This is a genomic window from Nocardia pneumoniae NBRC 100136, assembly GCF_000308755.1.
Taxonomy (GTDB): Bacteria; Actinomycetota; Actinomycetes; order Mycobacteriales; family Mycobacteriaceae; genus Nocardia; species Nocardia pneumoniae.
Genome location: NZ_BAGF01000152.1, coordinates 286,900 through 344,570 on the forward strand (window position 1 = coordinate 286,900; position 57,671 = coordinate 344,570).

40 protein-coding genes and 2 pseudogenes (1 of these 42 running past the window's edge) are annotated in these 57,671 nt (G+C 65.1%); 17 read left to right on the plus strand and 25 right to left on the minus strand.

What is annotated here, in order from left to right; all coding sequences use genetic code 11:
* Together ON34_RS36690 and ON34_RS32885 are read left to right on the plus strand one after the other, a co-directional pair.
* Positions 1-556: the 3' portion of a hypothetical protein gene (locus ON34_RS36690; protein WP_157172576.1), read on the plus strand. The gene continues 458 nt to the left of window position 1, outside the view; only the last 556 of its 1,014 coding nucleotides appear in the window; the start codon falls outside the window, past its left edge; it ends in the stop codon at positions 554-556.
* A 234-nt stretch (positions 557-790) separates the two neighbouring features.
* Positions 791-2,926, plus strand: coding sequence for a hypothetical protein (locus tag ON34_RS32885; protein WP_157172577.1), 2,136 nt, complete (start codon positions 791-793; stop codon positions 2,924-2,926).
* Positions 2,927-3,245: 319 nt separating this feature from the next.
* On the opposite strand, the gene ON34_RS32890 is transcribed toward ON34_RS32885, so the two are convergent.
* From ON34_RS32890 to ON34_RS36695, 3 genes are all read right to left on the minus strand, one after another.
* Complete coding sequence (locus ON34_RS32890; protein WP_040787219.1) at positions 3,246-3,854, minus strand: hypothetical protein; 609 nt, start codon at positions 3,852-3,854, stop codon at positions 3,246-3,248.
* A gap of 248 nt (positions 3,855-4,102) precedes the next feature.
* The gene (locus ON34_RS32895; protein WP_040787221.1) at positions 4,103-5,593 is read right to left on the minus strand and encodes an MFS transporter; all 1,491 of its coding nucleotides are present in this window, start codon (positions 5,591-5,593) and stop codon (positions 4,103-4,105) included.
* 598 nt (positions 5,594-6,191) lie between these two features.
* Positions 6,192-6,338, minus strand: a complete 147-nt coding sequence (locus tag ON34_RS36695) for a hypothetical protein (protein ID WP_157172578.1) — start codon at positions 6,336-6,338, stop codon at positions 6,192-6,194.
* 396 nt (positions 6,339-6,734) lie between these two features.
* Here ON34_RS36695 and ON34_RS32900 point away from each other — a divergent pair, with 396 nt between their 5' ends.
* From ON34_RS32900 to ON34_RS32930, 7 genes are all read left to right on the plus strand, one after another.
* Positions 6,735-6,938, plus strand: coding sequence for a hypothetical protein (locus ON34_RS32900; protein WP_040787224.1), 204 nt, complete (start codon positions 6,735-6,737; stop codon positions 6,936-6,938).
* Between the two features lie 443 nt (positions 6,939-7,381).
* Positions 7,382-7,978, plus strand: coding sequence for a suppressor of fused domain protein (locus ON34_RS32905; protein ID WP_040787226.1), 597 nt, complete (start codon positions 7,382-7,384; stop codon positions 7,976-7,978).
* 48 nt (positions 7,979-8,026) lie between these two features.
* Positions 8,027-12,352, plus strand: a complete 4,326-nt coding sequence (locus tag ON34_RS32910; RefSeq protein WP_040787228.1) for a hypothetical protein — start codon at positions 8,027-8,029, stop codon at positions 12,350-12,352.
* 108 nt (positions 12,353-12,460) lie between these two features.
* Positions 12,461-16,855 (plus strand): tetratricopeptide repeat protein, encoded by a 4,395-nt coding sequence (locus tag ON34_RS32915; RefSeq protein ID WP_157172579.1) that lies wholly within the window; start codon positions 12,461-12,463, stop codon positions 16,853-16,855.
* Positions 16,856-17,359: 504 nt separating this feature from the next.
* Positions 17,360-17,788, plus strand: a complete 429-nt coding sequence (locus tag ON34_RS32920) for a hypothetical protein (RefSeq protein WP_157172580.1) — start codon at positions 17,360-17,362, stop codon at positions 17,786-17,788.
* A complete protein-coding gene (locus ON34_RS32925) occupies positions 17,755-18,939 on the plus strand; it encodes an MFS transporter (protein WP_083889972.1) in 1,185 nt (394 codons plus the stop codon). The genes ON34_RS32920 and ON34_RS32925 overlap by 34 nt, the downstream gene beginning before the upstream one ends.
* A gap of 587 nt (positions 18,940-19,526) precedes the next feature.
* On the plus strand, positions 19,527-20,519 hold the full coding sequence (locus ON34_RS32930) for a hypothetical protein (RefSeq protein WP_040787236.1): 993 nt from the start codon (positions 19,527-19,529) through the stop codon (positions 20,517-20,519).
* A 99-nt stretch (positions 20,520-20,618) separates the two neighbouring features.
* Here the strand turns inward: ON34_RS32930 and ON34_RS32935 are convergent, their stop codons facing one another.
* The 7 genes from ON34_RS32935 to ON34_RS32970 all read right to left on the minus strand — a co-directional run bounded on the left by ON34_RS32935 (position 20,619) and on the right by ON34_RS32970 (position 28,311).
* The gene (locus ON34_RS32935; protein WP_040787239.1) at positions 20,619-20,828 is read right to left on the minus strand and encodes a hypothetical protein; all 210 of its coding nucleotides are present in this window, start codon (positions 20,826-20,828) and stop codon (positions 20,619-20,621) included.
* A gap of 3 nt (positions 20,829-20,831) precedes the next feature.
* Complete coding sequence (locus tag ON34_RS32940) at positions 20,832-21,107, minus strand: hypothetical protein (protein WP_157172581.1); 276 nt, start codon at positions 21,105-21,107, stop codon at positions 20,832-20,834.
* Between the two features lie 937 nt (positions 21,108-22,044).
* Complete coding sequence (locus ON34_RS32945; RefSeq protein WP_157172582.1) at positions 22,045-22,521, minus strand: hypothetical protein; 477 nt, start codon at positions 22,519-22,521, stop codon at positions 22,045-22,047.
* A 2,719-nt stretch (positions 22,522-25,240) separates the two neighbouring features.
* On the minus strand, positions 25,241-25,462 hold the full coding sequence (locus ON34_RS32955) for a hypothetical protein (protein ID WP_040787247.1): 222 nt from the start codon (positions 25,460-25,462) through the stop codon (positions 25,241-25,243).
* A gap of 266 nt (positions 25,463-25,728) precedes the next feature.
* Complete coding sequence (locus tag ON34_RS32960; RefSeq protein ID WP_040787248.1) at positions 25,729-26,340, minus strand: hypothetical protein; 612 nt, start codon at positions 26,338-26,340, stop codon at positions 25,729-25,731.
* A 191-nt stretch (positions 26,341-26,531) separates the two neighbouring features.
* Positions 26,532-27,740, minus strand: coding sequence for a hypothetical protein (locus tag ON34_RS32965; RefSeq protein ID WP_040787249.1), 1,209 nt, complete (start codon positions 27,738-27,740; stop codon positions 26,532-26,534).
* Between the two features lie 298 nt (positions 27,741-28,038).
* Positions 28,039-28,311 carry a hypothetical protein gene (locus ON34_RS32970; RefSeq protein WP_040787250.1) on the minus strand — a complete coding sequence of 91 codons (273 nt, stop codon included), beginning with the start codon at positions 28,309-28,311 and terminating at the stop codon, positions 28,039-28,041.
* Between the two features lie 701 nt (positions 28,312-29,012).
* Between ON34_RS32970 and ON34_RS32975 the strand changes: the two genes are divergently transcribed.
* On the plus strand, positions 29,013-31,544 hold the full coding sequence (locus tag ON34_RS32975; RefSeq protein WP_157172583.1) for a LuxR C-terminal-related transcriptional regulator: 2,532 nt from the start codon (positions 29,013-29,015) through the stop codon (positions 31,542-31,544).
* Between the two features lie 78 nt (positions 31,545-31,622).
* On the opposite strand, the gene ON34_RS38260 is transcribed toward ON34_RS32975, so the two are convergent.
* From ON34_RS38260 to ON34_RS33000, 6 genes are all read right to left on the minus strand, one after another.
* The gene (locus ON34_RS38260) at positions 31,623-31,748 is read right to left on the minus strand and encodes a hypothetical protein (protein ID WP_281032478.1); all 126 of its coding nucleotides are present in this window, start codon (positions 31,746-31,748) and stop codon (positions 31,623-31,625) included.
* Between the two features lie 158 nt (positions 31,749-31,906).
* Complete coding sequence (locus ON34_RS32980) at positions 31,907-32,344, minus strand: hypothetical protein (protein ID WP_040787252.1); 438 nt, start codon at positions 32,342-32,344, stop codon at positions 31,907-31,909.
* An 18-nt stretch (positions 32,345-32,362) separates the two neighbouring features.
* Positions 32,363-32,887: a hypothetical protein gene (locus ON34_RS32985; RefSeq protein WP_157172584.1), complete on the minus strand. Its 525-nt coding sequence runs from the start codon at positions 32,885-32,887 to the stop codon at positions 32,363-32,365.
* 212 nt (positions 32,888-33,099) lie between these two features.
* The gene (locus tag ON34_RS32990; RefSeq protein WP_157172585.1) at positions 33,100-33,615 is read right to left on the minus strand and encodes a hypothetical protein; all 516 of its coding nucleotides are present in this window, start codon (positions 33,613-33,615) and stop codon (positions 33,100-33,102) included.
* Positions 33,616-33,848: 233 nt separating this feature from the next.
* The gene (locus ON34_RS32995; protein WP_040787255.1) at positions 33,849-34,250 is read right to left on the minus strand and encodes an Rv0361 family membrane protein; all 402 of its coding nucleotides are present in this window, start codon (positions 34,248-34,250) and stop codon (positions 33,849-33,851) included.
* Between the two features lie 488 nt (positions 34,251-34,738).
* Positions 34,739-35,461, minus strand: coding sequence for a hypothetical protein (locus tag ON34_RS33000; RefSeq protein ID WP_157172586.1), 723 nt, complete (start codon positions 35,459-35,461; stop codon positions 34,739-34,741).
* Positions 35,462-35,842: 381 nt separating this feature from the next.
* On the opposite strand from ON34_RS33000, the gene ON34_RS33005 reads away from it, so the two are divergent.
* The 3 genes from ON34_RS33005 to ON34_RS33015 all read left to right on the plus strand — a co-directional run bounded on the left by ON34_RS33005 (position 35,843) and on the right by ON34_RS33015 (position 41,500).
* Positions 35,843-36,466: a suppressor of fused domain protein gene (locus tag ON34_RS33005; protein WP_051023472.1), complete on the plus strand. Its 624-nt coding sequence runs from the start codon at positions 35,843-35,845 to the stop codon at positions 36,464-36,466.
* A 9-nt stretch (positions 36,467-36,475) separates the two neighbouring features.
* Positions 36,476-40,816 (plus strand): tetratricopeptide repeat protein, encoded by a 4,341-nt coding sequence (locus tag ON34_RS33010; RefSeq protein ID WP_157172587.1) that lies wholly within the window; start codon positions 36,476-36,478, stop codon positions 40,814-40,816.
* Positions 40,817-41,002: 186 nt separating this feature from the next.
* Positions 41,003-41,500 carry an RDD family protein gene (locus ON34_RS33015; RefSeq protein ID WP_218003971.1) on the plus strand — a complete coding sequence of 166 codons (498 nt, stop codon included), beginning with the start codon at positions 41,003-41,005 and terminating at the stop codon, positions 41,498-41,500.
* 85 nt (positions 41,501-41,585) lie between these two features.
* On the opposite strand, the gene ON34_RS33020 is transcribed toward ON34_RS33015, so the two are convergent.
* From ON34_RS33020 to ON34_RS36700, 6 genes and pseudogenes are all read right to left on the minus strand, one after another.
* Positions 41,586-42,941 (minus strand): cytochrome P450, encoded by a 1,356-nt coding sequence (locus tag ON34_RS33020; RefSeq protein WP_083889974.1) that lies wholly within the window; start codon positions 42,939-42,941, stop codon positions 41,586-41,588.
* Between the two features lie 297 nt (positions 42,942-43,238).
* Positions 43,239-43,862 (minus strand): lysophospholipid acyltransferase family protein, encoded by a 624-nt coding sequence (locus ON34_RS37975; protein ID WP_245548309.1) that lies wholly within the window; start codon positions 43,860-43,862, stop codon positions 43,239-43,241.
* A 222-nt stretch (positions 43,863-44,084) separates the two neighbouring features.
* Positions 44,085-44,669, minus strand: a pseudogene (locus tag ON34_RS38740) (HAD family hydrolase); the annotation flags it as partial.
* Positions 44,670-44,758: 89 nt separating this feature from the next.
* Complete coding sequence (locus ON34_RS35440; protein ID WP_218003972.1) at positions 44,759-45,712, minus strand: patatin-like phospholipase family protein; 954 nt, start codon at positions 45,710-45,712, stop codon at positions 44,759-44,761.
* 228 nt (positions 45,713-45,940) lie between these two features.
* Entirely contained in the window at positions 45,941-47,185 is a 1,245-nt protein-coding gene (locus ON34_RS33030; RefSeq protein ID WP_040787261.1) for a fatty acid desaturase family protein, read from the minus strand.
* A gap of 522 nt (positions 47,186-47,707) precedes the next feature.
* Positions 47,708-47,866, minus strand: coding sequence for a hypothetical protein (locus ON34_RS36700; RefSeq protein ID WP_157172588.1), 159 nt, complete (start codon positions 47,864-47,866; stop codon positions 47,708-47,710).
* 126 nt (positions 47,867-47,992) lie between these two features.
* Between ON34_RS36700 and ON34_RS33035 the strand changes: the two genes are divergently transcribed.
* The 3 genes from ON34_RS33035 to ON34_RS33045 all read left to right on the plus strand — a co-directional run bounded on the left by ON34_RS33035 (position 47,993) and on the right by ON34_RS33045 (position 51,171).
* Positions 47,993-48,514 (plus strand): type 1 glutamine amidotransferase family protein, encoded by a 522-nt coding sequence (locus tag ON34_RS33035; RefSeq protein ID WP_051023477.1) that lies wholly within the window; start codon positions 47,993-47,995, stop codon positions 48,512-48,514.
* 555 nt (positions 48,515-49,069) lie between these two features.
* The gene (locus tag ON34_RS33040; RefSeq protein ID WP_040787263.1) at positions 49,070-49,729 is read left to right on the plus strand and encodes a response regulator transcription factor; all 660 of its coding nucleotides are present in this window, start codon (positions 49,070-49,072) and stop codon (positions 49,727-49,729) included.
* Positions 49,730-49,743: 14 nt separating this feature from the next.
* Positions 49,744-51,171, plus strand: coding sequence for a sensor histidine kinase (locus tag ON34_RS33045; protein ID WP_040787266.1), 1,428 nt, complete (start codon positions 49,744-49,746; stop codon positions 51,169-51,171).
* Between the two features lie 317 nt (positions 51,172-51,488).
* Here the strand turns inward: ON34_RS33045 and ON34_RS33050 are convergent, their stop codons facing one another.
* The 3 genes from ON34_RS33050 to ON34_RS33060 all read right to left on the minus strand — a co-directional run bounded on the left by ON34_RS33050 (position 51,489) and on the right by ON34_RS33060 (position 54,256).
* Complete coding sequence (locus ON34_RS33050; protein ID WP_040787268.1) at positions 51,489-52,748, minus strand: hypothetical protein; 1,260 nt, start codon at positions 52,746-52,748, stop codon at positions 51,489-51,491.
* Positions 52,748-53,062 (minus strand): type VII secretion target, encoded by a 315-nt coding sequence (locus ON34_RS33055; protein WP_040787271.1) that lies wholly within the window; start codon positions 53,060-53,062, stop codon positions 52,748-52,750. The genes ON34_RS33050 and ON34_RS33055 overlap by 1 nt, the downstream gene beginning before the upstream one ends.
* Positions 53,063-53,185: 123 nt before the next feature.
* On the minus strand, positions 53,186-54,256 hold the full coding sequence (locus tag ON34_RS33060; protein WP_245548310.1) for a TAXI family TRAP transporter solute-binding subunit: 1,071 nt from the start codon (positions 54,254-54,256) through the stop codon (positions 53,186-53,188).
* A gap of 414 nt (positions 54,257-54,670) precedes the next feature.
* Here ON34_RS33060 and ON34_RS35445 point away from each other — a divergent pair.
* Positions 54,671-57,134 (plus strand): annotated as a pseudogene (locus ON34_RS35445) (type VII secretion protein EccCa); the annotation flags it as partial.
* Positions 57,135-57,671 lie beyond the last annotated feature (537 nt).

Below are 57,671 nucleotides of genomic sequence, written 5' to 3' on the forward strand. Positions count from 1 at the left end.
GGCCGGCGGTGGCGCCGGTGCGTATTTTGTATTCCTCCAAGACGATTCGAACAAGAAGCCGGTCATCGATACGTCCATGGATCTTGCTGACGCACCGATGGGCTGCGGTATCTTCACCGAGGCCGAACTTGCTCCGTTCATCCCGGGAGCGTTCACCACCGAGCCGACCGAGATCCTCGGCGGTGATCGGGATCACGAGAAGTCGGCGCAGTGCAGTTTCAGCAACCAGAAGACCCGCGCCCAAGGCCAACCCGCCGCGTGGATCATCGTGACCACCAAGCTGCTCAAGGCGAACCAGAGCCACTCCGGTGTACAGAAGGCCAAGACCGAGCTGGGACGCCAACCCGGCAGTGCGGTTGGGGTTCCCGGCACCGACGACGATCGGTTCCGTGAAATAAAGAGCAGTAGGGGCAATGTCAATAGTGCGGAGATATCGATCCTCTACCGCAACGTGGTCATCAACATCTCCTACCACTACGACGGTATGGGAGCCAACAAGTTCACCCAGCCCTTGATGAAGCTGTCGACGATGGCATTGGAGAAGGTAACCGGCTGATTCTGATCGGTGACGGCCGACCGGGCATCCCCTTGCCGGGTTTCGACTCCGATCCCGGCAATAATCCTTGCCGACTTCGAAACCCTGTCAACATCAGCACATTCATGCCGGGACCCTGAATCGGCAGTCCCGTATACCTGAGTACACGTCGGTGACGTCCGTGGCGAATTCGCGCTCGAACCGCCGTACGATCCGCACTGGCTGGCGATGCGATGGGGCGCGGGAGAGCTGACGGTGCACGTCGAATCGACCGCGATCGATGCGCGTGCAGTGCACGCCCAGGTCTTCGACGTGCTGGGCCCTCCGGCGCCGCACGGCCCGGTCGCGACGAGGACAACGACGGGCGTGCACCGTGTTCCGCCGGTTGCCGCCCCCGGAGAGGACGTCTGGATACCGCCGGCCGAATGGCGGCGCAGCGCGGGGCCGTTCCGCGGCAGTGGCTCGTTGTTCGCCGTCGTCCCGCCGACCAGCACAATTCCGAAGGTGATCGGGGTACCGGAGCCCGATATCGGAGACGTCTTTCCGACCGGGCTCCACTGGAATCTCACCGTGCATCCACCCGAGTCCGTGGTCGAACCGCCTGCGCTGAGTCCGCTGGGGCTGGCGATGTTCCACGCGCTGGTCTCACCCGAGCCATGGATCGGAGACCCGGTCGAGCAGGAGGTTGATGCTTGGATAGCCCACTACGGGTTGCCCACCGCGTGTGAAGCGGCAACTCGCCTGCTCGGGCTGCGACCGGAAGGACGCGTCGAAGCCGGCTGCGTCACGATGTCCCAGCAGGCGACCCAGATGTGTGACGACCATCCCGGCATCGCAGGGTGGATGCCGGTGTTGACACGAGTCCGCGAGCATTTGGCGGTCGCGGGGCAGGTCGACTACGACGAGGCGGTGGAGTGGCTTGCCGCGGTGCGGGAACGGTCGAACTGGCTCTGGGCGCAGATCGCGACGGCGTACCTGGTTCCGGAACGGCAGGACTGGGTGGACGAGGCCCTGCGGCACACCCCTCGCCACGAGTCCGGGTTGACTCCCTATCTCTTTCTCGGCCATTCGATTGAAGCACGCGCACAACTGGACCGGCTGCTCGCGGTGTGCGACACCCTCGTCGTCGAAGCCTGCCTGCCCAGCCTGGTCGACCGGCTGGCCCCGGAAGCGGCCGCAGCCATGTCCGAGTTGCTCGACGAAAAGATCGGCAGAACGCCGCCGCGATCATCACCGTCGTTCGGGGTCACGGCCGAACAGCTTGCCGCCCTGCTCGCAATGATGCCCACGGACGAGGCTTTCGAGCTGCTGCTGGACCGGGTCGACCACGAACTCATTTACGACGCCGTACGCCGCGCGGCCTCCCGGCTCCCCCGGCGTGCCGCACGGTTGATATCCCGGCGCGTCGCATCGGTGCCCGCGCCGATCCTGGAGTCGGTGCTGCGGTCCCACATCCGCGCGCATCCCGAACTCGCTACGGAAGCAGGGCTTGCGCCGGAGGACATCGATGCGAACCTCCCGATCGCCACACCCGATGAGCTGCCCTCCATCCTGGCTGTTCCGCCGTGGACAGGCGCGCGGCGCCGGCGGCGGCCGCCGATGCGCGGACTCGGCCACAAACGTCCTTTGTCGTTGCGGTGGGTTCCGGGCGAGCGAGCCGAATGGGCGGACTCTACGAGCACAGTGCCGTTTCGGCGTCTCCTGGGCACCTTCGAAGAAGAAGCGCTCGACGACGTCATGCGCGCGGCGGCCGAAAGGCCGATCGCGATGGCGGCGACGTTGGCGCCGGTCGATGGCACAGACGCTACGGAGCTGATGTTGGATGTGCTCATCAAGACCCGGGCATCGGCCGTCGCCCGAACCTGGTTCGAGCGCCACGCCGATTCGGCCCTGAACGACCTCATCCCGCTCGCGCTCGGGACCTCGCGGCGTCGTGTGGTCGCTGAAACCGCGCTCCGGATGCTGTACGACCGGGGCCACGCCTCGGCCATCACCGCGACGGCCGCGGAATACGGTAAGCAGGCCGCGGCCGCGGTTGGTCATATCGTCCGCCTGGACCGGAACTTGGTCCCGCCCCCGCGGATTCCATCCGTCCCCCACTGGCTCGACCTCGATCGCCTGCCCCGGATTCGACTACGCGATCGGCATGCGGCCTTCCACACGACCGCGGTCTGCGCCCTGGTGCGCATGCTGCGGATGTGCAGTCCCGGCGCCGACTACCCGGGAATCGCGACCGCGCTCGTAGCGGCCGACCCCACGTCGCTGGCCGAGTTCGGGCGGGAGATGTTCGATGCGTGGCGCGCGGAAGACTCCCCGGATCACCATGCTGGCCCACGCACGCCCAGGCATTGCTCGGTGACGACGCGACCGCCCGCAGACTCGGCTCACTGATAGCCGGATCGCTGCCGCTGCCCGTCGCCCATCGAGCACTGGATGCTCTCGCCCGGATGAACACCGAGGCGGCGCGAACAGAAATCGCCAGGATCGCGGACGTAACCGGCCCCGGACGGCTGAACAGACGCGCCGACCGGATGCGGTAACCGGCACCGGTACCCCGCTGTGCGGACCCGCCCCGTCGCTGGCATCCAACCTACGTGATCCAGGAAGATGCCGGCAGGCTGAAACGCTCGCGTAGTCCAGCAATACGATCGGTGGCGTCGTGACTTGGATCCCAGCAGTGCAGGGCCCCCCGGTGAGGGCGGTCCCGGTCTCAGTCGGTGCGACGGTGCGACTTCCGTCTCCGAATCTGTTGTGCGATAGCCATCACGGCGGAAAACATCGCCGTCGCGCCAGCCGTAATCGCGGAACTCGTGAGCTTCGCGGTGGAGAACTCGACTTTGCGCATCCCAGGCAGCGGGTATTGCCCGTTGCCCGAGGCCCATCGGATCACGAAGCCGATCTGCGTGCCGATGTCGGTGGGAGGGCCGGAGCCGAGCATGGCACGAAGCTCCGGTCCTCTTCCGTTGAGATAGACCAGGGTGCAAGTGATGAAAACCGCCATGGCCACAGCGGAACCGGTCGTCAGGCGAGCAAGCGCTTCGGTGCGTGCCCAGAGGTTGATCACCGCGGCGAGGACGGTGAGGAAGATCGCGATGGTGGCGAGAATTGCCCACTGGCCCCCGAGATTGCTGTGGGCCGGCGGACTCTTCGACCAGAGACCCACGAGGGTAGTTGTGATATGGGTTTGACCGAACGCATTGCTGTAGATGGTGCCGTCGGGTCCCCCGCTCGCCAACCACGGCTTGAACAGCAGGACGAATGTGACGATGCTACCGGCCGCGGCACACAGGTAGCCCCAGTTTCCCTGGAGATAGGTCACGAGTGGCCGGACCCACGAGCGGCCCTTCGCGATGACGACGCGAAGTTTTCGACCATATCGGCGCCAGCGGCTTGCCGAGGCGTGCTGTTGGCGACGATTCTTGCTTGCTTGCCAAGGAGTTGGCCGCGTCATTATTCTGATCTCCGTTCATCGGCCGGACATCGGCAGCATGTGAGTTCGCCTGATCCGAGCACGATGCCGGAGGGCGTCCGATCGAGCCTGCAAGTACGCACGTCGTGGCAGCTCCTTCAGTCGTTGACGGCCACGCTGGGGTTCGGCTCCGGCTTCGCCGCGGAAAGCGGATCCGCGATGTCCTCCAAGGACTTCTGTTCGGCGTTCACTCCGAAGAACCACGCGACCAGGCCGCCGAAGATCATGAATCCACTTCCGACGAGGTAGCCCACCGTGAGCGGGAACCGGTCGGGGCTCGGGTTGTCGGCGCCGCCCACGAGGTGGCCGAAGAGAAACGGTGCGATGACGCCGCCGACGCCCTGCGCGATGGCAAAGAAGAACGAGATGGCTTGACCGCGCAGTTCCAGTGGGAAAATCTCGCTTACCGTCAGATAGGCCGAAGACGCACCGGCCGAGGCAAAGAAGAAGATTACACACCAGAGAAGAGTGTGCGTGGTGGCGGTGAGTATGCCGACATTGAATGCCCAGGCAGAGATGAAAAGCAAGAAACCGGAACCCAGGTACGTTGCGCAGATCATCTTCCGGCGGCCGATGCTGTCGAACAGCGGGCCGAGTACCAATGGCCCGACGAGGTTGCCGATGGCGAACGGGAAGAAGTAGTACCCGGTGTGGTCGGCGGGCACATCGTAGAAGTTGATCAGGACGAGACCGACGGTGAAGAAGATCGCGTTGTAGAGGAAAGCCTGGGTGGCCATCATCGTGAACCCGAGGAACGAACGGGAGGGATACTGCCCGAAGAAGATTCGCGCCATTCGCGTATATGAGAGCCGCTTCGAGTCGACGATGTTCAAGGCTTTGCTCTCATCGACCGGTGGCAGGTCGATTCCGCGAGCGCGTACCTGTGCCTCGATCTCGTCGACGGTCCGCTCGGCCTCCTCGGCCCGCCCGTGCGTCAGCAGCCAGCGGGGGCTTTCGGGAATGTGCCTGCGCAGGAAGATGATGATGAGACCGAGCACGGGCCCGATGAAGAAGCCGATCCGCCATCCCCAGCCTGTCGGGATGAAACGCTCGTTGAACAGAATCAGACTGGCCGCCGCTCCCAGCGCCGCACCACCCCAATAGGTGCCGTTGATCGCGATGTCGACCCGGCCACGGTACTTGGAAGGCATGATTTCGTCGATCGCCGAATTGATCGCCGTGTACTCCCCGCCGATTCCGGTACCCGCGATGAAACGGAAGAAGTACAGTGACCATGCGTTCCACGAAAATCCGGCCAATCCACTGCCGATCAGATAGATCGCCAGGGTCAGGATGAACAGTTTCTTCCGGCCGAGTCTGTCGGTGAGCCGGCCGAAGACGAGTGCGCCGACGACTTGACCGGCAAGATACCACGACGCCATAGCGCCGACCTGGCCGGACGTCAGATGCAGTGCTTCGGCGTCCTGGAGTGGTCCGCCCATGCTGCTGACGATCTGGATCTCGATACCGTCCAGAATCCAGGAGACACCCAGACCGACGACGATCAGCCAGTGGAAATTCGTCCACGGAAGCCGGTCCATTCGGGCTGGGACCAGGCTTCGAACTATCTTGTTTTGCGTTTCCGGCATGAAATGATCACCTCAGTTCCAGACAATGTTGGTTCGCACGCAGGTTCGCGTCACCACGACGGCAACACGGTCGCGTTCAGCTACGTGGGTATGACTCATGTATCGAGCCACCATATGACGGGACGTTGGAACGTGTGCCAAGTTACTGGATACTCGCGTCGGCCGATACTGGTGGTAGGACAGGTCTTTCCACGCAAGCTGCGATGCGCTTCATGTTGTAGGGCCTCCCTGCCGCCACCTTCTGAGTAGTATTGAACGCGCCGCTATCTGACGGCACGGTGAGTTGTGGATGCCCCGGAGGTAGCCCCCCGCACTGAGGGCAAACTTTCATCTACCTGGTCGGGACCTGGGTGCCGAAATATCAACTGGCACTGGGAATCGCAGGTCAGTGCGGCCGTCCGACGGCTCCGGTCAGCAGGTGGTTGCCACTATGCGGCCGCAAAGAGATGGATTCTCGCCGGGCCGTAGGCGCGCGAGCCACCGTACAGCGACTTCTTCCGGTCGCCGAACGAGTAGGCACCGGCGGACCGGCACCGGGACCGGGATGGGTGTGACATTCCGGCAACAGTGAAGTATCGACTCCGCCAAGGTTTTACACTCACTTGAGCTGCGTCTTCGACTCGAACCCGGTGACGCGCGCTTCGGAAAACCCTGAGGGGCAGTAGAAATCGCCGCCGGATGCGTGCGAGTCGATGTCGGCGCGTATGGTTGCCAGCGCTTCGATGGCCGCTGGTTGCTGCGCCAAAGTCCGATCCGAATATCGGCTTCCTGGCTCGAATCGCCTTGCTTCTCATCGTTGGTAGGCATCGAAAGTTGCATGGCTTCGCCATACAGCACGCGGGATGATTCGAGGAGAAGGTAGCTTCTCGGGTCCGAGACTGTGCTTTGCGCAATCCAGAATTCTTGATCTTCCCTCGAGGTCGTGTTCTCGGGCGACCGCTCCTGTCGAATATGGTCTTTCGGCGAGATCCAACTTCCGTCGCGAGAGCAACTTCTACGAGCTGGCGGCGATCGACGACGAGGGTGAGCCGATCGACGACCGCCGCCGGATCCAGATTGCCGAGATCGGCGAGGACACCCCCCTGCTCGACCTCGATTCGGGGGAGGTGCTGGTCTACTGGTTCACATACTTCCAGTACGGGTGGGATTCGGGGTCCTGCTCGAATGCGGCGACGTCGCCGAGTTCGGTGATACGGTCTGCATGGGTTCGCGGTACGCCGAGATCAAGGGCCCCGAGCACAAGCAGAAGATGCACTGGTGGGTCGGCCACCCCTGCTACTGCTATCTCCAGGAGATCGGCATAACCGAGTACACGGGCGGTTCGTGCTGGTCAGCCGGGTTGTAGGCGGATTCGGCGAGGGCCCTAAAGGCAGGTAAAATTTGACCATTGGATCTCCGGTCCGGCATGGGCGCCGACTAGCGTCCATCAGGTGAGTGATTCGACCGGGTGGGACGCCATCGATGGCGCGTTGCGGCAGCTGTACGGTGTGCCAGACCTCATCATGTGGGGACCGAACACCGCTGGTCGCTCGGTGGTCCGGACCCGCTCGACGGAATCAGCGCTTTCCGTGGATGGATCCGGTTCCGCGCTGGCACTACATCAGTTATGGCATGTTCGAGCTGTACGCCAAGGAGTCAGGGGATGCGGCGGTCTAGGGGTGGGGGAAGGCCGCCGAGGGCGGCAACGCGCTCACGCTGCCGCGGCGGCTCTGGTCGCGAATGCCGATGTAATCATCGATATCGACTGCGGCTCGCTGGTCGCTCCGAGACAGCGGAAGGGATTGCTTTATGTCCGCTCCACCCGTCCTGCGCGGGATCTACCGTGACCTGCAGAAGACATGGGGTCCGGAGGACGGCGGCTACCTGTTCGAGAATGGGCCGGGGCCCGTCGACCGGCTCGATGTCCTCGTCTACCGCCCGACCGATACCGTGCCGATGACGCTGTTCGCCACCATCGGAATGTCGGTCGAGGCCATGCCGTCGACGCCAGGAGCGGGTGGGGACCAGCGTGCCGAACTGCGGTTCGGTCGGCGTGGATCGCTCAGCCGGGAAGAAGAGGGGGCCGTCGCGAGGCAGCTTGCCAATATCGCGATCTTCCCGTGGAATGGCGGCAGTGGGCTGGATTGGGGACATGTCGTGGGAATCGACAACGACTTTCCCACCTTCGCCGGTTGTCGGGCGGTCTTCCTGTCCGGTCCGCTCACCGAGGACAGTCAGGACTGCCTGTGGGTCGGCGACGATGTCGTGCGGATCATCAACGTCGTGCCGATCACCGAGGACGAGCGCGTGGCGGCGCGCGCGATGCGTCCGGGCGATTTCATCCATGAGCTCATGGAAGAGGTCGATATCTTCAGCGCTAGAAGCGATTCCGATGCTGCGACGTGATGGTCGGGAAGTACGCACTGCGTGTTGAAACCGCCTGAAGCATCCGCTGTGCCGGAACGAGTTTTCGAGCATTCCGATGAATTTGCCGACGCGCTGAACCTGCTGATCGCCGACGCGGTGTGGGCGGTGACGAACAACGGCGACACCGGACCCGCCGCGGATCTTGTTGCGGCACTGGATCGGGGGTGCGCGGATCCGCTGGTGTCCAAGGCGGCGGCACTCGCCCTGAGCACGGTGGAGTTGCGGTCTTGGAAGCTGACGCCCGTGCATCGAGCCCTGGTGCGGGTGGCTCGGGCCGCCTGGCGTGCGTGGCCGAACCGGTCGGATCTGGTGCAGGAGTTGCGCCGCAGAGCCGAAGTGGCGCATGAGGACGACAACAGTCTGGTGGCCGCGGATCTCTACGCCATCGCCGTCGAATTGTGCGACGTCCGGCCGGACCAGGATCGAGCCGGGGCGCTGCCGCTGGTGGCCGACTTGTTGGGGGATCTGGTGGAGGTGCTCTCCGAAACCGGTGGGGATGGGCCGGCCGAAGTGGCCGAGCTGATGTCGCGGGGCGCGGCCGCCGCCCGCTGGCGCATCGGCATACTCCGGGAACTGGCCCGGACCGATCGCGCCCGGTATCTGCCATGGCTGGCCGACGCCCGGATGGCCGCTGTCGAGTTCGTGGCATGGGTGGATGGCCGAGCTGCCGGTGTCGATCAGTCCGAGCGCGGGATGCACCTGTACCAGGAGTTGTTCGACTCCGCTGGTATCGCGGTGCTGCCCCGGCTCGCGCATGCCTGGTCGAAGCACATCGCGATGCTGGACCGCGTTGGAGACGAGGGTGCGGCGGACAGATGGAAGCGGCGCCGCGACGACACACTGCGCGGCCTCGTCTCGACCGTGGCCGATATCGGGTCGTCGCGGGAGCTGGCGACGTTGATTCGGATGCTGCGCGTTCGTGATATGCACGCCGAGGTAGTGGTCGTTTCGACGCGTGCCGTATCGCTGGCCGAGACCACCGCTGACGACCAGGCCGGGGCGGCGACGGTGCGACTGGCCGAAACGCTGCGGCAGCACGGCGAGTATCTGCATCACGTCGGGCAGCGCACCGAGGCCGTGCGGAGCTGGCACCGCTTCATCGAGGTGCGACAGCGAGTGCGCGACAGCTCGGTGGGCGTTGTCACCGCCGTGGCCGACGACTACCGCGCAGTCGTCGCACTGGCGAAGAAACTCGGAGACCGGTCGGCGGCCGTCGAGTTCGGTGAAGGCGCGGTCACTGAACTGTCGCGACTCGCCGAGTTGAACCGATCCGAACATCTTGCTCCGCTGGTAGACGAATTGCGGGCGCAGGCACAGCGATTGCGTGTAGCCGACCGCAGCGCCGAGGCATCCGATATGGCCGAGCGGGCGCTCGCGCAGGCCCGGACCCTGGTGGCGATGGACCCGCAGCGATACCGGCCGAATCTGAGCTGGGCACTGACCTGCGCCACCAGGATGCACCTGGACTCCTGGCGGATGGCGGAGGCGGACCGCCGCTCGGGTGAAGCGGTTGAACTGATCGAACAGCTGGCTCGAGAAGAACCGGACAGTTACACCGCCGCGCTGGCCGGCGCCCTGCAGAATCGTACCGTGGCGCTGAACCACCGCCGTGATTATGCGCAGTCGCGGGAGACGTCGGAGCGGGCGGTGGAGCTGTACGAGGGTCTGGCGGTGAACAACGCCAAGCACCGCGCCTCGTTGGCCAATGTGCTCTGCACTCGCGCGCTCATTCTGTCGCACCTGCGCGAGTTCGATGCTGCTTTGGTATGCGCGGTCCGAGCGGTAGACCTCTATTCGCAACTGGCGGAAAGGAATCCGCGAACCTACTTGCCGGAGCTCGCTTACGCACTGAACAACGTGGCATCTATTCACGAGGACATGGGGAACACCGACGCGGTGCGATCGACGGCGACCCGGGTGTTGGAGATCTGTGAAACCTTGCAGCAGGGCTCCATCCGGGACCTTCGGCAGGCCTCCGCGCTGCATGTGCTGGTCCGCACGCTGACTCGCATCGGTGACATGGCTGGAGCGCTGGCTTATTCGACACCGTTGCTGCAAATCCGGGAACGGATGGCTGCCCGTGATCCAGCGGCCGAGGAATCGGAATTGGCTGTCGCCCTTGGTAATCACGCGCTGTGCCTGGGTGGCTGCGGTCGACATCGCGAGGCACTCGAGTACACGCGTCGAGCCTTGGAACTGTGGCGGCGATTGTCCGAATCCGAGCCCTACGCGTACCAGAAGCGGCTGGTCGGCGCCCTCGACCGACACGCGACAGGTCTGTGGGCAACCAGCCGGTCCGAGGAGGCGCTCGAGGTGTCGACCGAGGCGGTCGAACGTTACGAGCAGCTGCTGGCCGACGACCGCGACTTGTACCTGAACGCTGCTGCCATGTGCGTAAACAATCACGCGCTCCGGCTGGACAGCGTCGGCCGCGCCGAGGAAGCTGTCGCGACGGGGCTACGCGGGCTGGCCATGGCCGAGGAACTGGTGGCCCGCGATGCCCGCGCCTACCGTCGCCACCTCGGCACGAGTCTGATCAACCACGCGGTCCGACTGCTCGATCTCGACAACGGCGCGGAAGCGCTCCAGTACACCACCCGCGCGGTTGCCCTGTTCGAGGAGCTGACGCCCGATGGCGCGGCCCATGCGCGGAGTCTGGCTCGGGCACTGCATCATCATGCCCGCGCGCTGGAGCGCGTCGATCGGCAGGCCGAGGCGGTATCGGCCGCGGAAAAGGCCGTGCGGATCGTCGAATCCCAAGCTGCTGAGGATCGCCGGTCCAACCTCACGATACTGGCCAATACTACGCATGGCCTAGCCGTCCGGCTCGTCAATGCGGGGCAGTGGCCGCGTGGTCGCGAGCGGTCACGGGCGGGAGTGCGGCTGTGGCAGGAACTGGCCGACAGTGATTCCGAGCTGCACCTGCCCGACTGTGCCGCAGTGCTCGAGTACCACGCCCGTTTCTGCCGCGACAAAAACGAATGGTCCGAAGCAGCAGCATATTTCGAGCGTGCTGCGGCCGCGTTGGAGGAGCTGACCGCGCGGGATCCGGCGCGGCATCGACGCGATTGGGCCCACGCCGTGGAATCCCACGCGCACGCTCGCTACCGACTGGGGGAGGGCGGCCGCGCTTCAGCGGAGGTCGATCGCGCCCTGTCGATCCGGCGGGACGCCGTTGCGGAATCTCCAGAGGAGAACATGCCGTGGCTGGCGGCCGGCGAGGGATGGGCTGCACGGTTCCGGCTCTACCTCGGCGAAACAAATCTGGCGCGCGCACATCTCGAGCGAAGCGTCGCCCACTATCGCGCGCTCATCGACGCCGGACGGGACGTTCTGGCTCCGGAGCTGGTCTCCGTCCACCATCGGTACGCTACGAGCCTTTGCGAGAACGGGTTCCGCACGCAGGCGTCGATCGCGATGTCCGAAGCGGTGCGGCTGACACTCCACTTGGTCGCGACCGACCGCGCTGCGCACAGGTCCGCTTTGGCCGAGGCGTTGCGGGACCAAGCGTGGCTGCTCGCCGAGGCGGGACGCCGGTACGGCTCGGTCGCGGCGGGGCGTGCGGCGCTATCGCTGCTGCAGGAGATCATCGGCGAAGGCGAGAGCGATCACCGTTGGCGCCTGGCCGATTACCTCGACTCGTTGGCCGACAGTCTGGCCGAGGTGGCGCGTTACACCGAAGCCCTCGAGCTGAGTGATCGCGCGCTGCCGATATGGGAGGAACTGGCGACCGAGGAGGGCGAGCTGTCAACGGATTTGGCATGGTCGCTGTGGCACCGTGCTCGTTGGCGGACAGCCTTGGACGAGAGTGACTTCTCGGTGCTTTCCCTCTCCCAGCGTGCTGTCGAGATCTACCAGCAGACATCGGAGACGCGTCCGGGGGACCAGAAGTATCTGGCCGGGGCCCTGGTCGATCACGCGCGGCACCTCGCTCTGGCCGGACGCCATCCGGAGGCAGTGGACCACAGCTCGCGCGCACTGGGATTGTGGGAGGTGTTGTCGACCGACCAGCCTCGGGTGCATCGACCAGGGCTGGCCGACTGCCTGCGCTGGCACGCCACTCATCTGGCGCAGCTCGACGAGCAGGATACCGCCCTCGAATGCGCCTGGCGAGCAGTGGAACTGGCCGACGAAGCCGCCCAGCGAACACCCCTGCGCTATCGGCCCGACCTGGCGGCGATCTGCGGTGCGACCGCACGGCTGTTGCACGACCGGAAACCGGACGAAGCCCGTGAGCTGGCAGCGCGTTCGGTCTCGCTCTACACGCGATCGGCCGCCGAGCAGCCCGGGCTGTTCGGACCCCAGTTGCGCGAGGTGCAGGCCATGGTCAGTCAGTGGGATTCCCGCGGATGACGCGCCATGGCAGCGGCGTTGCTCTCTGCCACGACTCCCGACAGTCCCCAGGTGATCTCGGTGGAGTGGGTGAACTGGGCTCGTCCGACAGAATAGTGAGGTGAACCTGTGGTTACTACAGCGGCATCGGGTGTTCCCCGGTCGCCGGAGGAATTCGCCGATGAGCTGAGCTTGCGGGTGGCGGATGCGGTGTGGGGTGCGGACGCCACGGCGGTGACCGATCTGATTGCGGCGCTGGATCTCTGGGCGGATCATCCGCTGGTGGCACGGGCGGCGGCGTTGGTCGCCGCGACCGCTGCATTCGAACCAGAGCTGCAACCGCTGCATCGGGCAATCGTGCGGGCCGCGCAGAGCGAATGGGTCAGGGCCGAACGGCGTTCGGAACGTATCCGAATGCTGCGGTGGCGAGCGGCACGGGAGCACGGCGAGGAATGCTCTCTGGTCGCCGCGGATCTGCTCAGCGCGGCCATATCGCTCTGCGACGAACAGGTTGACGATCGGGTCCAAGATCCGTCGCGGGTGGCCGAGCTGCTGTGGGACCTGGTGGCCACCCTCGAGGAGGCCACCCTGCATGATCCGGATGACGACGCCGAGGTGATGACCCGCGGCGCGGCGGCGGTCCGGCGGCTGATCGGGATCTACACAGAGCTGGCCGAGGCCGACCGCGCCGCGCACCTGGGTTCGTTGGCCGAGGCCCACATGACGGCCGTCGGATTCGTGGAATCGGTAGACGGCCACGCGGCCGCCCTCGCGCTATCCGAGCGCGGCGTCCGTCTCTATGAGGAGTTGGCGGAAGCCAAGGGCCTCTCGGCTCTCGGCGCGCTCGACCAGTCGTGGTCGCAACACATCGCCTTGGCGGGCCGCGGTGGACTCGAGGCTGTGGTAGAGGAGTGGGAAGCTCGTCGCGGCGAGCGGTTGCGCCACTACGCCACCACGATCGATCCTGCCGCGACGTCTTGTGAACTATCGGATTTCGGCCTGTTGCTACGGCGGCACACCCTGCATGCCGAGGCGGTGACCGTATCCGCGCGGGTCGTGTCGATGGCCGAGGCGGCCGCCGCGACGGACGAGTCCGCGGTTGCCGACCTGGCTGAGGCGGTGCGCCGGCACGGTGAGTATCTGCACCATGCCGGCCGTCGCGACGAGGCGGTGGCGGCGTGGTGGTATTTCATCAAGATTCGGCAGCGCATTCGGGATCGCCCGGGCGAGGAGGGTGCGACCGCGGTGGCCGATGGCTACGGTGCGATCGTCGCGGCGGCGGATGAGCTCGATGACCAGGACTCGGCCATCAAGTTCGGTGCCGGAGCGGTTCGTGAATGGTCCCGGCTGGCCCGGCGCCACCGGCGGCATCTGCCGGCGTCGGTGCATGCGCTTACCGCCCAGGCGGGTCGGTTGCGTGCGGCTGGTCGCGGCGTGGCGGCGCCCGGTCTCGCGGAACGTGCCGTCGAGCGGGCCCGGGAGCTTGTCGCCATCGACCCGGAGCGGTACCGGCCGATTCTGGCTCAGGCGCTGACCTGCGCCACTGTGGCGCACCTGCACGTCTACGATGAGCGCGCGGACGCGAGCTCCCGCGCGGCGGTCGAGGTGATCGAGGAGCTCGCCGCGGTCGAGCCGGACGGCTGTACCAGGGATCTGACCGAGGCTCTGCACAACCGCGCTCTCGCGCTCAATCAGGTCGACGACTATCGGCAGTCGAAGGCCCTGCTGGCGCGGGCCGTCGCATTGTGCGAGGAGTTGGTCGAATCCGATAACGACGACGGCGATCGCGCGTCATTGGCCAGCATACAGTGCACGCGCGCCACCACACTGGCATATCTCGGTGACCTCGAGGAGGCGCTGGAGTGTGCCACCCGGGCCGAGACAATCTACGCCGAGCTTGCGGAGCGTGATCCGGACGCGCATAGCGCAGAGCTCGCGTATGCGCTCGGCAGGGTGGCGGCGATCCAGACCGATATCGGCAACGGCGACCGAGCGCGGGTCGCGGCCCTGCGGGCGCTGGAGATCTGTGGTCGGTTGGCACCTGGAACCGACCACGACGAGCATAGGGCCGCGGCGTTGCATGCGTTGGTCCGGTCGCCGATCCGGGATGGGGGACTTCCGGAGGCCCTCGACCATTCGGCACTGCTACTGGAGTTGCGGGAACGGATGGCCGCGCGCGACCCGGCAGGCGAATCCCCCGAGCTCGCGGTCGCACTGGGCAATCACGCGGTATGCCTCGTCGATAGCGGGCAGCCGCGCGAAGCCGTCGAATACGCGCGGCGGTCGTTGCTACTGTTTCGGCGACTGGCGCAAGCAAATCCCGCTCCCTTTCGGGAGCGGCTCGCCAGCGCACTGGACCGGTACTCGCATTGCCTTGCCCAGATGCGCTGGCACGACCAGGCGGTCGAGATTTCGGCCGAAGCCGTCGAGCACTTCGAGCAATTGCTGAGTCATGATCGCGCGCTGTACCTGAAGTCCGCCGCGCTGTGTTTGGACCATCACGCGCAGCGGCTGGACGCGGTGGGCCACAGCGCGGATGCCGTGGTGGTCGCGGCGCGCGCCGTGGCTATGTTCGAGGAACTTGACTCGCTCGATGGTCGGGAGTATCTGGGGAGAAGCCTGCTCAACAGCGCCGGATTGTGCACCGATGTCGGGAGTTACGCGGACGCACTCGACCAGGCCACACGCGCGGTCGCGATATTCGGGGAACCAGCGGCCGAGCCGCCGGATCCCCGAGCGCGAGACCTTGCTGCGGCACTGCACAATCGGTCCTTCGCCCTGGATCGTCTCGGCCGCCACGACGAGGCCGTCGCGGATCAGGAGCGGGCGGTGCGTATCTATACCGCCGCGGCCGCACACGATCGGCGGCCGGCGCTGGAGCAGCTGGCAGCGGCCACATACAACCTCGCCTGCCGACTGGTGAACGGCGGCGACTGGCCGCGGGCGCGCGAGCATTCGCGGGCCGGCGTGCGGCTTCGGCAAGAACTGGTCGACGACGATGCCGAACTGCACCTGCCCGATCTGGCGCATGCACTCGACGAACACGCCCGTTTTTGCGGAGCGCGGGATGAATGGGAGGAGGCCGCCGACCACCTCGAACGCGCCGTGTCGGCCTACGAGGAATTGGCTTCCCGCGATCCCCAACAGTATCGATTCCGATGGGCGGAGGCGGTACAGCAGCACGCGTGGGCGCGGTGCCAACTCGGCCAGCAAGGCCGAGTGCTGGCGGAAATCGAATGCGCACTGTCGATTTGGCGTACCGCGGCCGAAACGGATCCGCAGGCGCGTTCGTCGCTGGCCGCCTGTGCGGCGTGGGCGGCGCGGGTGCTGCTGCACAATGGTGAACCCGAGCTGGCGGCTGCACAGCTGGAATACGCTGTCGACCAGTATCAATCGCTGATCGTGGACGAATCCGACGAGCTGGTGGCGGACCTGATCGATGCGTACCACAAGTACGCGACGGGCCTATGCGAGACGGGATGTTCGGAGCAGGCGGCGACACAGTTGATGGAACCGGTCCGGCTGATGCGTGTGCTGATCGAAAACGATCATGCCGCTTACCGGTTTCCCCTCGCCGATCTATTGCGTGATCAGGCGTGGTTCTGTTCCCAAGCCGGTCGGCGCTTGGAGGCCGTCGACGCGGCGCGGGAAGCGCTGGCTCTGCTGGAGGAAGAGCTGGCGCAGAACCCCGAGCCCAGTGACGAGGACCCACGATGGCAGCTGGCCGAGTTCCGCGTCGCTCTCGCTGACGCCCTGGCGGATGTGGGGCTGCGCACCGAAGCCCTCCAGTACCTCGACGACGCCTTCCCGCTATGGGAGGAGCTGGCCGACGAGCACGACGACGCACGCATCGAGGTGGCATGGGTGCTGCGGCATCGGGCGCGCTGGGAGGCCGATTCCGGCGTCGATGCTCGCACGGTGCTGACACTGTCGAAGCAAGCCCTCGACAGGTACGAACAGGCTGGGAAGCAGCAGGAGGGTGGTGCCGAACTTGCCGGATCTCTTGTCGACCACGCCCGGCATCTAGCGCGAGCCGGGCGCGACACCGAGGCGCTCGACCATAGTTCCCGTGCGCTGGAGCTGTGGGAAATCATCGCCGCGAACGAACCGGGCGAGCACGGGCCCGGCCTCGGTGATTGCCTGCGCTGGCACGCCACCCACTTGGCAGCGGTCGGCGCGGATGAAGCTGCCATCGAATGTGCTCGGCGCGCACTGCGACTGGCCGAGGACGCCGCTGAACGCATGCGGTTGCGCTATCTGCCGGACCTGGCGGCGGTATGCCGCGAGACGGCGCTGCTGTTGGGTGACCGCGACCGTGGCGAAGCCCGCGCCCTAGCGGAGCGCTCGGTGAGCTTGTATTCCGAATTGGCCGCAGCGGAGCCGGACGCATTCGCCGACCGCCTTGCCGCGGCCGAGCGTGCGGCCGCCCGAATATCCGAGTCGACTCCACCCGATCAGGCGTTTTCGCAGTCGGGCCCGCCGCCGAATTCGGCCTTTCGTCCGCAAGGAGCGCGGCCGTCGTGATGCAAAGGAACACAGTGTGAACGAGGGCCAGGACAAGATGCCGTCCGCGCTGGTGGCCCTGGCACGGCGGGAGGTAGGTGAAGTCCGGCCGGCCGCCTGACAGGTGGAGAGTGGGGCGACGACGATACTGCCGAAGGGAGATGCCAATGCCTATCAGATGGCGATCCACCGTGCCGACCCACGGCAGCGCTGGCCGAGCACCCCAATTCCACCCGTATCCAAGAGATGGCACTGGTCGGCATCGAGCCGCTTGACCTGGGCGTGCTCTCGGAGACACCGTACTGCGCCGGCTCATCATCACCGGCGATTGCCGGATACGCCGAATGTGGCTGCCGCAGTATGTCGAATCGCTCGAGATCAATGTGCCGCGGTCCGACCTGTCGGCGCTGGCCGGGCATCCGAAGCTCTGGGACCTGACGGTGTCGGAATCGGCAGTGCGCGTCGAGGACCTTGCGACGCTCGAGCAGGCCCGGCGGCACCGGCCGTGTCGGGGGCGGCAGGCCTGTGATCCAGCAGAGGAGTACCGCTACCGCCCCCTCGCCGTCCGGTGTGCTGTACCGGCATCCCGATTTCCTGAAACTGTGGGGTGCCCAGACGATCAGCGTCGTCGGCACCCGAATCACCGAACTGGCACTTCCTTTGACCGCCATCGGGCTGTTCGGCGCATCGGCGTTCCAGGTGGGTCTGCTCGCTGCCGCGCACTATGCCCCGTACCTGATCATCGGCCTGCCAGGCTGGCGGCCTGGCCGTGGTGTCGATCGCCGAGGCCATCGTCGAGTTCGTAGCCTGGCGCTCACGCGACAAAGGACGTACCCGGCTGTCCGATCGCCGACAACGTACGTCACGAATGCGCGTCAGGCAGGCGACCGATACCAGAAAGCTCGCCGCATTGGCCAGCAATGCGGTTGCCGCGCCGATGGCTTGGGCGAGTAGGCCGCCCAGGCCGATGCCAGGCGGGTGCATGGGTGGACCGGCTCCGGCGTAGGCGGGTGATGATCGTTGCCGATATGGTGCGCTTCGGTGTCTTCCTGACGGTGCCGATCGCCGCGGCGACCGGTGTGCTACACCTGTGGTTGCTGTTTCCCGCCGCCATTGCCGTCGGGATGATGAGCGTATTCTTCGACCTGGCCTCGCAGGCATATCTTCCGACGCTGGTCGGTGCCCGGCGCCTGGTCGAGGGGAACACCAAACTGCAGTTGTCGCGCACGGCGGGTGATCTGATCGGACCCGGTATCGGCGGCATACTCGTACAGTGGATCACCGCACCGTTCGCGATAGTGGCCGATGCGGTGAGCTACGTATTCTCGGGACTGGCACTGCTATTGATCCGCCAGCCGGATCCGCGACCGCCGCGGAACACCGATACCGGGATGATCGCCGAGATCGTGACCGGGTTGCGAGCTGTCTTCGCCGATCCGCTGTTGCGGCCGCTGCTGTTGGCGACCGGTGTAGGGAATGCGTTCGGGTTCTTCGGCCTGTGCCAGGCGGTGCTGGTGCTGCACTGCATTCGTGAGCTTCATGTGTCGCCGATGGCTCTGGGCATCGTGCTCGGTGCCGGCAACGCGGGGATGCTCGCCGGCCCGCTGCTCAACCGCCGGGTGACGAACCGCGCCGGGATCGGGCGGGTCATAGTGGGTGGAGTGCTCTTGGCCGGTACCGCACTGTCGATTCTGGCGATGGCACCTGCCGGGCCGATGGCTCCACCGGTGCTCGCCACCGGTCTCGCGCCGGTGGGAGCGGGTGTCGCCGTGGCCAGTATCAATCAGGTCAGCCTCCGTCAGTCGGTGACCGAACCCCACGTGCTCGGCCGGATGACGGCGACCTTTCGTGTCGTGAATTATGGTGCCATCGCGCTCGGCGCCGCTCTCGGTGGGGTACTGGCCGGGCCGATCGGACTGCGCGGTGTGCTGTGGCTGGCGGCGGCGGGAGGCACCCTGGCCGTGGTGCCCATCCTGCTGTCACCGATTCGCGCACTGCGCACCATTCCCGCCGCGGCTGACAAATCACCACATACGGGTTGCGGCGCCACCGGCGACGCGGATTGTGGCGTTCATCAGCCGTGCGTGGCCGACACTGCGATGTAGAGGTGGTGACAAAGGCTTTCGACGTCAAGACGTCGGTTCCCAGAACCGGCGTGCCGGCAGTCGGCCTGGATTTCACCGCCGCGGATCATGGTTGGTCGAGGTCGGCGAGTAGGTGGAGTGCGGCCAGATGCACCAGGCGGTCGTCGGGTGGGTGCTCGCGGTGCAGCCAGCGGAGTTGGTGGGCGCGGGGAGTTTTAGGCGACCCTGTTCCGGTGGTGTCGGCCGCGCCGGTTGACCGTTGCGGGATGATGTCGGTCGGACCTTGCCTCAGCGGACCTGGGCGGCTGCGTATGCCTTAGGCTCCGACAGCCGAAGCGGCACGGGCAGAGCGGGGTTGGAAGCCCCGCCACGACTCCCACCTCAGCTGTTCGCAAAGAATCCCTTTCGCCGCCCGACGGCGGTGGGACCGCTGGCGAACCCGGGCCACGAGGCCGAGCAGTCCGGGGCGACCGGCGTGTGTGCTTGTATTTCCGCCCAACCGGCCGAACGCGGTAGATGATCGAAGAGAATGTAAGCAGCCGGGTATGCCGAGAAGACTTGCACTCCCTTGATAATCACGATCACGTCCGTGCGAATAGTCTCCGCATATGCATCCCCGCACGCTCCTGGCCATCACCTTGACGATCGTATTTCTGTTGGTGGCCAACACGTACTCGGGCTTCGCGCTGTATGCCTTCACCCGGGGACCCCGGGTGGAGGCCCAGGTGGTCCGGTGCTCGCACGGGAAATATCCGCGGTGCTCAGGGTGGTGGCTCCTGCCGAACGGCAGCACTGCCAGCGGTGCTATCGCCGGTGCGACTACATCCGACCTCGGCACGACGATGGACGTCCGTCTTGCACCGCTCGTCGGCGCGTACAAGGACAGTCCATTGACTTTGTGGTCTCGACTGTTCTGGGCGATCGTCGTCGATCTGGCCAATGTCGTCGCCTGGGTCGCGGTGGCGGTCCTGATTGCCCGGGGGCGCCGCACGGCCCGCGCCTTCGAGCAGCGAACCGACCTCGGTGATGAGCTGTGGTGTGCACACGCGTCGGAGATCACCGACCGCATCGGCAATCGTGTCTGGGTGGGCCACAAGGCGCGGCGTCACCCGATCACCCGGCGTCGTCTGGTGTCGCTCATCGCCGCGGAGGGCGGAATGGAGTTCCGGGTACGGGCCGAGGACGGCATCCTCCACCTCGATCGACGCGATGGTACCGCGGCAGGGCGGATCGAGGCCGACCGCTGCCCTGGCACCCGCCTCGGCTATACGATCTACGATGGGGCGGGTTCCGCCCGCGCTGTCATCGCCAACACCAGTGTTGCCGACTCGTCGTGGGCGGTCACCGGCACCGACCAAATCCTTTACGCCCGCTTTGTTCTCGCGGTCGGCGGGCATCGCTTGGCCTTCGAACCGGAGGTTCCCGCACAGCTGCGTCCGCTGCTGGCGGCATTCCTGCTCGACTACGGGCGAATGCTGCTCGAGGCGGGATCCGGCCCGGTATCCGTCGCCGACCTCTACCGGCGCACCGGCGCAGGATTGCGATCGAATTCGCTCCCTCGCCGAGGGATTCGACGAGGTCGGTCACCTCGTCGCAAGTAGCGGTCTTAAGGTGTTCGCCCATCTACAGTTGCGCCAGCTGACCACCGCGCATCCCGGCCGGTTCGGCACCCTTGTGCGGGTCGGCATTCGGCCTGGATTTCACCGCCGCGGATATGGTTGGTCGAGGTCGGCGAGTAGATGGGGTGCGGCCAGATGCACCAGGCAGTCGTCGGGTGGGTGATGGCGGTGCAGCCAGCGGAGTTGGCGGGCGCATTCGACGGTCAGGCCGATCAGGCGGATGCGGCAGAGGTGTTCGGCCAGCGGTCTGTCCGCGTGGACGAATAGGTCGGGGTGCAACTGCTCTGGCATCCGTTACTCCCATAGGTCGGCGCACGGCAGCGGAGGCAGGTGTGCGTCGACGGTGTCGTCGACGACGACCCGCAGGTCGAGTTCCGAATAGCGGCTCGCCAGCAGGTCGGCGATGTTCTGGGCTTGTTCGGCTGTGGCCTGATAGTCCAGCGTCAGTTCGCGGAATTCGATGTGGACGTGCTGGATTCGGCGGGGTGGGCGGTCCCCGCTCGCTTGCGGGCCGATGTCGTCGGCGTGAGCTCGATGGTGGGGTTCGTCATCGCCGGATGCGGCGCTCATCCGCTGGATCACCGTGGCTTGGTCACGGACGGCACGACGCGGCCGGCGTCGATGAGCTTCTCGGAGATACCGATACCGATATGGGTTGGTTGTGGTGTGAAACGTCTTGCTGGGCAACGTCGTCCAACGACGAAAGGTCATCATGGAGTGCGGGTATCAGGTGATCAATACCGGCTCGCCGTCGAGAAAGTCGACGATATGCTGATAGATCCTCGAGCGGATCACGCTTCCATGTCCGGGCTGCCACCCGGACATGGAAGCGTAGTTGCGTGCTACCTCGGTCAGCTGCGGCCCTTGGGCGTTACCCCTTACGCAGGTACGGGGCATCCGCGTTACGCATCGGTGGCCGAGCCTCCGCGAGTGCCGGTGATCACCGTGTTCGCTGAGTCGTCGTCCCATTGACCGGCTCCACGCAGCACGACCCCGTCGTGCTGCATTACGATTGTGCCGGCGACTTTGTAATGGCCAGCTGCGAGGCGAAGCGCACCCCGCAAACCGTTGGCGCCCCAGTGGCATCGCGCCGACCTCGTCGAGAGCGGCCTGAATGTGAGCGGTGTTGTCACCGCTGATCGGGCCGATCTCCTTGACGACCGGCACGGAAGGCAGCGGCACTTCACCATTGCGATACCCGGCCCAGCTGAAGTCGGGGATCTCCTTGCCCCGCGGATCCTCTTTGCAGACGAGCCGACCGTTGGCATCCGGGTACACAAGCTGCGAGTGCCATCCGGCCGCGTGGGCGGGATCGGGCGAGGTTGTACTGCGAACCAAGGGCGTCACAGCGCCCGCGGCCATCGCGCCACTGCCGATCCTGAGCAGATCACTAAGAGTCGTCGTCGCGCCTGAGTGCCCACACCGCATCGGCTGGCAGCAGATTCAGCTGGTCGGCGAATTCCTCTGGCAGCAAGGGATTGTGCAGTCTTTCATCGTGCCGGGGATCTCAACTGTCCCACCCGAGGTGCAGGATGGTGGCCCGGCCCGGGGCCAGTAGCAGCCAATCCGTCCACGCCGCCGCGTACCAATCGCGCGGCTGGAAATCCACCTTTGCGACCGAGCGGATTTCGCCCAGCTCCGTAGCGATCAGATCGGCCAGTTCCGCGCCGAGCCGAGCCGCCTCGGCGCACTGCTGCTCTGTCAAATGATCGAAAGGATTGTCACTGACGTGGTCGATCAGCGCCCGCCGCCAGCGTCCGTCGCGTTTGCGATGGGTAACCCCGGCGACCGTGCCCTTGGCCTCGCCAGCCCGATAGACCTGTGCGGCACATGTTTTCAATGCCGCCGGATTCGTCGGGAAGCGGTCCAGCATGACGATCGGATACAGGTCCACGTGGGCGATGAAACCGGTCCCGATTCGCGCTCGGTCGATGCGGTCGACAATCTCGACCCAGCGGTCGTGGGCCGCCGCGCTCAGCGACATGGCGCCACCGCCGCATTCAGCCCGCTCCGCAGGGCGCGGGAACGCGCCGACATGCCCCACGAGGCGACAATCGAACCGCCGCCGATTCGTACGACAGTGTGCCGACACATGAACGGCGTGGGGCGGCCGCCAGAACCTACCATTCGTTGAGCATCGCACGAGCCCCGCATTTCTTCAAAGCCATTACAACCAGCCCGATCGCGCCCGCCCTTTGCTGAAGGGACTGTAAATTATTTCCAGCAACCCGGTCGGTGCGTTTATGGGTCAGCTACTACGGCCTCCGCGGGACGGGCTATGAGGTAGCCGCCCCGCAATTTCTCGGCGGATCTTTTACAGTCGCTTGATCTCGAGATTCCGTGCGCCATGTCGATCTCGGCGGACACCCCGGCCGCGGTGACGATCCGATGCTCAGCGTTCACCACGACCCGCTCTCACACATTGTCACTGGGCCGAGGGCTCCGGTGTTCAGGGCGATACGAAACATCGAAAACGCCATCACCCGATGCTCATCTGGCATGATCGTTGAACAGGACCGCGGCGGCCGGGCGGTAAGACTGGGCGGCGAACCCGGCAAGCGCGACCACAGCGGTGAGCACACCGGGAACATGCCCGGTGTGCTCACCGCCGGAATCAGACCGAGGGCAGTGCGGACCCGGTCATGCCGGTGACAATGGTGGTGCGTGAACCCATCCGTGCCGTCGATTCGCCGCCGGCCACCATGCCGAACACTGCGCCGATGCTGTAGACGGTGAGCGCCGAACCGGCTTGCCCAACCGAGAATCCCTGCTACGTCGGATACAGCACGAGGTAGGCCTGCGCGAATGCGCCCAGTTGATTCACCATGATGCCGGCCAGCAGATACCGGGCCGGACGCGGAGTGTCCCGGAGTGTGGTGATGCGCCGGTGCGGCGGATGGCTTTCGTGGCACTCATCGGTGTGACCTGTCGACCGTCGTTGGCGAGGCGGCATCGGAGCCGGCGAGCAGCAGCTGCCACAGCCGCGCCCGCTCGGCGCGGGTGACATGGCATTTCGGCAGTGTGCCGATCCGGCGAAGGAAGTCGCGAAGCGGGCTGTGCGTCGCAACCGGAGGAAAGCTCATCGAATCCCTCATCTGTAACCGCTTCCCCGCCTGCGCAAGAGCATATTGTCGCGGGCGACAACGCCGGACAGTAAAATGGAGAGAACTTACACTCATTTGATCTGAGTCGGGCATCCGAGCGGCGACAGGCGGGATCATTCTGTGCAGTAGACCGCATTACCTTATGGGAATGTAAAATCGGGACGCTATGCCAGCGCACTTGATCAATGTTGATAAGCGCGTCGGGTTATGGTTAGGGGATTCTGACTTCCGGAGGTGAGTCGAGTGGCCCGTGCGGGGTCCGAAGACTCGACTGGAGCGGTGGACTGAAAGAATGTAAATAGCGGTGTCCGTGCTGTCTCTCGCGCTCTATGTTGCGTCGGATTGCGATGCGAATTATCTCGCAACCGCCCTCCCGGTGGCCGCGCAGACGACCATGCCCAATGGGGCATGGATACCACACTTAGTCGACGTGACCAGCTCTGATTCATGGACCTCGGCTCGCCGAACGTATATGGCGATCGGCGGCCCACGGTTCCTCGAGCATTGAAGGAAATGCCCAAATATCGGCGGCGAACCTCAAGTGGTGCTCAAATTTGCAGTTGGTCCGCATATTGATTCGCCGTGCGAGTGGCGCATCGTGTATCGATGGTGTGGCCCGCATGGCTGGTGCGCGCTTCGAACCTTGTCTGCGGGGTGGTTCGAAGCGCGCACCAGCCATGCGGGCCGCGCTTGGGATGACAAGCGCATCCGCTTGGAAGGGGCCGGCAGGATGAGGGGCTGCCGACCCCAATTACGAGCATACAGTCACCAAAGGCCTTGTCGTCCAGTGCTATTCGAGAACTTACAGCCTCTTGAGGCGGACGTTTCTGCGACGCGGGCGCTGGACGCCCAGTCAGCGCTGGACATCGTGTTCTCGCCTGCGGAGGTGAGTCGGAGTCGCGCGCGGTCGGCGAGCCCGGCCGCGCTGTTGTGGCCAGCTGAGGGCCGCCAGGATGACAAGCGCCTCCACGGTGATGACCGTCACTGCGGTTGCTTGAAGGGTGGTCATGTACATGCCCGTTCGTGGTGTTGGGGGAGCGACTTCCTTGCTGCTGATGCAAATAGAATTGCACAACATAGGCATCGTGCAATTTAATATGCCCACCGGTGGGGTGTCCGCCGTGGCCGCGGAGAGGCAAGCTACATCGGGGCGGTGAGTTCGAGAACCGAGATGGTCGGGTCCGGCCCGCTCGGAGTCGAAGCGGTCGGTGGCGGCAGCGACCGGGCGTAGTCCCAACAGCAGTCCGTTGGCATGGAACACGACGCCACCGTAGAGCTGGTACGGATCGGTACGAACCTGCGGATCATGTGGGCCACCAAGACATTCCCGCGCCGCCAAGGCCGAGTTCACCCGCAACATGGGTCGGATGGTTACGACGCCGGCTACTCAGTCATGGAATCGGTGTCCGCATGGTTGCAGCACACCGCGGCCGAAGGCGCACTGGCAACGGTGCGCGCTGCGGTGGGGCGCGGCGATCGTCCGATTGCCACCGCACGGCTCGAGCTGCTCCGATATGTGCGTGCATGGCCGGATTCCCGGCCGACGGGGAGGGGTCGTTCAGCTCGGCAGTCACGCCTTGTGGTACCGCATTCGACCAGTCACATGAGCAACAGCACACACAGCAGGACCGCATTGAACAGACCGAGCCCCGCGCCCAGCGCTGCTCCACGTAATCCGGTGCGCACAAGCGTGCTTCGAGTCAACGGATAGGCGCGATTGGTGCGGTAGCTGATGCGCACTGGAATTTCGGCACCGAGCGGATATCGCCCAGGCGCCGCGTCGTGCCTGCGCCGCCAATCGGCGCCGCGATACTCGATCACCGTGCGCTGTCGCCGCGGCGGGCATGGGCATCCGATCGGCGCGTGGCCGCCTTTACATGTGTGTGCCACGGCACGTGCCGTTCGCTTGCCGGTATAACTCGGCGTAATGCTTTGCCGGAACGACTCGTTGAATGGAACCACCACGTGGTAGTACGCCATCCCGACTACTGGTGCCGCCGGGATTCACGCATGCCATTCGGCCGGAGATCGTCCGAAGGTAAAATTGCAACGCGCGCCTGGCGTTGGGCCGGACGTCCTGCCTGCCCTCAGTCGTCCGCTTCGACCACATCTACGGCAGGGGGTGCGTTGGGATCGAGGCACGATGGCATGGCATCCGACAGCGGTTGGGTCGCGGTGTCATTTGTCGTCCGGTGCAGCCTGCGCAGCCTGCGCAGCATGCGCAGCGCATCCGGACGACGACGGCGCCGCGGGCTCCCCGGTACCATCCCCTCCGTCGATCGGGGGACCTGTTGCCCGCCCGCGCTACCGGTATCGTTCACGGCTACCTCGGCCGAGTCGTCGAAGCCGAGCGTGAATTCGAACTTCGGATCGTACATCGTCAACTTCAGTTCATGCGTAATCCGGAGAACGTTCTCCATTCGTTTCGAACGATCCGCATCGAAGCGGAGAATGATGCCCTGTGCTGAGAAATTCGTGATTTCGGCGATCGAAGCCATCCCGTCCGGATGGTGTGCATTGACTTCCGGATCGCGGCGCCGCATCGCCAGAACGAATTCCCGCATCGATTCGTGCAGCGTGGAAACCGCGACCGGATGGCGGTCGCGGAGAATGCGCCGGAAGCGCCTGGCCGCCACCCGCGGGGATGACAGACCATTCTCATTCCAGATCGCCAGATAGACGATCGGCGATTCCTGCACTGCGCACCCTCCCCGTCCGTCCTGGGCACCACGCTCCGGTGCTGCTCACCCAAAACTCTAGCGTGCGTAATGCACTGCCGTGCAACCGAATCAGTGCGAAACCCTCAAGTCATCGTAAAACTGTGCCTGCTGCGCATGCGAGGATGCATCCGAAAGAATCCTCACCATCGGGCATACCGGGCCTGGCGCTGCTAGCAGCGTTCGTACTGACGCACGTAGGGCTGCGACTCCGGTAAGACGTTGTACCCGGATGTCTGGCAGCCGCCGACCACGACCTCGAAAAAGGGGCCGTAGGAGTAGACGGGGCCGTTGGGTGTGTAGATCGTGTAGTCGACCGCCGCGCCGTAGCCAGCCAGGTAGGGAAGATGCAGATCGGCGAGTTGTGTGGTCTGCGCGACGCTGAATTCCGTACCCACGGGAGGGAATACGGTGACGCCCAGTGTGCGGCCTTCGGAGGGCGGGTCGTAGACCGACACCCGAACGGAGAACGGGATGGGTTGATCGGTCAGGAACCACTGCCACAGGTCGAGTTCATCATTGGACGGGAAGCGAGGGGTGGGCTCTTGGCGGGGGGTGACGCGATCATGGGGCCATGGATAAGACCCGGGGCGCCGTTCCGAGTGATTGGTGAACCCGCGCTCCCGCTCATGAACGGTGGATACGGTCCAGTGGTTTGATGCCAGTTCGGGGAAGTCCCGGATGATTCGGCGCATCGCCGCGGTGGCGCGGTGAGGTTCGCTCTCGGAGCCCGCTCGGACGTCGATGGCGTTGGTTATGCGGCTGGCGTCGCCGCCGCGCGAGGACCAGTGCACTTCGGTGCCGGCGGCCCATAGTCGCGCCCAGGTGTCTGCGGCGTTCGCTTCAGTGCTCACGTCACGGCCGAAAAGCCAGTACGCGGAATAGGTGTCTGCCATCCGGTCGATGGTGACCTCTGTCGGGTCGCCTTGGAAACGCCGCGGAAGCTGTTGAGCGCCCATGGCACTCACCACAGACGCGGCCTCGGCCGGTGTGGCGTCGTCCCTGAGCCGCACGTCGAGTTTGGCGTTGAAGTGTCTGCCCTTGTAGTGCTCGAACCGGTGTGACGCGTCGGTTACCCCCGGAAGGGCCCGGATGGCTGTCTCGATCTTGCGTGACCAGCTGTCACGCTCGGCCTGGTCGCGTCCTTGTTCGAAATAGCCATATCCGATCAGCAGGACTGCGGTACCTGCCATCGCCACAGCGAGCACGACTGCCAATCCCGCTATTGTTGCCAGCAGCGGCGCTACGCGTTCGCGCAAGATGGCGCGCTGGACACGCGCCGACAGCCGCCGATCGGGGTGCTGGGAGGTCCCTCGCTTCGGTGTGTCCGGATTGAAGCGGCCCGGGTCAACGACCTTGCGGCCGGTGGGTTCGGCATCCATCGGACCTCCTCACGGCGCCTTCGTGTTCGTCTGAAACCTATAGCAGACCATCAGTTCCGGCGCTTTGCCTCATCGTTCCACAGCGTAGTCGGCCGCGAACTGCGACCTACCGCACGCGAGCGTTGGTCGATACCGACGTGTGGAGCCGGGATGAACAACCGATCGCACGGCCGACTCGAGTGGGCTTGATGGCCTGCACGAATTGCCATATTCGTTGAAGGGGCGTGTTCGCTGCTATCTGGCTACCGCGAGATGCAAGGCAATCCTGCGTGGGGCAGACTCAATTGGGAGACATGACCTAGGCGTCAATGGGGTCGCGGTGCCCGCCGTGTGGGCGTTCACTGTGTCGAGCGATTACCGAGCCGGCGAGGGTGCGTGGCGTCGACGTGACGACGTTCCGCCGCGCCGGCAAAGCGGGATCGGTCGACGCGCGATGGCGTTTTCCGCGACGAACAACCAGATGCTCCTCGTGGTGGGTCGGCCGTTGCCGGGGCGGCCAGCACAGGGCCGCAACGATGAACAGCGCCTCTATGCCGACGACCGCGATCGTCACGCTCTGCAGGTCGGTCATATCCGGGCCACTGCCTTTCCATTGTCCCAAGGTCGCAGCCCATAGTGCAGCAACATCGCGGGCCCCCCACCAGCCCCGGCCGCAACGCGTTGCGGATCCTCTACATTCCTACTTCACCGGTGTTTCCGCTGCTCAGTCCATCTGGTCGGTTCGACCGGGTAGACCGCGCAAGCGGTCACGATCAAGTCTGATCGAGTAAGTAGATGGGCCCGCATCGGTAGCCGTCGGGTCCGATGTCCCGAGCTATCTACGTCCCCGGCGCTGCTCGCCGGAACCGGTACCGGTCGACGATCTCTGGCACATTGCGGTGCGGGACCGTGCAAGTTGTGAAGCCATTGCGGCACAGGAAACAGCGCACGCGGTCGGCGCACCGCTGACGCTGGACAGCGCGTTCCGCATCCGTGCCGGGTTTACCCGACCTACCGACCGCGGTCGGTGCGCGACCGGGACGTGATCCTATCCGTCGAGCTACCGGTCGACCGGCATGCGAAGCCACGGCAGCGAGGCGGTGTGAATCAGTGGGGCGGGGGCTCCTACGTACGGGTAGGGAATAGATACATACGAGGTCTGGGTACCTAGCAGGTATGGTCGGAATACGCGACAGACGGGAACACGTTCTCGAGTTCACTCTGGAGAGTGGACGCCTTGCCGGCGCGGTTCTTTGACGACGACATCAGATGGGAAGAAGGAGCTTGACCTCTATGTCGAGTAGGGAGCGGCAGATTCCCGGTGACTCTCCAGCAACCGCGAACGGTTTTGTCGGCCGGGGTCCAGAGCTGGGTCGGATCAGAACTCTGCTCATGGGCTCGGCGCGGTTGATCACCCTGACCGGTATGGGCGGCATCGGGAAGACTCGGCTCGCGGCCGAAGCGGTCGGCCAGTTCCGCAAGGCCACCGGTATACCGGTGTACTGGGTCCGACTGGCCAGGCTGGCGAAGGGATCCGACTTCACCGCGGTAGAAGAGGAGGTCGCGCATGCCGTGCTCGACGCCGACTTCTCGGGGCGATCGGCGTGGAACGCACTGGTCGACAAGCTCACCGTCAAGAACGCGGCCGGGCGGACGCCGCGGACTCTGGTGGTGCTGGACAACTGTGAGCATGTGCTCGGCGCGGCCGGTACGCTCATCGCGGCGCTACTGGAGGCAGCGCCGGGCTTGGTCATCCTCGCCACCAGCCGCGGGCCGGTGGGATGGGTCGACGAGCACTTGGTGGAGGTTCCACCGCTGTCGCAGCAACAGGCCCTGACGTTGTTCCAGCAGCGTGCGGAGCTCACCGGTCACGCTGTCACCGATGCCGATCAGGTCGCGACAGCGCGGTTGATCTGTCACCACATGCACAACCACCCGCTCTATCTCCGGCTCGCCGCCGCGCGGCTGCGCCGGCAGCCACTCGCGACCATCCTCCAGGAGTTGAGCGGCGGTGCGAACGACCGGCGGATGCGGTGGTCCCCCGCCTGGCAGGCGGGGGTAGATGCGCGGCATCAGCGGGTTCCCGACGTGATCGCGTGGTCGTATGACCTGTGCACGGATCAGGAACGCCTCCTCTTGGCGCGAATGTCGGTATTCGCCGCAGGGCACGATACGAACCCCGAAGAGGACAACTCCTTCGGGCTCGACGTGGGGGCCGACCTGGAAGCCATCGAGGCCGTGTGCGCTGACGACGAACAGCTCGACCGGTCCGGCGCGGTGCGGGTGGCGAAGGAGGAGGTCGAGGGGCTGCTCGAGCGCCTGGTCGACCAGTCGCTCGCATCACTGCACCGCACCGGGACCACCGTTCGGTATTCGCTGCTGGAGACGATTCGGGTGTTCGCCCATCAGCGATTACAGGAGCATTCGACCGGCGACACGGACGACTCGGCACGGATCGCCGCGAAGCATCGGCAGTACTACCGCAACAAAGTCCTGCAGGCATATGCCGACTGGTTCGGCCCGGGGGAGCTGGGCTATCTGAACTGGGTGCGCGCGTCGTGGGACAACATTCTCGTTGCCATCGAGGGAAGCCTCACCGCGCCGGGCGAATCGATACCCGGTTTGGAGATCTCGGTGGGACTGATCGCGCTGCGCGCGCCGTTCTTCAACGGCTCATTACGCGAGACCCGTCAATGGACGGAACGTACGTTGGAGGCCACCCGCAAGCTCACACCGCAGCCAACCGATCTCCAAGTAATAGCGATGGCTTTGATCGGATGGGTGGCCATGTGGCAGGGGCAGCACGAGGAAACCGAGCGGATGCTCGAAGAGTGTATTACTGCCTGCACAACTGATCCGGCAGTCCGGCAGAACTGGCGGCAGACTCCCGAAGTCGACCTCGATCTGCCCGCCGTCGTCGAGTTCGTCTGGGGGCAGGAGCTGATGCTGGTGCACGGCGACCCGGCATCCATCACCGTGCTGGCGCGCGCTCGCGAGAAATCTCACAACGTCGGCGATCGCGGCGGCGAGGCGATGGCCGGACTCATCGAGGCCATGGCGGCCAGCTTCTTCGGTACGGCGGAACAAGCGGCGGAGATCGCGCAGCGCAACGTCACCAATTCCACTGCGGCCGAGGCGCATTGGCTGAAATCGTGGACCGAGCTGATGTGGGCGCTCGCACTGACCAAACACGGTGATCCGACCGCGGCGTTGTCGGTGGGGCGTCGATCGCTGGCCCACCTGGTATCCATCCGTGACCCGTGGGGCGCGGCCTGGGCAGTGCATGTTCGGTACTGGGCATTGGCGCAGATCATCACCGACTCGATAGCCGCGGGCGACACCGATACCGACGAGATCGTTGCCTTGGCGACCGAAACCGCCCGGCTAGCCGGAGGTGCCAGGACGTTGCGCACGGAGCTGGGAACCGATATCGAAGCACTGCGGCCCTTCGCCGACGAAGCCAACCGAGCCATCGACGTTGCCCGTAGCGTGCTGGGACCCGAGGCGTTCGCCGCCGCCGAGAAAGAGGGATCCCTCCTGCGTTCCGAATCGAACGAAGTCCAACGGCTGGCACTGGGACAGCTACCCATGGACCGGGTGCCCGCGGTCGATACCGGCCACACGTGCGGCCTGTCGCGCTGGGACGAGCTGACGCGGGCGGAGCAGGAGGTAGCGACGTTCGCCGCGGCGGGATGGACGAACAGCGCTATCGCGGCACATCGGGGAACTTCGTTCCGGACCGTCGACACGCAAATGACCGCGATCTTTCAGAAACTGATGATCACCTCCCGGAAAGACATCATCCGGTTTGTTCCCAAGACCTGATCGACCACGGTTGGACCGCAGTCCGTCGCGACTTCTTTCAGCCGGTCACCGTGGACAGGGCCACGGAGCACAGCTCCATCAGGGCTGGGTGAACTTCTTCTCGCCGAGTCCGTCGTGGTGGTAGGTGATGCTGATGACAACGTTGTAGAAGGAGATGGAGATCTCCACCTGGTTGGTATGGCTCGGACAGTGCTTCGTCGGCATTCGGGCAAGTGGATGCCGGGGAGCCCTGGAAGGGAGTGGATTCCCCGGCCGTCCGAACTACACTGGTTGGGTTCTGCCCGTCGGGGGGCGTACCTGTCGGGGTGTCGCGGGGTACGCGGGTCGCTGGATGGGCCGAGTCGGAAGGTGTTGTGTGGTATTTACTTTTCGCAGGTCTTGGTGATGTGGTCCATGATTTTCGGTACGGCCCGGTTCAGCTTGTCCGAATTCTCCTGAGCGGTGGCGGCCCGCTGTTGTAGTTCTTGCAGGGCCGATGGATCGGTGGGATCGAGATCGGTGTTTCCCGCGTCGAGGACCGCCTCTTGGGCGTCCGCGAAATTTTCCCAGTCTGCTTGGATTTCGGCGGGGGCGACCGCGGCGACCTCCCGCGCCTTGAGGTTCAGCTCCTCCGAGTTCAACTGTGTGCCGATATCGCCGAGGTCCTTGACCGCGGCGCAATACGCCGACGTGCTGGAAGAATCGTTGCTTGCGGGCGATGCCGCCTGGCGGTCTGCGGATGGCGATGAATCCTTGCCGCAACCGGAGAGCGCTGCGGCGCCGAGCGCGATCGCGGTGAGGATGGTGATGGTAAGACGCATGACTGCGGGCCTTTCCGGTTACTTGTCGTATTTCCGCATCACGGCGGCGTACGCCTGGGCGACCGTCGCGCTGCCGCCGAGCGTGTTGCATTCACCGTCCACGAGCGCCGCGGCGGTGTTGAACCGGCCGTCGAACTTGCTGCGCGGCTGCACCAAATGCTGTTGCAGCAGCGCCGCCTGCTCCGGCCGCTTCATTTTCAGCCACACCGAGCACCTGGTGTCCGGGCCGCCGGATGGCGCGTCAGCGGGCGAACTGTCCGATGGGGAATTCGATGGGGAAGAGCCTCTGTTCAGCTCATCGACGATCTTGGCGACGCGCACCGTATCGTCCGCGTTCCTTTTTTTGGCCACCCTGCAGCCGGCATCGACTTTGCGTACGACCGTGGTGGGCTTCGACCCGTACCTGTGACCGGGCCGTGCCTCCAGCAGATCCCTGATGGTGGACACCCGGCCACTCAGCGTCTGGCTCGAGTACTCCGCGCAGCTGATGCTTTCCACGTCCGACGGCGCTGCCGTCGCTATGGGCGTCATGCACACCAGCATCGACAGTGCACCCCCCGCGAGAAATGCGGACGCGATCGTACGCTTCATTGAAATAGTCCTCCGATTTGAATTGGCCGGAGCCCTGCGTTATCGGGCTCACCTGTCGTCCTCCCTGCGACGGCTCTGGCAGGCTAACCGGAGGAAATGCCACATGTCATCTTCGGACCACCGAATTTACGATCATTTGAGGTGCCGCCGTAATCGAATGGGTTTTATCGACCGTCGCTCGAGGTCCAAGGCCGGGTCTGCGGTGGCGACGGCTGTCCGTCGGCCGGAAACTGTGGCCACTCCTCGGCCAACCGCATCACCGCGGCGGCGTTTCGCCACGCCATCAGACATCCCACCGCGCCGATCCCGAATACCAGCGCGCCCGCGCTTTTGTCCACCCACCCCTCGTTCGCATCGAACGATGCTACCGCCAAGGCTGTGAACAGGATGAACCCCGATCGGTAATCGCTCGGCGCGCGGACGCCCTTACCGGTCCCTGACTTCCGAATCAGCTCCCGCTTCCGCATCGCCGCCCGCCACTGCTCGGCGGTCGGTGTGGAAACCTCGGAACTGGTGCGGGCGGGCACCCGCTCGCGGATAAGCTCCGCGACCCTGTCGCCGTCAGCTATCGGCACCACCCACTGCTGGCCCGAGCCGGTCAGCCGGACCGCGGACCCCTCCGACAGCGGCAGCACGGTGCCGTGGGCAGCGGATAGACTGTGGAGGCCAGAGCGACGCACCCAACCGCCTCGCATCGAATCCCCTGTGGGACTGCCACACCGGTCCCACCGCGGCCGCGAGCTCATGCGCCTGACCAGCAATCCACAACCGCGCCAACATCACCGACACCGCCAGGCCGAGCAGCAACACCGCCGCCGTCCAGCGCGCCGCCATCCCCGGCCCGCCGGCATCCTTTCCGCTATCCTCAGCCACTACCCGCAGCCACTACCCGCGGGGCGGGGGTCGGAAGCCGCTACCGCAGTGCTTTCAGCAGCCCGCATACCTTCCACTCGCCGTCTTCCTTGACCAGATCGTAGGTCACGGATTGGGTGTTGGAGCGGGAGCCGACTTTCACGGCGACATCGACGGTGAACTTGCCCTTGTCACTTCCATCCGGGACATCGACGCTCTTCAACGTGGATTTCGCGTCGATCTTCGGCACACTCGTCGGCTTACCCGCGGACTGTTGCGCGTCTTCGATCTTCGCTCGATCCGCCGCGCAGAGCAGATCCTGGTTGTCCCCGCGGCCGTCCACGAATGCCTGCGCGACCTCGCGTGGGTCGCTCGACTTGCCGATTCCTCCTCCGGAGAACAGAAAATATGCCCCGACGCCGATCGCGACGAGGATGACGGCGCCACCGAGCAGCAGCGGCACAGTGGCGCTCCCGCGTCCGCCGGGCCGCGGTGGGTATTGCGTGCTATAGGGCGGTTGTTGCCCGAACTGCGGTGGCACACCATACGGCGGATTCTGCTGCGGTGCGGGGCTATACGGTTGATGCGGGGTGGCCCCATACGGACCGGGCTGCGGCTGTGCGCCATAGGGCTGCTGCGGCGGTGTTCCGCCGGGCTGCGGCGGCCATCCGCCAGGCTGATTGGCGGCGTTGGGCTCTTGCTGTGGTGGGTGCGTCATCTACGGAGTCCTACAAGTCCTTATCTTCACAAAGCGCACATACGTCATGTCCGACGCCAACGCGATTCAATCATGTCGCGCACGGCTCGGACACCGCGCGATGTTTGTTTTTACATTCCATTGAGGTTGTGAGCGCGCTGACTCATTGACTTTGCCGGTTTCGGAGCGGATCGTGAATTAGTTCGGAGCGCAACGTGTTTCCACCCACCGTGCACGCTCGCGCTGCGCGGACGTCAACGGCTGCGGTGTGGGCCGTCGGCGGCTTCGAGCAGCATGTGATGGCAGTCGAGCAGGAACGCCGCCATGAGTGGGTACAGCAGGGTGGCTGCTGCGGGTGTGAATGCCAGTCGGTGATGGCCGGGTCCGACGATGAAATCCGCGCAGTGGGTGCCGTCGGTTGTGGTGACCGTCCATCGCGGGTCGAGAACGGAAAGGTTGGCGATCAGCGCGTGGGGCACGCCCGCTCCGTCGAACACCATGAAGCTCATGGACTTTCCGCTGTAGTGTTGGGCCTCGATCCGGCCGAAGTGCCGACCGTCCTGGTGATCGAGCCGCAGGACGCCGTTCGCGCGGTGAACTCGATACGTCTCGAGCCCATTGGCCGCCTGTACCGCGTCGAGCCGGCGGCCATCGCGATGTCCTAGCCACAGCTGAGTGCCGTGCCGGTCGGTGACCTGGTCCTTGTTCGCGCGCCACAGCAGCCGTTCGGTTCCGGTCGCGGCCTCGAATGCCGACGCCCGGCGGCGGGCTCCCAGGGATATCACCGCTACGAAGCCGAGCGCGCCGAGGGTTGCCAGGTCAGCGAGGGCAGCCCAGAACAGGCGAACCACAAGATCGGGGGTCTGATAGAGCTGGCCGGACGGACCGACGCGGACGTCGACGTGCTTGCCGATCCGGCTGCCGCCGACGCGGGGTACCTCGCCACGATGCTCTACGCCGTCGGGTGTTGTCCACATCCCCTGGCATCTGGGGTACTTGGTACCACTGGCGCATCCGGTGACATATGCCGCGACACGGGGTCCGACAGTGAAAGCCCAGACGGTTGGTGCGGCGAACCCATTGGCCATGAGCAACACGAGCCCGATTATGCCGATGGCGAGCATTCTCTTGGGATGCATACAGGTGACATTATCCGGAATTCGTTCGGATTCCGGTCTTCGTCTGGCAACACGGAATATCGGCTCGTACGGAGCCATTCGAAATCTTGTTGGTCTCGTCGGCATCTGGCCGAGTCGAAGGTTCCGTCCCCCGCCGCGGCTACCTCGACAGCTAAAGTTATCGTAAAACTTGATAATCGGATGAGTGCATCGTCGCCCGCGCCGACTACTGTTCGCTGGGTGAGTGATTCGATCGGGTGGGATGCCATCGATGGCGCGCTGCGGCAGCTGTATGGTGCTGCCGAACCTTTCCATGTGGGGACTCGGCACCCGTGGGCTCTCGGCGGCCGGGACCCCCTCGACGGAATCAGCATCTTTGCGCGGCCGGAGCCGATTCCGCATTGGCACTATATCAGCTATGGCATGTCGGAGCTGTACCACAAAGAATCATCGGATCCGGAGGTCTCGGGGTGGGGCTTCGAGTTCACCTTCCGGCTCGTCCGCCGGCCTGATGACGCCGAACCGCCGATCTGGGCGGCGAGCCTGCTGCAAAATCTGGGCCGGTATGTCTTCGATTCCGGCAAGTGGTTCGAGCCCGGCCACACCATGAAAGCCAGCGGGCCGATCGCAACCGACCATGCGGACTGCGCGATCCGTGCTCTCACCTTCACTATCGACCCAGAGCTCGGTGCAATCGGCACACCGAACGGCAGCGTGACGTTCCTGCAGGTTGTGGGGCTGACCCTGGAGGAGTACGCGGCCGCGAAAGGCGGCGCCGCGCCCGCCCTGCTCGAGCGGCTGTCGCCTCGTCTTCCCTTGTACGTCACCGATATCGATCGCGGGTCGCTGATCAGCCCACAGTAGGCCGCCTCGATGCCTGTCGCGGAATACCTCATGCAGCCCGATGAGTTTTCGGACGCGTTGACCTTGCTGGTGGCTGACGCGGCGTGGGCCGTGGTCCGCGATGGCGATACGCGGCAGGCGGCGGATGTTGTTGCGGTGCTGGAGCGCTGGCCGGAGCATCCGCTGGTGTCGCGGGCGGCGGCGCTGGTTACAGCCACCGCGACGTTCGCTCGGTCGGAATTGGAGCCGCTGCACCGTGCGCTGGTGCGGGCGGCCCGAGTCGCGTGGCGCGCGGATCCGAACCAGTCGGATCTGGTGGAAGTGTTGCGGTACCGGGCCGCACTGGAGCATGAGGGCGACCGCGGCCTTCTCGCCGCGGAACTGCTCACCGCGGCGATCGAATTGTGTGACGAGCCGGCGGCACAGGGACAGTCCGGGGCACAGCCACTGCTGGCCGACCTGCTGTGCGAACTGCTGGAGATGTTGTCCGAGACCGGAACGCGCGGAACGGCGGAGCACGCCGAGGTGATGGCGTGGGGTGCCAACGTCGGACACAGGTGCATAGACCTCCTGGGCGAACTGGTTCAGACCGATCGCGCCCGATATCTGCGACGGTTGGCCGGTGCCCACATGGCGGCGGCGGATTTCGTGGCGTGGCTGGATGGGGAGGCCGCCGGTGCCGATCAGTCCCGGCGCGGCGTGCGCCTGTACGAAGAGCTGGCCGAATCTGCCGGCTCGGCGGTTCTGTCCAGTCTCGACCGTGCCTGGGCGAAGCACATCGCGCTGCTGGAACGCGTCGGCGACGAAAGCGAAGTGACCAAGTGGGAGCGGCACCGCATCGAGCGGTTGCGCGCCATGGCCGCCACCGCGGTCGATGCCGCGTCACCGAACGAGCTATCCCGTCTGATTTGGCTGTTGCGTGCGCATGAGTTGCACACCGAAGCGGTGGCCGTGTCGGCGCGGGTCGTGGAGCTGGCCGAGACGACGGCTGCCGATGGGAACGAGTCCGCGGTGCGACGGCTCGCCCGGACGATGCTGCGACACGGCGAGCATCTGCACCGTGCCGGGCGGCGGGCTGAAGCCGTGCGGATCTGGTATCGATTCCTCGAAACGCGACAGCGACTACACAGTGGCTCCGCGCGAGGCATCGAAGAAATGGCCGGCGCCTACCACGAGATCGTCACAGTGGCACAGGAGCTCGGCGACATATCGGCGGCCGTCGAATTCGGCAACGGTGCGGTCGGTGTATGGTCCCTGCTGTCCGAGCGGGACCCGGCGCAGCTCGAGTCCCTGGTGGACGAGTTACGAGCTCAGGCGGACCGGTTGCACAAAGCCGGCCGCAGCGCCGAGGCTTCCGACGCGGCCGAGCGTGCGCTCACCCACACCCGCGACCTGGTCTCGATGGACTCGCAGCGCTATCGGCCGGATCTCAGCTGGACGCTGACCTGCGCCACCCGGATGCACCTGCGCTCCTGGCGGATACAGCAGGCGGACCTCCGTTCTGGGCAGGCGGTCGAACTGATCGAACAGTTGGCGCACGATGACCCAGGCCGCTACACCGGGGATCTGGCCAACGCCCTGAACAACCGCGCGATGGTGCTCAACCGCTGCGAGGATTACGAGCAGGCGCGGGTGGTGTCGGCACGGTCGGTGGCGCTGTACGAGGAGATGACCACGAACGGCGCCGATCGCCCGGCCGCGCTGGCCAATGCGCTGTGTACGCGTGCGATCACCCTTCGTGAGCTGCGTGTGTTCGATGCGGCACTGGAATGCGCCGTCCGGGCGGAGGAGATCTACGCGCGATTGGCCGACAAGGACCCGGCAACCTATTCCGCCGACCTCGCCTACGCGGTGAACAAGCTGGCTTCGGTGCACGAGGACATGGGGAACACGGAGGCGGTGCGTGCGGCGGCGACCCGCGTGCTGGAGATCTGTGCGACGCTGGCGGAGGGCCCCGCCCGTGCCGCTCAGCGAGCATGGGCGCTGCATGTGCTGGTCCAGAATCTGTCTCGCACCGGCAGGCCGGCCGAGGCGCTGACCTATTCGACTCCGCTGCTGGAACATCGGGAACGGATGGCCGCGCAGGATCCAGCGGCTGGGGAACCGCAGCTCGCCATCGCCCTCGGCAATCATTCGGTGTGCCTGTCGGAGATCGGTCGACCTCGCCCAGCGCTCGAGTATGCGCGGCGAGCGGTGGACCTGTGGCGGCGATTGTCGGAATCCGAACCCCGCCCGCACCGCGGGCGGTTGGCCGACGCCCTCGATAGTTACGCGACACGGTTGATGGAAGCACGTCAGTTCGAGCAGGCGGTCGACGTGTCGGCCGAGGCCGTCGAACGCTATGAGGAGCTGCTCGCAGACCACCAGGACCTGTATCTGCAGTCCGCCGCCATGTGTCTCGATAATCACGCGCTGCGGTTGGGCGAGGTCGGCCGCGACGAGGATGCTCTTGCGACCGCGACGCGAAGTCTTGCCATCTTCGAGGAACTGGTGACTCTCGATGATGATGCTTACTGTGCCGGTTTGGGCATGAGCCTGATCAACTATGCCGTTCGGCTCAATAGCCTCGATCGCGGTGCGGAGGCCGTTGAATACACCACGCGCGCGGTTGCCCTGTTCGAGAAACTGAGGACCGCAGCGATCGGCGCCGATGCGCGGGGTCTGGTTTGGGCACTGGACAATCATTCCTATTCACTGGTGTGCGTCGGTCGCGCTGACGAGGCGGTGCTGTTCCAGGAAAGGGCGGTGCGGATCGCGGCAGCCCAAGCGGCTGACGACTGTCCATCCAGCGCGAGGCTGCTGGCCGAGGCCACCCGTAGTTTCGCGAATCGGCTCGTGGACGCCGGGCAGTGGCCGCGGGCACGCGAGCACTCGCGCATCGCGGTGCGGCTGTGGGAAGAACTGGCCGCTAGCGATTCCGAGCTGCACCTGCCCGATCTGGCCGCAGCGCTCGATGACCATGCCAGGTTTTGCGGCGACCAGAACGAGTGGGCCGAGGCGGCCGGGTATGCGGAGCGCGCTGCGGCCGCGTTCGAAGAGCTGACCAGTCGGGATGCGCTGCGGTACCGGCCCCGTTGGGCTCTGGCGGTGGAATACCACGCGGTCACGCGCAGGTGGCTGGGGGAGCGCGGGTGTGCCTCAGCGGAGGTGGATCGTGCGCTGTCGATCCGGCGGGATGCCGCTGCGGAATGTCCGGAGGAGAACATTCCAAAGCTGGCCGACTCTGAGGGATGGGCCGCTCGGCTCCGGCTGCACATCTCCGAGCCGGATCTCGCGTCCGCTCACCAGGAACGCAGCGTGGTCCTCTACACCGAGCTGATCGACAAGGGGCATGACGATCTGTTGCCGGGGCTGATCTCCGTTCTGCACAGGTATGCGACGAGCCTCTGCGAGACCGGGTATCGCGGCCAGGCGCCGGGCGCTATCGAGGAGGCGGTCCGGCTGATTCGCCAGCAGGTCGAGACGGACCGCGCCGCACACCGATTCCGCCTGGCGGTTGTGCTACGGGATCAGTCGTGGCTGCTCGCCGAAGCCGGACAACGGGATGCCGCCGTCGCCGCGGGACGTTCGGCGCTGTCGCTGATAGAGCAGATCGCCCGGGCCGGTGATGGCGACCGCCGGTGGTATCTGGCCGACTATCGCGACTCACTGGCCTGGAGTCTGGCCGAACTGGGATGCCGGACCGAAGCCCTCGATTACACCGATCAAGCCGTGGCGCTGTGGGAGCAATTGGCGGCCGAGAATGCCGAGCCCTCATTGGATCTGGCCTGGTCGCTGTGGCACCGCGCCCGTTGGCGGGCCGAGCTGGACGATGGGGACTCCACGGCTCTGCCCGACTCGTGGCGCGCGGTCGAGATATATCAGCAGGTATACGGAGATCGGCCGAGCTGCGGCGAGTTCCTCGCCGGTGCCCTAGTGGATCACGCTCGGCACCTCGCGCGGGCCGGACACCACGCGGAAGCGTTGGAACTCAGTTCGCGTGCGCTGGAGCTGTGGGAGCGGTTGGCCCAGGACAAGCCCCAGGTACATCGCCCTGGCCTCGCCGATTGCCTGCGCTGGCACGCTACGCATCTGGTGCGTCTCAGCGAGCACGATGTCGCTGTCGCATGTGCTCGGCGGGCAGTGCGATTGGCCGAGGAAGCCGCCGAGCGAACACGCCCACGCTATCTACCCGACCTGGCGGCGATCTGCCGCGAGATCGCCCTGCTGCTGCGCGACCGCGACCCGCGTGAAGCTCGCACTCTGGCAGAGCGTTCGGTCTCGCTGTACACGGAATTGGCCGACGAGGAACCCGAGGTGTTCGGTTCACGGTTGTCCGAGGCGCGGGAAACGATCGGGCAGTTTCTCGGATCGAACAGAAATCCGAACTGATGACATGCGCTTGTTTTCGCGATCATGGGCTCTATGCAGTCAGCGTGGCGTCAGCTGCCGCACAAGCCGTATCGGCGGAGCGCTGCAATGGCCGATTCTTCAAATCTATGTAAAGTTTTGCGAGTGCCCGGAATTTCATCATGATCGATGTCCGGTCCAGCCCGGGATCCAGGCATAATGCCTCGGGTGAATGCGCCGAATCCGAGTTACAGTGGCTCCTCCAGCGGAAGCCCGCAGCCTTACCCGTATCCACCGGGGCGACCCGGACCGCAGATCTGGGTGCCGGAGGAGGCGGGTGAGGGGCGGCTGGTTCTGGCTGCGATGACGGACGGCTGCTTCGGGCTGCTGGCCGCCTTCGCGGTGGCGGTGCGCGTCCTCGGTTACAGCGCGGGCGATCTCGCGTTCGCGCCGGTGTTCCTCGCGTCCGCGCTTATGTTCTCGTTCGCCAATCACGTGTTCGGCACCTTGCTGTTCCGCGGGAGCTTAGCGAAGCTGCTCTTCGGTATGCGGGTGGTACGCGCGAAAGATGGCAAGCGGCCGGGCTTCTGGCGGACGGTGGCGCGGTGGCTCGCGGGTTTCGTGCTCCTGGCGGTGCAGGTTATGTTGGAAGAGGGCGGAGGCGTCGGTCAGGCGTGTGGCCTGCGTACTGTGCGCCGCCGCGACGAACGGCGCAGCGGCCGCTGAGCGACTGCGTTTCTTCCGGCGATCGCTATTCCTGATGCCCGGCCCACCCGACGCGGTGCGGGTGGGCCGATGCGGAACGCGATGGTCAGCGACGGCGCAGCACGAGCGGTAGGCCCCCCTTGGGCTGGCAGGTGACCACGTAACGGGGCACCACGTCGAACCCGGGCTCGACGGCGAATTCGAACCCGCACACGACGGCGCTCAGCACCATCTGAGTGATGGCCGTCGACAGCCGCTCGCCGATGCAAACGCGGCTGCCCTTGCCGAACGGGTAGTACGCCAGCCGATGCCGGGAATCGGCGCGTTCCGGTGCGAATCGGTCCGGGTCGAATGTCTCCGGGTCGTCCCAGAACCTCGGATCACGATGCGTGATCTGCGGATTGAGTACGATCTTCGTGTTCTCGGGAATGCGGTACGGGCCGAGTATGTCGGGCGCCACGGTACTGCGGAACCAGATCGGGAACGGCGGATGCAGACGTAATACCTCGTCGATGACGCGCTTGCCGTACTCCAGACGCGGCAGCTCGGCGAGCGTGGGTTGCTTCCCGGACACCACCTGGCCGAGTTCGGCCACCATCTTCTCAGCGACCTCCGAGTTCTGCGCGAGTTCGTAGGCGGCCCAGGTCAATCCGGTGGCAGTTGTTTCATATCCGGCCATGAACAGGGTGAATATCTCGTCGCGTAGCTGCTGATCACTCATCCGCTCGCCGGTGTCGGCGTCCACGGCATCGAGCAACAGCCCGAGCAGGTCCTCGGGTTCCATATCGCCGGCGCGACGTTCCGCGATGAGCGCGTGCACCTCAGCGTCCAGGGCTGCTACCGCACGGCGATATCGCACCGCACCCGGTAGCGGGAACCACCCGGGCAAAAAGAACGTCCACACTTTCGACGCAAGGCCCGCGAAAACCTGGGAGGTGAGCTCGCGCAGCCGTTCCGCGCGTGCGGCGTCGATCGATGTGCTGAACAGCGCGCCCAGCACAATCTCGACGTTGAGTTCGATGCAGTCGTCCAGGAAGTTCACCGGCCGGGCCGCGTCGGCGGCCGCCTCCCACCGCTGCACGGCGCGTTCCACGCATGCGGCGACATGGTTCTCCATCAGATGCAGCTGCCGGGCGTGGAAGGCCGGTTGCATGAGCCGGCGCTGTCGCTTCCAGAACTCGCCTTCACTGGTGACCAGCCCATTGCCCAGCGCTGTCCGGAACGGCTTCATCAACGGGCCTTTGACATAATTTCCGGCGTTGGTCACCAAGATACGGCGAATGTAGTCGGGGTGACTCACGATATACGTTTCAAGCGGCCCGGCGCCGACGCGGACCAGCCCGTCGTGCCGGGCAGCGGATTCCATGACGAATCGGTACGGATCGCGGAACAGGCCTGGTTGTAGGCGGGTGGAGGGGGGAAGGTTCGCAGTCTGATCGTGAATTGTCTTGGACCGGCTCATCTTTCGGATCTCTTCTCGCGGTGTGTGGGCCAAGTGAGTCGTCGACCGGTGCCGCGCCGCGGTGCCACCGGTTCTGGCCTGTGCCGAAATTATGGTCGCTCCTGGCGATGTGGGCCGATGTACCGGGAAGAACTTACATTCCGTTGATCCGCGAGATCGAGTGCACGAGATCGACTCCTCTCGAAAATGACCGACCAGAAGCGGACGGCGCGCAAGGCGCACAACAGCAAACGCGCGACCGGCGAGCCTGGGAACTCGCCACTCCGACACACCGGCACCCGGAATGGCGCACTGTACTTACGCCTGTGCCCGATCCGGCCAGTTGACAAGCGTGTCGTTGAACAGCTGCTCGATGCGATTGATGTGCATATCGAGCGTGTCGAGAGTCCAGTCGGAAGTGTCGATCGGTTCGAGCGCTGCGACATCAATAGTGCCGGGCTGAACGAGGAACGAACTGCGCCACAGGATCTGCCCTGAGTTTCGAATGACGAGGGGAATTATGGGAACCCCTGCCCGCAGGGCCAAATGGAACGCCCCTTTCTTGAACGGCAGCAGTCGGGCCGTGGGGGTTACCTGCCCCTCGGGCGCGATTGCCACCGATATCCCGGACTCGAGTGTTTCTACAACAGGCTCGAGCGCTCGAATGGCATCACGGGGAGCCGAGCGGTCGATGAAAACGACGCCGATGAAGCGCATGAGTGCACCGAAGATGGGGTAGCGCCGCGCTTCGATCTTCGCGATCGCCGTGAACCCGCTACGCAGGACGTACGGAATAACGAGCGCATCGAGTTGACTCTGATGATTGAACACGAATACGGCCGGGCGAGGCGCGCGAGCATGTTCAGCACCGATCAAGCGCACCGAGATCCCGGCTCTCCGAAGCGCGGCTGTGGCCACACGAGTGCAGAGTTCATCGATCACGGCACGACGATCGCGACCGGGCCATGCGATGAAAGTAGCAGCGGCCGCTGCGAGTACAGCCGAGAGACCGCTCACAGTGCGTGCGACCCGAGAGAGAGTGGGGTGTCGCCGGGAAGGAAATCGTAACACCGGCCAGTCGTGTCGTTGTGCGGCCCTTTCGAGTTCAGCGTCGGGATTCAGTACCGTTGGGGCACCTACCATCGACAGTACTGGGACATCGGATCCACTCGAGTTGTAAGAATAGCTGTGCAGGAGGTCGATACCCGCGCTCGCCGAGAAGTCACGGATCGCGGAGGCCTTGGCATCGCGCCAGAGAACAGGACCATCGATTTCCCCGCTCGTCACACCGTCAACGACCGCGAGACGGGTACTGAGAATGTGGTCTATACCGAGATCGGCTGCGGTGGCGCAGACGTGGAAATGCGGTGCACTGCTGGTGAGAACCACGATGTGACCGGCTTGCTGATGCGCGGCGACCAGCTGCCGCGCCTCATGGTAGAGACGGCCGGAAACCACCCGGATAAAGAAGTCGCGGCCGAGCTGTTCGAGATCGGCCGGCATGCGACCCCGCCAGGCGCCATCAGCCCACCGCGTGGCACGGGTCTCGGCAGTATCGGTCGCGGCGCTCCGTACCCGGACCGTCGAGATCGCCCGCTCGAGGGCTTTCGAACATCGGCCATTCATTGTGTCACGGAATCGAACGGCTCCGGATCCGCGCACCAGCGTATTCTCGAAATCAAAGAATGCGGCCGTCGCCGGCCCTTGTGGACCGTTTCGAATCCGATGGAGAGCTTCTACGAGGTGCATATCCCGACTTTCGATGAGCAGTCCTGATGACGATCGAGTTGCGCTGCGCCACTCGGCGAATCAGGCATCTCCGTGTCCGGAGCCGATGTTCAGCGGCGAATTGCGGTATCTGTTTGCCGTTGCCCCGGGTGGACTATGGTCATGCGAGGAAATGCTCGTACGTTACGTTCTCGTATCTTATCGGTGTCCAGACTCTCGATGGCACAGTGGCATAGTGCATATGATTCTTGAATACCGGCGAGAACGGTTGTGGACTCGAGCTCGTTGAGCTCGAGTTTGCTCATCCAGGGCAAAGGTGCCAGGTCGAGCACATACGGCGCACCCGGCTCAGGTGTGAAACGCCGATGCGTCAGCCACTCTTCGTCGCGGTATCGTTGTCGCACCGCATTCAGATAGCCACGTCCCAGACCGCGTCGAATGCGATCCAGGCGGATTGCAACGTATCGGTGAACGCTGGGGATTCTGGTCGGAGGCCTTCGTATTCGCTGCGTACTCAACGACAGGATGTGTGTACATCCGTCGTTCATGGCCAACCGAAACGGCAGTGGTGCCAACACGCCTCCGTCGACCAACCGCCGTCCGTGCAGTTTCATGGACCCACGCACTGCGATAGGCAGCCAGACCCCCGCGCGCAGAACCGCTTCGAGTTCCTGAACCGATGAGAAGGAGCGGAAGATGACAGTTTCCAGGGCGTCGACATCTGTGGCCGAAACGACCAGTGGGATGGGTGAGTCTATTACGGCTTGGTAGTCCAGCGGCTTAATGGCGCCGAGTACCTGCTCGAAAATATACTCGAGATTCAGTATCGATTGACCTCGCAATGCCCTATAATAGTCGACAAATTGCCGCGTAGTCAAATCTTCGAAATAAATCGACAACGGGTACCATGTCTCCTGTGAAACAAAGTACGCGCTATTGATCGCGCCCGAAGAGGTTCCGTATACCACATCGAAAACGTTCTTCAGGCCAGCATCGTCGAGATACGTGAGCATAGCGGCGGATACCGCCCCCCGCATACCTCCCCCCTCGACCGCGAGTGCCACGGTTGCGGAATCCGCACGATTTCCGGGACAACTTCCGGAGTCTCGTCTCGAGCGAATAATTTGCAGCACCGGATGGTGTGGATCCCAATACCGCCCGAGCGGGTCGTACAATTCTGTCACGAATACCCTCGCCCCACAATTAGATTTCAAAAAGAAGTTGCTCCGGGTCCGACGTCAATTGGTGCTCGGCTGTTCCTCGGTCAACAATATTTCCTTCCTTACCTGGTCTCAGCGTGTGCGTGCGGCTCGGGAGCGGGTGAGCGCCGACCGGAGGCCATGCCGAACTCGCGCGGCCGAGCTGGTCGGTAGGTCAGGCGTTTTCGTGCCCGGCTGGGATGCGACTCCTGCGAACATGCGTTCCGATTTCGTCTCCGGAGCGTCGTCGGCGGTGCGGTGCAGGAAGCGATCCGGTAGCGCCAGCTTGTAAACGGTTCGGTACGCCTGCCAGAACTGCCCGGCCAGCCGCCCGGTGGTATAGGGCAAGTCGTATTCGTCGCACAGCGCCCGCACCCGCACCGCGATCTCCGCATATCGGTTGCTGGGCAGGTCGGGAAACAGATGGTGCTCGATCTGATAGCAGAGGTTGCCGGTCATGAACGCCAGCGCAGGCCCTGCGGTGAAGTTGGCGGTGCCGAGGAGCTGCCGTAGGTACCACTCGCCGCGGGTTTCGTTCTCGTACTGTTCGGCGGTGAATTTCTCGGCGCCGTCGGGGAAGTGGCCGCACATGATCACCACGTAGGACCACAGGTTGCGCAGCAGCAGCGCGGTGGCGTTGGCTGCGAGGGTCTGTTTGAATGCCCGCCCGGTCAGCGCTGGGAACAACAGGAAGTCCTTGCCGACCTGGCGGGCGATCTTGCGCGCGAAGTCGGCATTCGGCCGCGACGACAGATGCTCACGGGGCGTCCCGGTGAACCGGCGTTCGAGCGACCAGTCGTGCACCGCGATCGCCCACTCGAACAAGGCGGCTACGACCAAGCTGATCACCGGTTGAAGCGCGTGGATCGGACGCCATGGCTCGTCACGTGTCGTTCGCAAGACGACGAAGCTCAGATCCTCATCCATCCCCACCACATTGGTGTAGGTGTGATGGACGTGGTTGTGCGATCGCTTCCAGTGCGATGAAGGGCCAGCGAAATCCCATTCCCAAGTCGTGGAATGGATCTCGGGATCGTTCATCCAATCCCATTGGCCGTGACTGATGTTGTGCCCCAGCTCCATCATCTCGATGATCTTCGCCGCGGTCAGCAGCGCGGTGCCCAGCAGCCACGCGCCGCGGCGTCGGCTCGCGAACAGCGTTGCCCGCCCGGCTACCTCCAGCGCCCGCTGAGCCCTGATCGCGCGCAGGATATAGGTGGCGTCCCGGTGTCCGCGCGATTGCTCTACATCTTGGCGGATCGAATCGAGGGCTTTCCGTAGTGCTTCGATATCCGAGTCGGTCAAATGAGCGAACGCCTTGATATCTGTGATTGCCACCGGAGGTTTGCAACTTTCGTCGAGAGTTCATCGGATCACATCGAGCACGTCGCCACCGCACGTGGCGCTCCGACCCTGGTGTCCGATTGAACAGGAACACCGTGCCGAGATGCCATTCCGGGAAAGATTTTTGACGACGGCTTAAGAATTCTCGGCGGTGGAACGCCAGGTATGACCGAGATCGACGGAGGCGGACCGGCCGCTGGAGGGCAGGCCGTCAGGCGGGAAGGAAACCGACGATCTGCCGTGCGGGGTCGCCGGGATCAGGATGAAGGATCGCTGAGACTCGCGCGGACGCCGAGAATCTACCGCCTGCCGAGCCGCTGGGTCGCCGCGGTGCCGCTGGTAGGTACTTCTGGCCGCCTGCGCAAGCGCATCATCATCGGATATCGTCGGCGGTGCGTTGATCCGCGCCGTTGCGGCCAGCACAGGGCCACCACGATGACGAGAATCTCTGCGCTGACGACCATTAGGACGATCGTCTGGAGTGCTGTCATGTTCGTGTCCGGTCGTGTACTTCGCTCACCATGGTGCGGAGTCGAACTGCGGCTCGTTCAGGCCACCGGGTGATGCCGCGGCAATCAACCAGCCGCGCGCGTCTTGGTGGAACGCTCGGGGGTGCGCGATGTGGGCATCCGCCAGCAGGATGTGGTGGGTGCCCGGGGTGTCGAGCTGGGACATATGAACTCCGACGGCGGTGGGGCTTAGACGGCTGGCTGGGGCCGTACCAGGCGATATAGACGACGTTAGTCGATTCTCCCCAGTACGAAGAGTGCCGGAAGCGACGCATTCGGTACCATCCGCGACATGGAAGTCGCGGTGTTCGTCGTCGACGGAGGTGCCGACTTCGGATACGCCGCGCTGATCGCGACATTCGACGTGGCAAACGGTCTGCGTGCCGAGCTGCAAACGCCGCTGCCACCGTGGGAAGTGCGCACTGTAGCGCTCGGTGAGCGTGTTCGGTCGGGCAACGGGCATATCCTCGTGACGACGCCGCTGGCGGAGGTGGGTGACGGCTTCGACTCGATGATCATCCCCGCGGTGACCGTTCTGAATGCCGATCCGCTCGTGGAGCTGGTGTCGTCCACCCACAGCAGGCCTGTTCTCGACCGCATCGGAAGGGCGCACGCCTCCGGAGCCCATCTGGCTGCGGCGTGCACCGGGACGTCCTTCCTCGCCGAGGCGGGTGTGCTGGATGGTTCACCGGCAACGACGAGCTGGTGGCTGGGCCCGAGTTTCCGCCGGAGGTATCCGAGGGTGGCGCCGGATGAAAACAGCACGCTGTGCCGCGGGCCTCCCGCTCGGCCTGGTGACAACCATGCTCGTTGATTCAGTAGATCGTGGACCTTGGCTGCCTGGAAAGTCTCAAGAGTAGGTCAAGTTTTCGACGATTGATATCAAGGAGATGTCAAGCGCGCGCTCGAGTGCGGCAGGAGGATGTGTACTGGTCATGTGCCGTCGGTTGAAGTTGCAAGCAGCATACGGCGTTGCGGTGGCAGAGCATCGAACTGCTGGAGTACCGAGATTCCCTTCGGCGACCGGGCGAGCCGAATATCAAGGCGCTGTAAAATATGGGGCATTCTGTTGCATCCTCACCCTTCCGGGAAATATGTACTACTGATGTTACAGAATCGGCATCGGCTGGTATGCGGTGCCCGGTGGTCCTGCCCGCACACATCAGGAGTGGAGTTCTGCGCGGGCCGGATTCGTCCGGCCTGATCATGGCGGACACGCGTGCCCCGGTGCGAACACAGGCTTTCGGCACGCTCACAGTGCGCACAGGCGGTCGCCCAACCGGGCGGCGGACCAACGTTGAGTAAGGATCAGGCGAACAGTATGTCGGACTCGTCATCTATCGACCACGCGCAGGAGAACGAGCGGCATGTGCGCCTCGTGATCATCGAGGATGACGATGATGTCGGCGATGCGCTGGTGGAAGTGCTCACCGAGCAGGGATTCCATGCCGAGCGCAGGCCGCGCGGAGCGGATCTGCTCGTCGGGCACCGCCAGTACGATGCGGTGATCCTCGACCTCGGATTGCCCGACGGCGACGGACTGCAGGTGCTGCGGCAGTTGCGCGAGGTGAGCTCGATTCCGGTGGTGATCCTCACCGCCCGCGACGACGAACGCACCGTCGTGCGCGGCTTGCGCGGCGGCGCCGATGATTACCTGGTCAAACCGCCGCGCATCGGCGAACTTGTCGCCAGGCTCGAATTGGTCACCCGGCGAGCCACCGCCGCCTCGAGCCCCGGAGCGGAAGTGGTCATCACCGGCGATGTCAGGGTCGACCTGGCGGCACGGGAGATTCAGGTCGGCGGCACAGCGGTGGTTCTGACGCAGAAGGAATTCGAGCTGGTGGAAGCGCTGGTGGAACGGCCGGGTTCCGCGGTGAGCCGCGAAATGCTGATGGATCGAGTGTGGGGAGATGCGTTCGTCGCCGTGTCCCGGTCATTGGACGTGCACATTTCGACGCTGCGCGCGAAACTCGGCAGGCCGGGCTTGATCAAAACGATCCGCGGATTCGGCTACCGCTGGGGTCAATGACCTAGGTTGAGTACGTGCGACGACGGCTGCTGGTGATATTGCTGATCTTTGCCGCGCTGGCAGTGTTCGGGTTTGCGGTCCCCCTGAGCGCCTCGAGTTCCACCGGACGGACCCAGCAGCTGTGGTTCGACCGATACGTGGACGCCGAATGGTTCTCGGAGCTCTCCGAGGAGGCCATGGCAACCGGTAACCGGCAGACGCTGGTCCTGGAGATGCAGCGCTACCACAACCTGTACTCGGACCAGGTACTCGTGGTGGACGCCGCTGGAACCGAATTCGCCAACACCGGTGTGGATGTGGAGGATCCGGCGGTGGTTCAGCTGCTCTTCGACGTCCGCAGCAATCGGCACTCGGTTCAACCGCCTCGCCGGTTGCGGACCTGGGATCCGGACACGATGCGGGTTGCGCACCCGATCGGTGCCGGGATGCAGATCCAGGGCGCCGTGCTGATCGAGGCTTCGACGGTGCGCGCCAAACGGGACATCGCCGATCGCTGGGCACTGATCGCGCTCGGTGCCTGGACCGCACTGGCGTTGTTCACGGGTGTTGCGCTGGGACTGAGCCGCTGGGTGCTGCGCCCACTGGCGAAGCTGTCGGATTCGGTGGCCGTGCTGACCGAGACACTACCGATGACAGTCACGCAGGCGCGGCCCACATCGGCGACGCAGCGGTACGAGGGACCGCCCGAGGTCAAGGACCTGGCACGCTCCTTCGACACCATGGCGCTGGCGGTAGGCGATGCGGTGGATGCTCAGCGTCAGCTGGTGGCCGACACCGCGCACGCCATCCGCAATCCACTGGCTGCGCTCGCCATTCGGCTGGAATCGCTGGGGCGGGTGATACCCGATCAGGCCCAAGAGTCATTCCGGCGGGCCAGTTCCCAGATCGACAGGCTCAAGGCGGTGCTGGACGGATTGTTGCGCTTGGCGGTGGCCGAGACACCCGCTGGTTTCGGCGCCGCACATGCCGATTCGGACTGGCCGAGCAGGTGCGATGCGGCGCGTGTCGTCGAGGATCGTGTCGATGCGTGGCTGCCGGCGTACGAGGAGGCGGGCATGACTGTCGCGGCTGTCATGCCGATGGAGGAAGCCGAGGTCGCGATTCCCGAGGACGCGCTGGTGCAGATCCTCGACGTTCTGCTGAGCAATTCCTGCCGCTACGCGGGCACCGGCGCCCGTACGGAGGTGCGGGTGGATGCGGGAGTTCGGTGGGTGACAGTCTCGGTGGTCGACGACGGGGTCGGTGTCACCGTAGACGAACTCGACAAGCTGACCACCCGGTTCTACCGAGGAACATCGGCCGCCGCGGGCGGGTCGGGATTGGGATTGCCGATCGCGTCGGCGCTGGCTCAGCGATACCACGGGGAACTCACCGTGGGCGCGACGGTGCCGAACGGGCTTCACATATCAGTGCGGTTGCCGGTGCGACGGTCGGATCGGTAGCGGACAATGCCGGCCGGGCTCGGAGTCGGGACGGGTTCGGCTTTCGGGCGTCGCCGGAATGACCAGAGTGACCCCCATTGTCGCTGCTCAGGCGGGTCCCTCACCCATGGTGGAGCGGGAAGGTTTCCGTCTGGCGCACCGACGTGCGATGGACCGGCCCGAATTCATCCCTGACCAGGCGTAGAGGCTCCTGGCGACTTTGCGGTCGACGTCGAACGCCCGAGTTCCCGCGCCCTCCATCCGGCCGAAAATCTCCTCCGCTTAGCTGAATTCGGTCTTGAACTTGACGTAGACCTCTTTGAAGGCGATAAGGGCATTCAGAGCGTGAGTTCCTTGTCCGGTGGCGGTTGGTATCCACCGGGATCGGCGAAGCGATCAGCCGCGCCGACCACGGGCGGTGCGGCACCTTCGACTTCGCCTACGACCTCCATGCCGTGCTGCTCGGTAACCAGCAGCGCATGCAGCTCACCGGACGTGCCTGTGACGCCCGCACCGCGCGCCATGCCGGTGGCCGCGCCCGCCCCCATCGGCATGAGCCCCGATCCGGGAGATACCGCGCCACCGCGGTGCACAGCTGTGGTGGACGACGCAGGCGTTGCCCCGCCCGGACCGGACGAGGTCGCGGACTGCACGCCACCCGACCACGGGCCGAGCGGGCGGGACATCGGGGCAGTCGCGCCGCCGATCGCCCGTGCACCCATCGCGCCGACAGCCGTGCCCGTGGGGTGCACGCCGGGTCCGATGGTTTCCATCCGTTCCCGTTCCCTCTCCAGTGGGTCCCGCGTATTGGTCGAATTCACCACATCCGCAACGGTTTTCGCGCCGGTAGTCGCCGCATTGGCCAGCAAAGGCACGATCTGCATCAGCTGCGTCGGATCGACACCGGTGGGTGCGTTCGTGACCGGCACCTTGGTTCCGGTGGCGGTCATCTCCGCACTGTGGACACTCAGTTCGGCGCGCGTCGCGGCGACCACGGCGGTCGCCTCGGCAAGCGTCTCGGCGGACATCGCCAGCACGAACACCTGACCCGGTGGTGTCGCGAGAAAAGGGGCTGCCGCCGTCAGCGAGGTCAGGTACTTCGCGATGATCGCCGACATCGCCGTCCCGCCACGGAAAACCGTGCCTGCCGCGGCGGCGACACCGGCCGACGTCCGCAGACTCTGGGCGGACACGGCCGTGCTGTCCGCGGCCGTCTGCGCTGCTTTTCCTTCCGCCGCCGCGGCTCCCGCGCCCTGCCACAACGTCATGGCCAGCTGTAGTGCGGAGATGCCGAGTTGCGCGGCGGTCTGGACGACCGAGGACGCCTGCGCGAGCACTTGGGCCGGATCGACCGCCGGGTCGCCACCGAGCTGCCCGGTGCCGAAGCCGCTGGCCAGATCGGTGAGCGGCCGGGCGAGCGCGGATATGTCGATGACCGGGAGCGGCGGCAGGTCAGGCAGCGGCGGCAGCGCCGGAATCTCTGGCAGGGGCGGCAATCCCAGGTCCTTCAACACGTCGTTGACCGGCCGGTCCAGCATCGGGCCCACCGCACTCGTGCGGAGCAGATCCAGGATCGACTGGTCGAGCGGCGCGGCCATCACTGGTGGCCGATCGTCCCGAAATCGGCTACTGCGACGTCTTCGGTCACCTCGTACGCCGCGGCGCCCTCGTAGGCGGTCATCGCCGTGGCGGCGTGCACGGCGGCGAGCTCACAGACCGACTGCAGGTTGTTGCACTGCGCAAAAGCGAACGCGGCCAGGAAGTCCTGCCCGATCAGCCCGAATACGGGAACCGCCGCCGCGACGGTCGCCGCCTGGTTCGCGGCGCCCGCGGTAGCCACCTCGACCGCCATGGTTGCCGCGGCATCGCCGTAACGGCGGATTGCGTCGGGTACTGCGACCAGTTCAGACATCGAAATCCTCTATCGCACGCAATGATCGGTATGTCCGACAAAGGTACCCGTGAATTCGGGGTAGGCATGCTCAAAGATTTGTAAAATCCGACATAGCGACCGCGGTTATCGGACAACACGGTTTCAGCCGTGCTCGTCACGATAACGTGCGGCCGCGGCGGGATGCAGGCGAACTTCGCCGGTACCTACGAGCCAGCGTTTATCCAAGAATTGAAATCCCAGCGCCTGTGCAGGCATCAATCCGTCGGCGTGACTCAGCAGCAGTTCCGTGAGGGCGGTCACGGTGGCGTCCGCAAGCGTCGGTGCCGCCAGGAGCAGATTGGGAACGCCGACCGTGGCGACGGCGGGATTGCCGGGGTAGGCGTCTGCGGGGATCACAACCTGGTCGTAGTCGTAGCCGAATCGTTCCTGCAGGGGCTTCACCAGTTCACCGAGATCGATCAGCCGTGCCTGCTGTGGCACGGCGAGTCCGGGCGTCGGCACCCCACCGCCCCAGACGATGGCGTCCATCTCGCCGGAAAGCAATGCCGGTATCGCTTCCGGCAGACGGCGATTGCCGACGACCACATCCGTGGCCGGGTCCAGGCCCGCCACCCGGAGTATCCGTTCGCCGGTCATGGCCGCACCCGATCCGATCTGTCCCAGGTCGACCCGTTTGCCGCGGAGATCGCCCACCTGGCTGATCGCGCTGTCGGTGCGCACGGCCATCTGTATGTAGCTCTCGTGTAGCCGCCCGATGGCCCGCACGTCGGCACCCGATGGGCGGACCGCATCGGCGAGTGACAGCGCGGCGTCGATCCGGCCGCTGCCGAGCAGGTCCAGGTTCATGTGCGACCCATCGGTGACGACCGGCTCGATGTGCACCGTGCCGGACTCGGCGGCGACTCGAGCAAGCAGTTGCGCGAACTCGAGGAACATTCCGCCGACTCGCCCGGCGCCGAGCCGGACCGTAGCCACGTCGTCCCCGCGGCCACAGCTCGGAACGGTCGAGGTCACCGCCGCGGTCGCGGCGAGCGTGAGGAATGTGCGGCGGCCGATCATCGCCGCACCGCCGCCGATGGATCGCCGCCGCGACAGTATCGAGCCCGCGCTCCGGGAGCGCAGCCACACATCGATCCCGCTCCTGACTACCTCGACCGCCTCGGAGCGCCGCCATACTCCGCCGACGGTGGCGCTCCCCACTGTGGAGGTCATTTCAACCAGTCGAAGACGACATGTCAACAGCCATCTCGGCCATGGCACGCCGGGGATGGGTGCGCAGGTGCCGGAGCAAGGGGTTCGGGCCGGACGCAGGGTAACGGGATGCCGCGGAAGAGGCGTCGCCGCACCGATCTGCCGTCCGCATGGCGAAATGCCGGTATCCATTCTGAGGAATCCTTATTCGAGGAGAGAATCTTAAAGAGCTGTAAGAAACTGCCGAGGGGTGCAGATTTCGCATCGGGCGTTACCGAAACGTGACCGACCGGTGGTGCGATGGCTTGATTGCTGGAAATGCCTTTGCGCTCGACGCATTCGCACCAGAGCTGACATTGTTCGGAGTGGATCGGCCCGATGACCTGAGATTCGGGTCGAGCGTCGATTCGGCCGCTGGATCGAGGATCGACGAATATGGCTACCAAAGGATTCGTTCGCCGGCCCCGGGTCGCACCGCCACGGGCACCGGGCGGCGAGGTCACCCTGAGCGCCCCTCCAGAAATAGACCGGCCGATACCGGCGAGTTTGCTGGTGAAGCTGATGCCGGTGGTGATGGTGGTCGCCGTCGTCGGCATGATCGCGATGATGGTCATGATGGGCCGCAGTCTGCTGGCCAATCCGTTCATGATGATGTTCCCGATGATGATGATCATGTCGATGATCGGCATGATGGCGGGATACCGGGGTGGGGGCGGGCACAAGCGGGCAGCCGAGCTCGACGAGGAGCGCAAGGACTACTTCCGCTACCTCGACCAGGTGCGCAAGGATGTCCGGAAGACCGGCCGAGCCCAGTTGGAGGCTCTGCTGTGGAGCCATCCGGCCCTCGCGGATCTGCAATCCATCGTCGGCACCCGGCGCATGTGGGAACGGCGTCCCAACGATCCGGATTTCGGGCATGTCCGCGTCGGTGTCGGAAGTCACCGGCTGGCAACCAAATTGGCGCGACCCGAGACCGGGCCGCCCGAGGATCTGGAGCCGGTGTCCACGGTGGCGCTGCGCCGGTTCGTCCGGACCCACTCGGTGGTGCACCACCTTCCGACAGCGGTCTCGCTGCGTGCTTTCCCTGCCATCAGCATCGAGGGAGAGCCCGCTGGAGCCCGAATGGTGGTGCGCGCCATGCTGATGGAGTTCGCCACCTTTCACGGGCCGGACCACGCGGCCGTCGCAATCGTGTGCGCGAACCCCGACGACGCAGCGTGGTCGTAGGCGAAATGGCTGGCGCATCTGCAACATCCAGCCGAACGTGACGCGATGGGCCCGGTGCGGATGATGTATCGGTCGCTGGCGGAACTCGAGACATCCATGGCGGCCGAACTCAGAGATCGCGGCCGATTCATGCGCAATGCGCAGCCGACCGGAGGTCGCAGACATCTGCTCGTCATTATCGATGACGGCTACGTGGGTGGTACTGAGCACCTCACCGGCGACGTCGGCCTGGATTCGTTGACCGTTCTCGATCTCACGGCGCCGCAAGCCGGACTCGCGGCGCGACGTGGCCTGCAGCTGGTGGTCGCGGACGGGATGGTGGCGGCGAAATCCGCCGCGGGAGCGGAGAAGTTCGCGACCGCCGATACCGTGACAGGCGCCGAGGCGCAGGCGCTTGCCCGCGATCTGGCGCGCTACCGGATTGCCACGGCGGCGCAGGTGGTCAGTCTCGGTGACGACACCAGCGCCGATCCGGGATTGATGGCGCTGTTGAAGATTCCGGATGCCACGCAGCTCGACCCGGCCAGGGTGTGGCGGCCACGCACCCCGCGCGAGCGGCTGCGGGTGCCGATCGGGATCACGCCCGACGGCACACCGGTCGAGCTGGATATCAAGGAGTCCGCCGAGAACGGCGCGCGGCGGCCGGCAACTTCGCCAACGTCACCGACTATGAGAAGGCTCGCGCAGCCGGCGCCGCACTGGATCCGCTGCCGGCGCTGTTCATCGTCGTCGACGAGTTCTCCGAACTGCTGTCGCAGAAGCCCGATTTCGCGGAGCTGTTCGTGATGATCGGCCGGCTGGGTCGCTCCCTGCACGTGCACCTAACTGCTCGCCTCGCAACGGTTGGAGGAGAACAAGCTACGCGGCCTCGACTCGCACCTGTCCTACCGGATCGGCCTGCGTACGTTCTCCGCCAACGAATCCCGTGCGGTGCTCGGCATCACGGACGCTTACCATCTGCCTGCCGTCCCGGGCTCCGGATACCTCAAGAGTCACGCCGACGATCCGCTGCGATTCAACACGACGTACGTTTCCGGGCCGTATATTTCGCCCACCGCGGTGGAGACCGGCGATGGCAGCCCGGTGGGCCGGCAGGCGGTCGTAGTATTCACTGCCGGTCGGGCCGGCGAGGCGGAGCCGGCATCTGCACCGGACCCGGTGCCGGCCGCTGCTGCCCGTGGACTTCCGGAGCTACCGCCACCGCCGGATGCGGTCGCCTCTGCCGAGGCTGTCCCTGGTCTCGACGCTGTGCCTGCGACATTGCTGAACATTGTGGTGGACCGTTTGAGGAGACACGGTCGGCCCGCACATGAGGTGTGGCTGCCCCCGTTGGGCGAATCACCATCGGTGGACATGCTGCTGCGGGAGCCTGATTGGCGTTCACCGCTCAATCGGCACGGGCAGCTGTGGATGCCGATCGGCGTGATCGACAAGCCGTACGAGCTACGAGCAGCGACGGGATGTACTGACCATCGATTTGTCCGCGGCGCGCGGAAACCTCGCCGTCGTAGGCGGGCGCCAGTCGGGTAAGTCGACCACGCTGCGTACGGTGATCATGGCGGCAGCCGCCACCCACACGCCCGAACAGATCCAGTTCTACTGCCTTGACTTCGGAGGCGGCACGCTGGCCTCGCTGGCGGGCCTACCACACCTGATCATCGCCCGCCGTTCCGGCGGAGCGTCTCGTGCCATGTTCGACAAGGTACTGGCCATGATGAAGGATCTGTCGGCCGATGCTCTGCTGATGAGCGCCCCGAAAGACGAGGGCAAGATCCTCGACGGTATCCCTTCGGCCAAGCTTCCTCCCGGCCGGGGCACCCTCGTCAGCCGCAGCCGGGAGAACGAAATGGTCCAGATCACCTACGTTCCGATCCAGTAGACCGGTGCGGCCGTGTCGGCCGAATATTGCGGTGCTCAGGTCGTGCCGTCCCTCATCCGGCACGACCTGTACACGACACGTCGGTTCCGGCTGTAACTGATCCCGTAGGCGGAACTGGACTGACCGTCCGTAAATTCGATCAGCCGGTCGAGCAGCGCCGTGCCGCGCTGCGGCAGATGATCGAGCAGAACCCCGAGCTGGCGCGAGAGCTCGACGAATCGCCGCGCTGGGCGCACCTGCGCAATGCCGTGTTCTCTGTGGCGGCCACCTGCGGGACGGCGACCGGGTGCTGGGGTTGGTGCGCGGGTCGGCGGTCAACTCCGCGAACTA

What these genes read in the sequence shown, in the direction of transcription:
- ON34_RS32895 (WP_040787221.1), bottom strand. Translation starts at nt 5,593, where the DNA reads ATGCCGGAAACGCAAAACAAGATAGTTCGAAGCCTGGTCCCAGCCCGA.
- ON34_RS32905 (WP_040787226.1), top strand. Translation starts at nt 7,382, where the DNA reads ATGTCCGCTCCACCCGTCCTGCGCGGGATCTACCGTGACCTGCAGAAG.
- ON34_RS32925 (WP_083889972.1), top strand. Translation starts at nt 17,755, where the DNA reads ATGCGGTTGCCGCGCCGATGGCTTGGGCGAGTAGGCCGCCCAGGCCGA.
- ON34_RS32930 (WP_040787236.1), top strand. Translation starts at nt 19,527, where the DNA reads ATGCATCCCCGCACGCTCCTGGCCATCACCTTGACGATCGTATTTCTG.
- ON34_RS32935 (WP_040787239.1), bottom strand. Translation starts at nt 20,828, where the DNA reads ATGCCAGAGCAGTTGCACCCCGACCTATTCGTCCACGCGGACAGACCG.
- ON34_RS32940 (WP_157172581.1), bottom strand. Translation starts at nt 21,107, where the DNA reads ATGAGCGCCGCATCCGGCGATGACGAACCCCACCATCGAGCTCACGCC.
- ON34_RS32945 (WP_157172582.1), bottom strand. Translation starts at nt 22,521, where the DNA reads ATGTCGCTGAGCGCGGCGGCCCACGACCGCTGGGTCGAGATTGTCGAC.
- ON34_RS32965 (WP_040787249.1), bottom strand. Translation starts at nt 27,740, where the DNA reads ATGGATGCCGAACCCACCGGCCGCAAGGTCGTTGACCCGGGCCGCTTC.
- ON34_RS32970 (WP_040787250.1), bottom strand. Translation starts at nt 28,311, where the DNA reads ATGACCGACCTGCAGAGCGTGACGATCGCGGTCGTCGGCATAGAGGCG.
- ON34_RS32975 (WP_157172583.1), top strand. Translation starts at nt 29,013, where the DNA reads ATGTCGAGTAGGGAGCGGCAGATTCCCGGTGACTCTCCAGCAACCGCG.
- ON34_RS38260 (WP_281032478.1), bottom strand. Translation starts at nt 31,748, where the DNA reads ATGCCGACGAAGCACTGTCCGAGCCATACCAACCAGGTGGAGATCTCC.
- ON34_RS32980 (WP_040787252.1), bottom strand. Translation starts at nt 32,344, where the DNA reads ATGCGTCTTACCATCACCATCCTCACCGCGATCGCGCTCGGCGCCGCA.
- ON34_RS32985 (WP_157172584.1), bottom strand. Translation starts at nt 32,887, where the DNA reads ATGCTGGTGTGCATGACGCCCATAGCGACGGCAGCGCCGTCGGACGTG.
- ON34_RS33000 (WP_157172586.1), bottom strand. Translation starts at nt 35,461, where the DNA reads ATGTGGACAACACCCGACGGCGTAGAGCATCGTGGCGAGGTACCCCGC.
- ON34_RS33010 (WP_157172587.1), top strand. Translation starts at nt 36,476, where the DNA reads ATGCCTGTCGCGGAATACCTCATGCAGCCCGATGAGTTTTCGGACGCG.
- ON34_RS33020 (WP_083889974.1), bottom strand. Translation starts at nt 42,941, where the DNA reads ATGAGCCGGTCCAAGACAATTCACGATCAGACTGCGAACCTTCCCCCC.
- ON34_RS36700 (WP_157172588.1), bottom strand. Translation starts at nt 47,866, where the DNA reads ATGTCCCAGCTCGACACCCCGGGCACCCACCACATCCTGCTGGCGGAT.
- ON34_RS33035 (WP_051023477.1), top strand. Translation starts at nt 47,993, where the DNA reads ATGGAAGTCGCGGTGTTCGTCGTCGACGGAGGTGCCGACTTCGGATAC.
- ON34_RS33050 (WP_040787268.1), bottom strand. Translation starts at nt 52,748, where the DNA reads ATGGCCGCGCCGCTCGACCAGTCGATCCTGGATCTGCTCCGCACGAGT.
- ON34_RS33055 (WP_040787271.1), bottom strand. Translation starts at nt 53,062, where the DNA reads ATGTCTGAACTGGTCGCAGTACCCGACGCAATCCGCCGTTACGGCGAT.
- ON34_RS33060 (WP_245548310.1), bottom strand. Translation starts at nt 54,256, where the DNA reads ATGACCTCCACAGTGGGGAGCGCCACCGTCGGCGGAGTATGGCGGCGC.